The organism is Micromonospora rosaria (genome assembly GCF_001567585.1).
GTDB lineage: Bacteria > Actinomycetota > Actinomycetes > Mycobacteriales > Micromonosporaceae > Micromonospora > Micromonospora rosaria.
Window position 1 is genome coordinate 1 of sequence record NZ_LRQV01000048.1, and the last position, 45,917, is coordinate 45,917.

32 protein-coding genes are annotated in these 45,917 nt (G+C 74.6%); 11 read left to right on the forward strand and 21 right to left on the reverse strand.

All coding sequences use genetic code 11. The annotated features are described in order from the left end of the window. Window positions 1–268: 268 nt before the first annotated feature. Entirely contained in the window at window positions 269–1,462 is a 1,194-nt protein-coding gene (locus tag AWW66_RS14970) for an endo-1,4-beta-xylanase (protein WP_067365916.1), read from the forward strand. A gap of 71 nt (window positions 1,463–1,533) precedes the next feature. Here AWW66_RS14970 and AWW66_RS14975 read toward each other — a convergent pair whose 3' ends face one another. The 4 genes from AWW66_RS14975 to rfbD all read right to left on the reverse strand — a co-directional run bounded on the left by AWW66_RS14975 (window position 1,534) and on the right by rfbD (window position 6,193). After that, a complete protein-coding gene (locus AWW66_RS14975) occupies window positions 1,534–2,310 on the reverse strand; it encodes a peptidase (protein ID WP_067365919.1) in 777 nt (258 codons plus the stop codon). Next, window positions 2,310–3,593 carry a VWA domain-containing protein gene (locus AWW66_RS14980; RefSeq protein WP_067365922.1) on the reverse strand — a complete coding sequence of 428 codons (1,284 nt, stop codon included), beginning with the start codon at window positions 3,591–3,593 and terminating at the stop codon, window positions 2,310–2,312. The genes AWW66_RS14975 and AWW66_RS14980 overlap by 1 nt, the downstream gene beginning before the upstream one ends. A gap of 86 nt (window positions 3,594–3,679) precedes the next feature. Then, entirely contained in the window at window positions 3,680–4,918 is a 1,239-nt protein-coding gene (locus AWW66_RS14985; RefSeq protein ID WP_067365925.1) for a S8 family peptidase, read from the reverse strand. A gap of 342 nt (window positions 4,919–5,260) precedes the next feature. Then, window positions 5,261–6,193 carry a dTDP-4-dehydrorhamnose reductase gene (gene rfbD, locus AWW66_RS14990; RefSeq protein ID WP_083978506.1) on the reverse strand — a complete coding sequence of 311 codons (933 nt, stop codon included), beginning with the start codon at window positions 6,191–6,193 and terminating at the stop codon, window positions 5,261–5,263. A 212-nt stretch (window positions 6,194–6,405) separates the two neighbouring features. Here rfbD and AWW66_RS14995 point away from each other — a divergent pair, with 212 nt between their 5' ends. After that, window positions 6,406–7,005 (forward strand): DUF998 domain-containing protein, encoded by a 600-nt coding sequence (locus AWW66_RS14995; RefSeq protein ID WP_067365928.1) that lies wholly within the window; start codon window positions 6,406–6,408, stop codon window positions 7,003–7,005. A 33-nt stretch (window positions 7,006–7,038) separates the two neighbouring features. On the opposite strand, the gene AWW66_RS15000 is transcribed toward AWW66_RS14995, so the two are convergent. Beyond that, a complete protein-coding gene (locus AWW66_RS15000; protein WP_067365931.1) occupies window positions 7,039–8,316 on the reverse strand; it encodes a S8 family peptidase in 1,278 nt (425 codons plus the stop codon). A gap of 388 nt (window positions 8,317–8,704) precedes the next feature. Between AWW66_RS15000 and AWW66_RS15005 the strand changes: the two genes are divergently transcribed. Further along, complete coding sequence (locus AWW66_RS15005) at window positions 8,705–9,526, forward strand: maleylpyruvate isomerase family mycothiol-dependent enzyme (RefSeq protein WP_083978507.1); 822 nt, start codon at window positions 8,705–8,707, stop codon at window positions 9,524–9,526. A gap of 154 nt (window positions 9,527–9,680) precedes the next feature. Here the strand turns inward: AWW66_RS15005 and AWW66_RS15010 are convergent, their stop codons facing one another. After that, a complete protein-coding gene (locus AWW66_RS15010; RefSeq protein ID WP_067365938.1) occupies window positions 9,681–11,039 on the reverse strand; it encodes a glycoside hydrolase family 10 protein in 1,359 nt (452 codons plus the stop codon). A gap of 446 nt (window positions 11,040–11,485) precedes the next feature. Here AWW66_RS15010 and def point away from each other — a divergent pair, with 446 nt between their 5' ends. From def to AWW66_RS15035, 5 genes are all read left to right on the forward strand, one after another. Further along, complete coding sequence (def, locus tag AWW66_RS15015; protein ID WP_067365940.1) at window positions 11,486–12,034, forward strand: peptide deformylase; 549 nt, start codon at window positions 11,486–11,488, stop codon at window positions 12,032–12,034. Window positions 12,035–12,345: 311 nt separating this feature from the next. Continuing rightward, window positions 12,346–13,434, forward strand: coding sequence for a FecCD family ABC transporter permease (locus tag AWW66_RS15020; protein ID WP_083978508.1), 1,089 nt, complete (start codon window positions 12,346–12,348; stop codon window positions 13,432–13,434). Window positions 13,435–13,464: 30 nt separating this feature from the next. Beyond that, the gene (locus AWW66_RS15025; protein ID WP_067365944.1) at window positions 13,465–14,454 is read left to right on the forward strand and encodes an ABC transporter substrate-binding protein; all 990 of its coding nucleotides are present in this window, start codon (window positions 13,465–13,467) and stop codon (window positions 14,452–14,454) included. After that, window positions 14,451–15,248: an ABC transporter ATP-binding protein gene (locus AWW66_RS15030; RefSeq protein WP_067365947.1), complete on the forward strand. Its 798-nt coding sequence runs from the start codon at window positions 14,451–14,453 to the stop codon at window positions 15,246–15,248. The genes AWW66_RS15025 and AWW66_RS15030 overlap by 4 nt, the downstream gene beginning before the upstream one ends. Further along, window positions 15,245–15,940 carry a class I SAM-dependent methyltransferase gene (locus tag AWW66_RS15035; RefSeq protein ID WP_067365950.1) on the forward strand — a complete coding sequence of 232 codons (696 nt, stop codon included), beginning with the start codon at window positions 15,245–15,247 and terminating at the stop codon, window positions 15,938–15,940. Before AWW66_RS15030 ends, AWW66_RS15035 begins: the two co-directional genes overlap by 4 nt. Before the next feature lie 138 nt (window positions 15,941–16,078). On the opposite strand, the gene AWW66_RS15040 is transcribed toward AWW66_RS15035, so the two are convergent. From AWW66_RS15040 to AWW66_RS15055, 4 genes are all read right to left on the reverse strand, one after another. Next, on the reverse strand, window positions 16,079–17,371 hold the full coding sequence (locus tag AWW66_RS15040) for a low temperature requirement protein A (RefSeq protein ID WP_067365954.1): 1,293 nt from the start codon (window positions 17,369–17,371) through the stop codon (window positions 16,079–16,081). Window positions 17,372–17,502: 131 nt separating this feature from the next. After that, window positions 17,503–20,649, reverse strand: a complete 3,147-nt coding sequence (locus tag AWW66_RS15045) for an efflux RND transporter permease subunit (protein WP_067365957.1) — start codon at window positions 20,647–20,649, stop codon at window positions 17,503–17,505. Window positions 20,650–20,852: 203 nt separating this feature from the next. Then, window positions 20,853–21,536, reverse strand: coding sequence for a response regulator (locus AWW66_RS15050; protein ID WP_067365996.1), 684 nt, complete (start codon window positions 21,534–21,536; stop codon window positions 20,853–20,855). Then, on the reverse strand, window positions 21,533–22,867 hold the full coding sequence (locus tag AWW66_RS15055) for a sensor histidine kinase (RefSeq protein WP_067365960.1): 1,335 nt from the start codon (window positions 22,865–22,867) through the stop codon (window positions 21,533–21,535). The genes AWW66_RS15050 and AWW66_RS15055 overlap by 4 nt, the downstream gene beginning before the upstream one ends. 245 nt (window positions 22,868–23,112) lie before the next feature. Between AWW66_RS15055 and rfbA the strand changes: the two genes are divergently transcribed. Together rfbA and rfbB are read left to right on the forward strand one after the other, a co-directional pair. Beyond that, window positions 23,113–23,997 carry a glucose-1-phosphate thymidylyltransferase RfbA gene (gene rfbA, locus AWW66_RS15060; RefSeq protein ID WP_067365962.1) on the forward strand — a complete coding sequence of 295 codons (885 nt, stop codon included), beginning with the start codon at window positions 23,113–23,115 and terminating at the stop codon, window positions 23,995–23,997. Between the two features lie 124 nt (window positions 23,998–24,121). Next, entirely contained in the window at window positions 24,122–25,111 is a 990-nt protein-coding gene (rfbB, locus tag AWW66_RS15065) for a dTDP-glucose 4,6-dehydratase (protein ID WP_067365998.1), read from the forward strand. A 46-nt stretch (window positions 25,112–25,157) separates the two neighbouring features. On the opposite strand, the gene erm is transcribed toward rfbB, so the two are convergent. From erm to hflX, 4 genes are all read right to left on the reverse strand, one after another. Then, window positions 25,158–25,991 (reverse strand): 23S ribosomal RNA methyltransferase Erm, encoded by an 834-nt coding sequence (erm, locus tag AWW66_RS15070; RefSeq protein WP_067365964.1) that lies wholly within the window; start codon window positions 25,989–25,991, stop codon window positions 25,158–25,160. Between the two features lie 253 nt (window positions 25,992–26,244). Further along, window positions 26,245–27,687 (reverse strand): dTDP-4-amino-4,6-dideoxy-D-glucose ammonia-lyase, encoded by a 1,443-nt coding sequence (desII, locus tag AWW66_RS15075; protein ID WP_067365967.1) that lies wholly within the window; start codon window positions 27,685–27,687, stop codon window positions 26,245–26,247. A gap of 34 nt (window positions 27,688–27,721) precedes the next feature. Further along, on the reverse strand, window positions 27,722–28,951 hold the full coding sequence (locus AWW66_RS15080) for a dTDP-4-dehydro-6-deoxyglucose aminotransferase (protein ID WP_067365970.1): 1,230 nt from the start codon (window positions 28,949–28,951) through the stop codon (window positions 27,722–27,724). A gap of 59 nt (window positions 28,952–29,010) precedes the next feature. Continuing rightward, window positions 29,011–30,411 (reverse strand): GTPase HflX, encoded by a 1,401-nt coding sequence (hflX, locus tag AWW66_RS15085; protein WP_211271953.1) that lies wholly within the window; start codon window positions 30,409–30,411, stop codon window positions 29,011–29,013. A gap of 442 nt (window positions 30,412–30,853) precedes the next feature. On the opposite strand from hflX, the gene AWW66_RS15090 reads away from it, so the two are divergent. Then, the gene (locus AWW66_RS15090; protein WP_083978509.1) at window positions 30,854–32,071 is read left to right on the forward strand and encodes an IS701 family transposase; all 1,218 of its coding nucleotides are present in this window, start codon (window positions 30,854–30,856) and stop codon (window positions 32,069–32,071) included. On the opposite strand, the gene AWW66_RS15095 is transcribed toward AWW66_RS15090, so the two are convergent. The 7 genes from AWW66_RS15095 to AWW66_RS15125 form a co-directional block, all read right to left on the reverse strand. After that, a complete protein-coding gene (locus tag AWW66_RS15095) occupies window positions 32,016–34,028 on the reverse strand; it encodes a helix-turn-helix domain-containing protein (RefSeq protein ID WP_067365977.1) in 2,013 nt (670 codons plus the stop codon). The two genes, AWW66_RS15090 and AWW66_RS15095, sit on opposite strands and share 56 nt — an antisense overlap. A gap of 288 nt (window positions 34,029–34,316) precedes the next feature. Then, window positions 34,317–35,657, reverse strand: a complete 1,341-nt coding sequence (ccrA, locus tag AWW66_RS15100) for a crotonyl-CoA carboxylase/reductase (RefSeq protein ID WP_067366003.1) — start codon at window positions 35,655–35,657, stop codon at window positions 34,317–34,319. Window positions 35,658–35,783: 126 nt separating this feature from the next. Beyond that, a complete protein-coding gene (locus AWW66_RS15105) occupies window positions 35,784–36,500 on the reverse strand; it encodes a class I SAM-dependent methyltransferase (protein ID WP_157527474.1) in 717 nt (238 codons plus the stop codon). 17 nt (window positions 36,501–36,517) lie between these two features. After that, window positions 36,518–37,819, reverse strand: coding sequence for an activator-dependent family glycosyltransferase (locus AWW66_RS15110; RefSeq protein ID WP_067365981.1), 1,302 nt, complete (start codon window positions 37,817–37,819; stop codon window positions 36,518–36,520). Continuing rightward, a complete protein-coding gene (locus tag AWW66_RS15115) occupies window positions 37,807–39,111 on the reverse strand; it encodes a cytochrome P450 family protein (protein ID WP_067365984.1) in 1,305 nt (434 codons plus the stop codon). Before AWW66_RS15115 ends, AWW66_RS15110 begins: the two co-directional genes overlap by 13 nt. A gap of 55 nt (window positions 39,112–39,166) precedes the next feature. Next, window positions 39,167–44,605, reverse strand: a complete 5,439-nt coding sequence (locus tag AWW66_RS35990) for an SDR family NAD(P)-dependent oxidoreductase (RefSeq protein WP_067365987.1) — start codon at window positions 44,603–44,605, stop codon at window positions 39,167–39,169. 34 nt (window positions 44,606–44,639) lie between these two features. After that, window positions 44,640–45,917 (reverse strand): beta-ketoacyl reductase (locus AWW66_RS15125; RefSeq protein ID WP_157527475.1); only part of this gene is annotated, 1,278 nt, incomplete at its 5' end.

Sequence of the window (45,917 nt, forward strand, 5' to 3'; positions counted from 1 at the left end):
ACGGTACGGGCGGTACGGACCGGAACTTCCGGGCCCGTACCGCCCGGCTGTCACCGCCACGAGCAGGGCCGGCGGAAGTATCGGTGGTTGACCGGGGCGCGAGCGCGCTCGTAACGTTCCAGACAACTCCCGGTAATCGACGGCCACCGATCGCACGGCTCCGGTCCGGCGCGTGTCCGCGCGGCGGGCCGCCGCGCCCGACGGCCGGCGACCGGGAGGGCACACCGCTCCTCCCGCCCGTCGCCCCCGTGCCCGCGAAAGGAACGCGATGATGCTCAGACGGTGGATAGCCACCGGCGTGGTCGCCGTCGCGACCGTCGGCGTGTTGAACGCCGTACCGGCCGCAGCGGACCGCCCGTACGATCCCGCCGCGCAGACCCTGCGGACCCTCGGTCTGCGGCACGGCCTGTACATCGGCACCGCCGTCGACATGGCCGCCCTGAACGACCCGGCCGACCCCCGGTACCGGGAGATCCTGCGCACCGAGTTCTCCAGCGCCACCGCCGAGAACGTGATGAAGTGGGAGGCGCTGGAGCCCAACCGGGGCAGCTACGACTGGGGGCCGGCCGACCAGTTCGTCGCCGCCGCCCAGCGCAACGGCCAACGGATCCGGGGCCACGTGCTGGTCTGGCACAACCAACTGCCCGGGTGGCTGACCACGGGCGTCGAGGACGGCTCGATCGGCACCGCCGAGCTACGCGAGATCCTCCGCCGGCACGTCACCACCGTGGTCAAGCGATACCGGGGCAAAATCTGGCAGTGGGACGTGGTCAACGAGGCGGTCAGCGACCCCTGGGACACCCCGTCGACGTTGCACTACAAGGGCTTCTGGGCCCGGCACCTCGGGCCCGGCTACATCGCGGACGCGTTCCGCTGGGCCCGCGCCGCCGACCCGACGGCGCTGCTGTTCTACAACGACTACAACATCGAGGCGTTCGGCTCCGGCGACCCGGCCGACGACAAGACGCAGTTCGTGTACGACATGGCCAAGGGCCTGCTGGCGCAGGGGGTGCCGATCGACGGCGTCGGCAGCCAGGGCCACCTGGGCACCCAGTACGGCAACGTCGACACGCTCCAGGTCGCCGACGCCCTGCGCCGGTTCGCCCGGCTGGGACTGGCCACCGCGTTCACCGAGGTCGACGTGCGCAGCCGGATGACCGACGGGGTGCAGGCGGGGGACCCGGAGGAGATCAACCCCCGACTCCAGGCGTCGGCGGCGAACTTCCACGTGCTGCTGCAGGCGTGCCTGGCCGAGCCGCGCTGCCTGTCGTTCACCGTGTGGGGCTTCACCGACCGGCACTCCTGGGTGCCCGGCTGGTTCGACGACCCGCCGGAGGGCCTGGCCACCATCTACGACGAGGACTACCAGCCCAAGCGGGCGTACCAGGTGATGAAGGCCGACCTGATCTACGCCGGCCCGCCGTACGTGCTGCCCCGGGTGGCACCCAAGCCGCGCCGCTAGCGGCGTCTAGCGGCGCCCGTCCCGGTCGGCCGGTGGCCGCCGCCCTGCCGGGCGGCGGCCACCGGCGCCGGTCACCGCCGGCGGGGCCGGCGGGTCAGGGCGAAGCCGACGACGCCGGCCACGGCGGCGAGCACCCCGCCCACCGTGCTCCAGATCCAGCGCGAGCCGAGGTCGGGCAGCCAGTCGAACCAGCCGCCGTCGTCCTCCCCGGCCGGCTGCGCGGTCGGTTCGGCGTCCAGCACCGCGCCGGCCTTCGTGTTGGGCACCAGGGGCGCCTTCAACTCGCCGTCGTCGCGGGAGCCCGCGCCGTCCGCGCCGACCAGCAACTCGACGTCGATCGGCAGGCCGAGGTCGGCCTCGGGCAGGTCGACCACGGAGAGCCGGACGTAGTACGTCCCGGGCAGCGGGTCCGCCGACCAGGGCTCGGCCCAGGAGCGGACCTGGCGCAGCGTGCAGCCCAGCGCCACGCTGCCGGCGGACCGGTCCACGGTGGGCGTCTGCGCGCCGGCCGTGCAGGACTGCCGGCGCCGCAGCCCGTCGAAGACCTCCAGCGTCCAGGTCGATCCGCCGCTGCGCGCCTGCGGGAACGACACGGTGGCGGTGATCTCGTGCCGCTCGCCCGCCGAGCCCGGGAACGACCAGTAGAGATAGTCGCCGGTGGCGGCGTCGACCCGGACCGGCTGCCCGGCCGCGATGCCGGTGGCGGTGAGGAAGGACGTGCCGGCCCGGGTGACCGGGGTCGCGCCGGGCGAGGGGGTGGGGTCGGCCTGCGCCGGGGCCGGCGCGATCAGCAGGGCCAGGCCGGCGGCGGCCAGCGCCGCCCCGCCATGGATGGTCGGGGTCCGCATCAGTTCTCCCTCCAGGTGGCCACCCACCAGCGGGTGAGCAGGCCGGCGACCAGACCGGTGAGCAGGCCGGCCACGGTCAGCAGGAGCAGCAGCACCCAGCCCCGGCCGAGGTCGGGGGCGGCCGGGGCGGGCGAGGAGGCGACCACGTCCACGGTCAGCTCCACCGGCATGCCGGGCGTGGTCTGGGTGCCCGACCGGGGCGCGAGGGCGTTGCTCACCACCAGGCAGACCGTGGTGGCCGGGACGGCGGTGGTGGCCTCCGGCGTGGGGGTGGCGCCGTCCCCCGGTTCCTCGCTCGCTGACCAGCGCAGGCCGGCGGAGACCACGTCGGTCCGGCCGCTGCCGGCGTCCACGCCCCGGACCAGTTCCCGGCCGTCGGTGGCGGTGGCCCGCAGCAGCACCCCGTAGTCCCGGTTCACCGGGCGGTCCAGCGCGATGCTGACCGAGGCGCGCAGCTCCTGTCCGGGGCGCACCGGCACCCGGTACCAGCGGTGCTCGGAGAACGTCTCCCGGTCGGTGTACACCCCGGGGGCGAGCAGCGGCGCGTCGTCGCAGGCCGAGCGGCCGGCGATCACGGTCGGGGCGGCGGTGTGGGTGTCCTTCGCCCGGTCGACCAGTTGTTTGATCCGGCCGGTCAGCTCGTCGGCGCTCTGCGCGGCGGTGTACGTGCCGCCGGTGGCGCCGGCGATGCAGAGCAACTGCCGGCGGACCTTCTCGTCCGGGGCCAGGCCGAGCGTGTCGACGACCAGTTTGGTGCCCTGGGCGGCCAGTTCCCGGGCCACCTCGCAGGGGTCCGGTGGGGCGCAGGTGTCCTCGCCGTCGGTGATCAGCACGATCCGCCGGGCGGTCGTGCCGGTGCCGAGGTCCTCGGCGGCCTCCCGCAGGGCCAGCCCGACCGGGGTGAAGCCGGTCGGCCGCAGGTCCGCCACCGCCGCCTTGGCCTGCACCCGGTCGACCGGGCCGACCGGCACGATCTGCTGGGTGTCCCGGCAGCCCTGCTCCTTGTCCTTGCCCTTGTAGGTCGCGCCGAGCACCCGGATGCCGAGTTCGGTCCCCTCCGGCAGCGCGTCGACGACCTCGTTGAACGCCTGCTGGGCGACCGAGATCCGGCTGCGTCCGTCGATGTCCCGGGCGGCCATCGAGCCGCTGACGTCCAGTACCAGCTCGACCTTCGGCGGTTCGGCCACCGGCTCCGCGGCCGCGAGGGCCGGCGCCGGGCCGGTCGTCACGGTCGCCGCCAGCAGGCCGACGAGGACGACCGCCGATCGTCTCTTGATGATCATCGGGCGGAGTCTAGTGGTGTCCACTCCGGACGATCACCGGGGGCAAGGGGTCGGCGCGGGCCCACCCGGGCCCGCGCCGACCGGGATCACGGGCCGCAGTAGAGCAGGCGGTTCGGGGTGCCGGTGCCGGCGGGCACGGCGGAGACGATGCCGGCGGTCGCGCGGGTGACCAGGTAACTGTGCACCTGGCCCGGGGTCCAGCCCGGGTTGTCGGACAGGGCGAGCGCGGCGCAGCCCGCCACGTGGGCCGAGGCGCTGGACCCACCGCTGATGGTGTTCGTCGCGGTGTCCGTGGTGTGCCAGGTGGAGGTGATGTTCGCCCCCGGGGCGTACAGGTCGATGCAGCTACCGTAGTTGCCGCTGGGCAGCCGGGCGTCGGTGACCGAGGTGCCCACCACGGTCAACGCGGCCGGCACCCGGCCCGGTGAGTAGCTGCACGCGTTGCCGTTCGAGCTGCCGCCGGTGGTGACCACGGTGATGCCGCGCATGATCGTGTTGGTCACCGCCGCGTCCAGCGCCGAGTTCGCCGGCCCGCCGATGGCCAGTTCCACCACCGCCGGCCGGACCGCGTTCGCCGCGATCCAGTCGAGCCCGGCGACGATCGTGGCGACCGTACCGCTGCCGGTGCAGCCGAGCACCCGGACCGGGTGGATCAGCACCTCCTTGGCCACCCCGTGGCGGACGCCGCCGATGGTGCCGGCCAGGTGGGTGCCGTGGCCGTTGCAGTCGTCGGCGGGCAGACTGCCGTCGACCAGGTCGATGCCGCCGGTGACCCGACCGGTGAAGTCCGTGTGGGTGGCCCGGACCCCGGTGTCGACGACGTACACGTGGACGGCGGGCGCGGTGTTCGGGTAGGAGTACCGGTTGTCCAGCGGCAGGTACCGCTGGTCGATCCGGTCCAGCCCCCACGACGGCGGGTTGACCTGCGTGCCGGGGGCGAACACTCCGACGGTGCGGTTCTGCTCCACGAACGACACGGCGGGGTCGGCGGCGAGGCGGCGGGCGGCCCGCTCCGACAGCCGGACCTCGAACCCGGTCAGCGCGCTGCCGTACACCCGGTCGACCGCGCCGCCGTAGCGGGCCCGCAGCCGGTCGGCGACCCGGGTGACCCCGGCGACGGTGTCCGCGCCGGCCGCCGCGCGCACCGGGTCGTCCCGGAGCACCACGAGGTAGCTGCCCGCGACGGCGCCGGCGGCCCCGGCGTGGCGGACGGTGCCCTCGGCGGCCGGTCCGGCGGTCGCCGGCTCGCCCGGCAGCAGCGCGGCGGCCAGGGCGACCACCAGGGCGAGCGCCCGCACCCGGTCCCGTACGCGTGAACTGGTCATCTCTTCTCCTCACCGGATGGGACCGGCTCCGGGCGGGATCGCCGCCGGGGCCGGTGGGGGACGGTGCTGATCAGGAGGGTGGAAGTCGGGCACGTCGGCCGCGTCGGCGAACCCGTTGCCGGGCAGGTGCGGACGCCGGTGCGCGGTCGAGCCGACCGGACCCGAGTCTACTGACATATCTCGATGCACGACAGGCGTCGGGCAACCCACCCGTCACCCTCCGTCGCTCACCCCCGCACGCGACGGACGCATCTGCGGGGGCTGGAGGTGACCCACCGGCGCGGCCCCTCACCGCGGAGGTGTCGGCTCTGACGCACCGCCGGTGGTGACGGCGGGCGCTGGTCAGTCGTCGACGGTGCGGGTGACGGCGAGGCCCGGTTCCGCCTGGCGCGCGGCCCGGGCCAGCGCGGCGAAGCCCGGGGTGGCCAGCGCCGCCCGCACCTGGGCCCGCCAGTGCCCCTGCGGCGGTAGGCCGGTCGTCGTCCAGCCGGCGTGGCCGAGCACGGTCCGCACCGGACGGACCGCCGGCCGGGGGAACCGCGTGCGGGACACCGGACGGACCCGGGCCGGGTCGAGTCCGGCGTGCGCGAACAGCGCCCGCGCCAGGCCGTACCAGGAGGTCTCGCCGGCACTGGTGCCGTGGTACGTGCCCGGGGGAACCTGCCCGGCACGGGCCGCCCGCCCCAGCGCCACGAGTTGCGCGGCGAGCGCCACGGTCCAGGTCGGCTGGCCGAACAGGTCCTCGACCACGTCGACGTGGGGCACCCGGGCGGCCCGGTCGAGCATCGTCGCGACGAAGTTGGGGCCGTGTTCCCCGTACAGCCAGGCGGTCCGGACGACGTACCCACGCTGCGGCAGCAGCCGGCGGACCGCCTCCTCCCCCACCAGTTTGCTGCGCCCGTAGGCGTTCACCGGCCCGGGGTGGCCGTCCTCCGGGTACCGGCCGGCGGTCGTCCCGGCGAAGACGTAGTCGGTGGAGACCTGCACGAGGACCGCGCCGGAGCCGGCACAGGCGCGGGCGAGGTGGGCCACCGCCGTGCCGTTGACCGCGGTCGCCGCGTCCTCCGCCCGTTCGGCCCCGTCGACGTCGGTCCACGCCGCGGCGTTGACCACCACGTCGTGGCCGCCCACCGCCTCGGTCACCGCCCGCCGGTCGGTGACGTCCAGCGCGGCGCGGTCGGCGGCGGTCACCGAGGCCCCGTCGAGCCGGCCCAGCGCCACCACGAGGTCCCGCCCCAGCATCCCCGCCGCGCCGGTGACCAGCCAGCGGGTCACGGTCGGGCACCGGCGGCGGGCCCGTCGCCGAGCAGGCTCCGCAGGAGGTGTGCACCCGTGAATCCGGCCCCGCCGGTGACCAGGAGTCTCACCTGGCCCAGGCTAGGTCACTCGCGACGGTCGGGCCGGCCCGCTGTCGACCACGTCGCGGAGAGCCGACCCGGCCAGCCTGAGCGCCGGTCGGGGTTTCCACCGCTGGCTACGCTGGCGGGATGACCTGGACCCTCGGTGCCGGCATCGCGGGCAGTGCCCTCTTCGTCCTCGTCTTCCTCGTCGATGGCGCCACCCGCCCCGGCTACGACGCCCGCCACCACCCGGTGAGCGCCCTGGCGCTCGGCCGGCGGGGCTGGGTGCAGACCACCAGCTTCGTGGTCAACGGCCTGCTCGTCACCGTTTCGGCTGCCGGCCTGCGCGCCGCCACCGGCAGCCTCTGGCTCCCCGTCCTGGTCGCGGTCTTCGGTCTCGCCCTGGTCGCCTCCGGCGTGTGGCGGATGGACCCGATGCGGGGGTACCCGCCGGGCACACCCCCGGGCACCCCGGAGACCACCAGCCGGGCGCACCGGCTGCACGACGCGGCCGGTGCCGTGGTCTTCGTCGCGTTGCCGGCCGCCGCCGCCGTCGCGGTGCCGAACGTCCACGGCGTCGGGTGGGCCGTCTACTCCGCGCTGACGGCGGTCGCCCTCACCGGGATGCTGCTGGCTTTCGGCAGCGCCTGGGAACGCGACGCCCCCTGGACCGGCCTGCTCCAACGGCTGATGATCGTCACCGGCTGGACCTGGCTCGCCCTGCTCTGCTGGCACCTGCTGCCCTGAGCGCGGGTCGGGCGGCGCGGGGCGGGCCGCCGTTCAGAGCAGGGGCGACAGGTACAGCAGCCGGTTGGGTGAGCCGCTGCCCGGGTTGGTCACGACCGGGTTGGCGACCCCGGTCAGGTAGCCGGCCACCTGGGCCGGGGTCCACGCCGGGTTGTTGCTGAGCACCCGGGCGGCCATGCCGGCCACGTGGGCGGAGGCCTGGGAGGTGCCGCTCAACGGCGTGGTGGCGGTGGTCGACAGGTACGTGGCCGACACGACGTTCACGCCGGGGGCGAAGATGTCCAGGCACGGCCCCCAGTTGGAGAAGCTGGCCCGGCTGTCGTTCATCTGGGTCGCCCCGACGGTGAGCGCGGTCGGCACCGAGGCCGGCGAGCTGTTGCAGGCGTTGGCGTTCGAGTTGCCCGCCGGCACCGTCACCGTGACCCCGTCGGCGACGAGGTTCGCCACCGCCGTGTTCACCGCGCTGGACAGGCCGACCATCAGGCCGAGGTTCGCCACGGCGGGCGGATCCCACGGCTGGTGGTCGGCGGCGATCCAGTTGAGGGCGTCGATCAGGACCGACACCGTGCTCGGGGTGCTGGGCACGGCGCAGTCGCCGGCCACCTTGACCGCGACCAGGACGACGTCCTTGGCCACCCCGTACGTCGTCCCGCCGATGGTGGCGGCGGCGTGCGTGCCGTGGCCGGTGCAGTCCTCCGCCGGCAGGCTGCCGTCGAGGGCGTCGTAGCCGTGGTACGCCTGACCGCCGAATTCGACGTGGCTGACGTGGATGCCGGTGTCCACCACGTACGCCCGGACGGGGTAGCCCTCGCTGACGTAGGTGTAGGTGGTGCTGAGCCCGGTCGGGGCGTCGAGCCGGTCCAGGTTCCACGGCGCGTTCTGCTGGGTGCTGGTCAGCTCCAGCGCCTGGTCGCGTTCGACGTGGGCCACCGCCGGGTGGTCGGCCAGTCGGCGGGCGACCGCCTCCGAGGTGCGCACCGAGAACCCGTTGAGCACGTCGCCCCAGACCCGGTCGGGCGTGGTCCCGAAGCGGCCGGCCAGGTCACCGGCGAGGGTGGAGACGGCGGCCTGCCGGGTACCGACCCGGCCGCCGACCGCCTCGTCGCGGAGCACGACGACGTAGCTGCCGGGCCGCACCGCGGCGTCTTCGCCGCCCGGAATCACCGCGGCGGGCGCCTCCGCCCGGTGCGCGGAGGCCGCCGGCGCGGGGGCGCCGGCGGCGAGCAGGGCACCCGTGGCGAGCAACGCCACGACCGCCCGGCGGCCACCTCGGCGGGGTGCGGGGAGGAAAAACCGTCGAGGTACGTCCATCTCCAGCCCTCTTTCCGTCCTGGCCACACCCGCGCGTGGCGGCCACGCGCCCGGCCCGCGCGTCGAGGCCGGTCGGAGGGCCTCGGTGTCGCCAGAATCTACCGACGCGCCGGGCCCGGGAGAATCGTCCACGGCATCGGCGGGCGCCATTTGCCGCAGCGCGACAAAGATGCGGCCGGGCGGTATCAGAACGCCGGTCGGCGCTTCGCGGCCGGCGACGGGACGGACGTGCGGACCGCACGGACGGGCCGTGCGCGGACCTCGGACCCGGCGCGACCGGCGGCTATCCTATGCGGACGGACCGACCAGGCGCGCCGCCGGACGGGTGTCGACGCACGTCGGTGTCCGGCTGCCGTCGCACCATCGACCCTGACCGAAGGATGCCGTTGTGCCTGATCTTGTGTTGACCGAGCGACGCGGACTGACGGTCGGCCCGGAGCTGATCGGCGAGGAGGTCCGGCGGCAGCGGTCGAACCTGCTGCGCCTGCTGGCGACGCTCGGCCCGCAGGACTGGGCCGCCCCGACCCGCTGCCCGGACTGGTCCGTGCACGACCTGCTGCGGCACATGCTCAACGTGACCGAGTTCCACGTCTGTCACCTCAGCGGGGATCCGGAGCTGGAGCGGTTCGCCCGGCACGGCCCGTTCCGGCCGGCGATCACTCCCGCGCTGTGGCTGCGGGACTCGCCCGAGCAGACGCCGGAGTCGACCGTCCAGGCGTGGACGCAGATCGTGGCGGAGGAGCAGCGGCACTTCTCGGCCCGCGCCGCCGAGCCGGACGGCCCCCTGGTCACCGGGCCGAGCACCCGTCAGCTGCACTGGTCGACGCTGTCCCTGCACGTGTTGTGGGACAACTGGATCCACGAGCGGGACGTGGCGCTGGCGCTCGGGCGCGAGCCGGAGTCCCGGGCCGAGGACTTCCCGCTGGTCACGATGTACGGCCTGCTGATCGCCGCAGGTGTCGCCACGGTCACGGGTCATCCGCCGGCGGTCACGGTGGACCTGGGTGACGACACCACCACCCGGTACGAGATCGGTGTCGTCGACGACGACGTCTTCGTCGCGGCCGGCGCCACCGGCGACCCGCACGGGTCCGGGTCGACCACCGAGGTGCTGGACAGTCTCACCGGACGTGGTCCGGAGCTGGCCGAGGCGCTGCGGGCGCCGGCCTCCGTCGTCGCGCCCCTGGGCACGCTGCGCCTCGTCATGTGACGGGCACGCGCGCACCGGTCGTCCCGGTCCGGCCCGTGGGGGCGTGGACCGGGACAACCGGTGCGGGGTGCCGAGCTGGTCGGTGCCGATCACCTCGACCCGGCCGCCGTGCGCCGGTGGGCGCCGAGGGCGTGGGTCGACCGGTGGTCGCGGGTCACCCGGCGGTGCAGGACCTGATCTGCGGGCGGGCGCTGGAGTTGCCGTTCATCATCGTGGTGAAGCCGAACGTGTTGCCGCTGCCGTTGGAGCGCATCGTCATCACGTTGCCGCTGCTGTCCCAGGTGGGGTTGCCGCTCCAGGTGCTGGAGATCTTCTGCGGCGAGGTGATCGCCACGACCACCGACCAGGTGCTGGCGCCGCTGACCGTCACCGAGGTGTTGTACCGGTCGCCCCACACCTGACCGGGCGTCATCGTCGCGGTGCACCCGGTCCCGCCCGGCGGGGTGGTCGGCGGGGTGGTCGGGTTGCCGGTGCCGGGGGTGCCGTTGTTCAACGCGGTGAGCACGGCGTCGTACGCGGGCTTCTTGTTGCCGCCGCCGTCGAAGAGCAGCGGGCTCTCGTTGGAGCGCCACGAGTCGGAGTCGCGGATGCCCCAGACGGTGATGCCCTTGCAGCGGGCGACGGCGAGGCAGTCGTTGACGACGTTGCGGTACGCGTCGGTCGGGGCGTTGCGGATGTCCAGCTCGGTGATGTGCACGTCGACGCCGAGGGCGGCGAAGCTGGACAGCGTGGTGCGGTAGTTGCTCGGGTAGTTCGAGCCACCGGTGAAGTGGGACTGCAGGCCGACGCAGTCGATCGGCACGCCCCGGTTCTTGAAGTCCTGGACCATCCGGTAGACCGCCTGGGTCTTGGCGTCGGTCCAGTTGTCGATGTTGTAGTCGTTGTAGCAGAGCTGCGCGTTCGGGTCCGCCTGCCGGGCGGCCCGGAAGGCGGCCTCGATCCAGTCGTTGCCCGTGCGCTGGAGGTTGGAGTCCCGGCGGGCCCCGCTGGAGCCGTCGGCGAACGCCTCGTTCACCACGTCCCACCAGGCGATCTGGCCCCGGAAGTGGGTGGCGACCTGGGTGACGTGGTTGAGCATCGCGGTGCGCAGCGTGCTGCCGGACATGTTCTGCATCCAGCCGGGCTGCTGCGAGTGCCAGGCCAGGGTGTGGCCCCGGACCTGCATGCCCCGGCTGCGGGCGTGCTGGACGATCCGGTCCGCGGTGCCGTACGTGAACTGGCCCTGCTGCGGCTGCAGCGCGTCGATCTTCATCTCGTTCTCGGCCGTGACCTGGTTGAACTCGCGGTTCAGGATGGTCGCGTACGCCGAGTCGTTCAGCTTGTTCGCCGCGACGGCGGTGCCGAAATACCGGCCGCCACGCTCGGCGGCGGAGGCACCGAGGGTGCTCGCGGCGCTGGCGTTGCCGGGCAGCACCACGGCACCCACCACGGCCAGCAGCCCGACGGCCGAGACGGCGAGCGCGGCGCGGAGCCCTCTCGGCCGGGAACCGGTGCCGGCTGAGTCCTTCCTCATCTGACGCCCCTTCGAGCAGGTCCGGCGGGCCACCCGAGGGCGGGCAGCACATCCGGATATACGGGTTCTCACGGAAGCAATCGTGTGATGTCCGTCAAAGACGATCACATCGACCTCGATGATTCGGAGTATTTCAGCGGTGTTTCATCGAGGTCAATGACTTCCGGAAACTTTCGGCCCGTCGGGGCGGGAAGCCGCGCCCGCCGAACCGCGCTGAGGTGCGTTGATGCTGCTCATCGCCGACGCGGCACCACCAGTCACACGCGCCCCCCACCGAACTTTCACGCTGACTTCCGGAAATTCTCGGGACGCCCCCGGCCGGCACCCGCACGCCCGCGTCCGCCCGTCGACCACCGGCGCGAGGCGCGCCAGGCGGCACCACCCGGCCCGTGCCACCCCGCCCGCCACTACTGCCAATTCTTGGCAGTTGCATAGACTGGGTCACTGTGCAGACACCCACCGGCACCCCACGTCCCATCACCCGTTACGGCACCCCCGTGCTGCACCGACGCTGCGCCGACGTGACCGTGTTCGACGACGCCCTCGCCCAACTCGTGGCCGACATGTTCGCCAGCATGTACGCCGCGCACGGGGTCGGCCTGGCCGCCAACCAGATCGGGGTGGACGCCCGGATCTTCGTCGTGGACTGCCCCGACGCCACCGGCGCCCACACCGTCGCCGCCGTGGTCAACCCCGTGCTCCACCTGCCCGAGCGCCGGGACCTGGAGGTCGACTCGGAGGGCTGCCTGTCCGTGCCCGGCCAGCGGGCCGAGGTGGCGCGGGCCGCCACCGCCACCGTCACCGGCCTCGACCCGGCCGGCGCTCCGATCCGGCTGTCGGGCACCGGCACCCTGGCCCGCTGCTTCCAGCACGAGGTCGACCACCTCGACGGGCTCGCCTACGTCGACCGGCTCCCCGCCGCCCAGCGCAAGCGGATCCTGGCGGCCAGCGCCGAGCACCCCGGGGTCGGCGTCGGCGTGCCCGGGGAGGAGTGAGTGGTCACCACCGCGGTCCCCGCCACCGTCGCCCCGGCGCACGCCGCCACCGCCCCGGGCTCCGCCACCCCGGCGCACGCCGCCACCGCCTTCGCGCACGCCGTCGCCGCGCCGACCCCCGCCGTCATCGGCCCTGCTCACGCTGCGGGCCGCCGGCCGGCGGGGCCGGAAAGCGGCCGGTCCGGCACGGGCACGCGGATGGCAGGCGTCGGGCCGGTGAACTGCAGCTCACCGGCCTTCCGCCGACGTGATCTTGCTGTTAGCTTCTGCAAAGTCTTTGCAGGAGCGAGGAGATTGCACAGGGGGTTAGGGTGACCGCCACCGCCCTATCGACGGGCCGGGACGACCTGCTCGGCGTCGCGGCGCAGCGCCGCCTAACCGGGCTCTGGCTGCTCGCGCTGACGGTCGGGCTGGTCCTGACCGGGCTGGTCGCGGTCGGTACCGGGGCGATCGGGATCGCCCCGGCCACCGTGGCCCGGATCATCGGGTACCACCTCGTCGGGCTGCCGGGCGAGGTGACCTGGACCCCGCCGCAGGAGGCCATCGTCTGGCAGGTCCGGCTGCCCCGGGTCCTGCTCGGCATGCTCGTCGGCGCCGGCCTGGCGGTGTGCGGGGTGGCGTTGCAGGCCATGGTCCGCAACGTGCTGGCCGACCCGTACCTGCTGGGGATCAACTCCGGGGCCTCCAGCGGCGCCGCCGCGGCGATCCTGTTCGGGGCCGGGGCCGGCTTCGGGCAGTACGCCCTGTCCACCAGCGCCTTCCTCGGCGCGCTCGCGGCGGCGCTGCTGGTCTTCCTGATCGCCCGCAGCGGCGGCCGGGTGACCTCGATCCGGCTGCTGCTCGCCGGGGTCGCCGTCGGGTACGCGCTGTACGCCACCACCAGCTTCCTGATCTTCGCCTCCGGGTCCGCCGAGGGCTCCCGGTCGGTGATGTTCTGGCTGCTCGGCTCCCTGGGCCTGGCCCGGTGGGACGCCCTGCTGCTGGTGGCCGCGCTCGTGCTGGGCGGCACGATCATCTACCTGACCGTCGCCGGGCGGCGGCTCGACGTCCTGGCCATCGGCGACGAGACCGCGCAGACCCTCGGGGTGTCCCCCGACCGGTTCCGGATGCGCCTGCTCGTCCTGGTCTCGCTCAGCGTCGGCGTGCTGGTCTCGGCGGCCGGCAGCATCGGGTTCGTCGGGCTCGTCGTCCCGCACCTGGCCCGGCGTCTCGTCGGGGCACCGCACGTCCGGGTGGTCCCGGTGGCCGCGCTGCTCGGGGCGATCCTGCTGGTCTGGGCCGACGTGGTCGCCCGGGTCCTGCTGGCCCCGCAGGAGATCCCGATCGGGATCATCACCGCCCTGCTCGGCGCCCCCTTCCTGCTGGTCCTGATCCGTCGTCTGCACGCCACCGGCGCCTGAGCGCCCCACCCGTCGAGGGAGAACCCATCCATGAAGGTCACCCGGCTCGCCGTGACCGCGACGCTCTGCGCCACCGTGCTGCTCCTCGCCGCGTGCGGCGGCGGCAGCGGCGCGGGGACCTCGGCGGGCGGCGAGGGCTACCCGGTCACCGTCACCAACTGCGGCGTGGACGTCACGTTCGACGCCGCACCGCAGCGGGTCGTCCTGCTCAAGAGCGCGGCCGTGCCGTACCTGCACTCGCTCGGCGTCCTGGACCGGGTCACCGCCCGCGCCGGACAGTACCCGAAGGAGTACTACGACGCCGCGACCCTCGCCGCGCTGGACCGGATCCCGCTGCTGACCGACAGGACCGACACCAGCGGCCACCTCCAGATCTCCAAGGAGGTGGTCATCAGCCAACAGCCCGACCTGGTGCTCGGCGAGGTCGACAACCTGTCCCGGGACACGCTGTCGGCGGTGGACATCCCGCTGCTGGAGGAGCCGGCCATGTGCCCGAACAGCACGGCCGTGCCCACCTTCGACGACATCTACGCCCAGATGCGGGCGTACGGCCGGGTGTTCGGCCGGGAGGCCGAGGCGGCGAGCGCGGTCACCGCGCTGACGCAGCGGGTGACGGCGATCCGGGCTCGGGCGCAGACGGCGTCCGGCCGGACCGCGGCGGTGCTCTACCCGACGGTCGGGGGCGGCGTCACGTACGCCTACGGCACGGCCAGCATGGCCCACCCGCAGTTGGAGGCGGCCGGACTGCGCAACGTCTTCGGTGACAGCCCGGAGCGGGTCTTCGAGGTCACCGTGGAGGAGCTGCTCGGCCGCAACCCCGACGTGCTGATCCTGCTGTACGGCGACGGCGACCCGAGCGCCGTCGAGCAGGGGCTGACCAGCCTGCCCGGGGCGGCGAACCTCAAGGCCGTCCGCGACGGCACCGTGATGACCCAGCTGTTCAACTTCACCGAGCCACCGAGCCCGTTGTCCGTCGACGGCCTGGAGCGGATCGTGGACCGTTTCGGGGCGAAGCCGTGATCGAGGCGACCGGGGTCTCCTGGCACTACGGCGCGAACCCGGTCATCGACGGGGTCAGCGTGACCGCCCGGCCGGGTCGGGTCCTCGGGCTGATCGGCCCGAACGGCACCGGCAAGACCACCCTGCTGCGGCTGCTCTACGGCGCGTTGCGCAGCCCGCACGGCCGGGTGCTGGTCGACGGCGACGCCCTGTCCAGTCTGCCCGCGCGGGAGGCCGCGCGCCGGCTGGCCGTGGTCGTGCAGGAGACCGGCGGGGAGACCGCGCTGACCGTGGCCGAGCTGGTGCTGCTCGGCCGGGGGCCGCACCTGTCGACGTTCCAGCGCACCGGGCCGGCCGACCACGAGATCGCGGCCCGCTGCCTGACCCGGGTCGGCGCCGCCCACCTGGGCGCGCGGGCCTTCGCCAGCCTCTCCGGCGGCGAACGGCAGCGGGTGCTGATCGCCCGCGCCCTCGCCCAGCAGGCCACCCACCTGCTGCTCGACGAGCCGACCAACCACCTCGACATCCGGTACCAGCACGAGGTCCTGCACCTGGTACGCGACCTGGGCACCTGCTCGGTCGTCGTGCTGCACGACCTCAACCTCGCCGCCCGCTACTGCGACGACCTGGTGCTGCTGGGTCGCCACGGGGTCGCCGCCGCCGGCACCACCGACGAGGTGCTGGACCCGGCGGTCCTCGAACCGGTGTACGGCATCGGCATCCGACGCCTGGAACTCGACGGCGCCATCCACCTGCTGTTCCACCCCATCGACCAGAGCATCGACCGACGCATCGACGAACGGAGTGCCGCATGACGGCGCAGGAGCGCATCAACGCCTACTGGACCGGCCGCGCACCGGACTACGACGAGTACCAGCAGCGACCCGACCGGCTCGCCGCCGACCAGGAGGCGTGGTCGCGGATCTGGGCCGAGGCGCTGCCGCCGGCACCGGCGGACGTGCTCGACGTCGGCACCGGGACCGGGCAGGTCGCCATGGTGCTGGCCGGGCTCGGGCACCGGGTCACCGGCATCGACCTGGCCGAGGGCATGCTGGACCGGGCCCGCCAGCACGCCGCCACGCTGGCGAACCCGCCGGTGATCCAGCTCGGCGACGCCGTCGCGCCGGACTTCCCGGCCGGCAGCTTCGACGCGGTGACCAGCCGGTACCTGATGTGGACCCTGCGCGAGCCGGAGGTCGCCGTGGCGAACTGGGCCCGCCTGGTACGGCCCGGCGGCGTCGTCGCGGTGGTCGACAGCACCTGGTTCCCCGGCGGGCTGGACAACGCCTCGGAGAACTTCACCGACTTCTACGACGCCCGGGTGCGGGACGTGCTGCCGCTGGCCGCCGCGACCTCCATCGACCAGACCGTGGCGGTGCTGGAGAAGGCGGGCCTGTCGGAGGTCACCGTCACGCCGCTGACCACCATCTACGAGCTGGACCGGCGCTTCGGGGTCGCACCGAACCACGAGCACCAGATGCAGTACCTGATCGCCGGCCGGAGCTGAGCGCCTCCGGCCGGCGTCCCGGGCCGGCGCGGCACCGCGCCGGCCCGACGCCGGGTCGGGGCGTCGCCGGGTCGGGGCGTCGCCGGGGCAGTGTCACGCGGGCGACTCCACCGCCGGCGGCCCGCCGTCTGCCGACCGTCACAGGTGCCGGCGACGCCACTCGGACTGCTCCGACTCGGCGGCCACCTGCTCGTCCAGCGCCGTCTGGCGCACCCGCCCCCGCAGCGGATCGGCCCGGCGGAGCCCGGCCAGCACCATGGCGACACAGACCAGCGCCAGCGCCGCCAGCCCGAGGAGGGCGGGCAGCCGGCTGACCGCCGGCAGCACGAAGCCCAGCACGACGAGGGTGGCGGCCGGGGCCAGCCGGAACCGTCGGGTGGTCCGCCGGCCCAGGGCGAGCAGCCCGGCCACGTAGACGATCACCCCGCCGAACAGGGCCCCGTCGTCGAGCCCGGCCGGACGGATCAGCCACCCGTCGCCCGTTGGCCCGGCGATGGTGGTCAGGTACCGCTTGAGCCCGAGCGCGAACAGGATGACCCCCACGATCAGCACGAAGTGCAGGCTGATGTAGGCGTCCCGGGCGAGCACGGCCCGCTCCCCCGGGTCACGGGTACGGTGCATCGTCTGCTCCAGGGCCGAGGCGAGGGTGTCGAAGTACATCCACCACATCGCCGCGATGACGGCGACCCCGAGGACGCCGGCCGCGATCACCGGCCAGGTCAGGGGCAGGTCGCTGGTGAGCCTCGCCCCCATGCCCAGCGCGATGATCGCCTCGCCGAGCGCGATGAGCAGGATGAGCGCGTACCGCTCCGCCCAGTGCCCGGCGGAGACGACCGCCAGGCCCGCGCCCTGCGCGTTGGCCCCGGCGGCGAACTCCACGCCGACCGCGGCGGCCCAGAGCCCGAGTTGCAGCCAGGCGAGCCACGATGCCGCCACCAGGAACGGCAGCACCCCGGCGGCCAGCACCAGCACCATGCTGACCAGCACCGGCACGACCAACCGTCGCCGGGTTTGGCCCACCTCCCGGCCCCGGGCCACCAGCACGAAGACCTGGAGCCCTCGGATCACCAGGTAGCAGGCGGCGAAGACCAGCGGCCCGGGAGCCCCGCCGGGCCGGTCCGCGAGGGCCTCGGGCAGCGACAGGGTGAGCACCAGCAGCGCCGCCACCGTCAGCGCGCCGATCAGCGGGACCACGCCCCGGTCGGCCCGCAGGTAGTTGCCCAGGCCGGCGAAGCTGACCCAGCACCACCACAGCAGCGCCAACAGCACCAGTCCGGCCAGCAGCGCGGTCGCGCTCAGGTGCTCCGCCAGGATCGTGGTGACGTTGAGGAACGCGAACACGAACACGAGGTCGTAGAAGAGTTCCAGGCGCGTGACCCGCGAGCCGGGCGCGGTGGGCAGGAACCGGCCCGGGTGGCGCACAGAACTCACCCGCCGATTCTGGCAGCCCCGCGACGACGCCGAGGCGGAACGACCGGCCCGGCCGCCGTCGTCACGCGGGAGGTCCCCGGTCGACCGCCCGGGGGCGGCGGGTCGACCGGGGACCGGTCCGCCGGTGGCGGTCAGCGCACGGCGGCGGCCACCTCGTCGGTCCGGGACGGACCGTCCGGCACCGGCGGGTCGACCCGGCGACGCCGGCCGCCGCGCCGCGACTCGACCATCGCGTAGAGCGTGGGTACCAGGACCAGGGTCAGCAGGGTCGAGCTGACCAGGCCGCCGATCACCACGATCGCCAGCGGCTGGGAGATGAACCCGCCGTGGGCCCCGATGCCGAGCGCCATCGGCGCGAGGGCGAGGATCGTCGCCAGGGCGGTCATCACGATCGGGCGCAGTCGCCGCCGGCCGCCCTCGACGAGGGCCTCCGTCAGCGGCATCCCCTGCTCCCGGTACTGGTTGACCAGGTCGATCAGGACGATCGCGTTGGTCACCACGATGCCGATCAGCATCAGCAGGCCGATCAACCCGGCCAGGCCCAGCGGGGTGCCGGTGAGCAGCAGCAACAGGATCGCGCCGGTGGCCGCGAACGGCACCGAGACGAGCAGCACCAGGGTCTGCCGAACGCTGCGGAAGGTGGCCAGCACGATGAGGAAGACCAGCGCCACGGCGGCGGCCATCGCCAGGCCCAGTTGCCGGAACGCCTCCTCCTGGTCGGCGTTCACCCCGCCCAGCGACCAGGTCACCCCGGCCGGCAGGTCGACACCGTCCAGCGCCTTCCGGACCGCCGCGCCGGCCGCGCCGGTGTCCGTACCGGCCGGTTCGGCGGTGACGGTGACGGTCGGCTCCCCGTCGACCAGGGTCCGGGTGGTGGGGGCGTCGACCAGGGCGACGGTGGCCACCTGGTCGAGCCGGACCCGACCGGCCGGGGTGGTGAGGGCGAGCGCGCGTACCTCGTCGACGCTGGTCGGCACGTCGGGGCCCGGGTCGAGCACCAGGTCGTACCGGGCGTCGCCGATGGTCAGGGTGTTCACCGTACGGCCCTCGACCGCCCGGCCGACCACCTCGGCGAGCACCGCGTCGGTGAGCCCGTACCGGCCGGCGCGCGCCGGGTCGGCGGTGACCGTGATCTGCGGGGCGGCCTCGGCCAGGTCGCTGGTGACCTTCCGCAGCGCCGGCAGGCCGGTGAGCGCGTCGACCACGGTGCTGGTGGCGGTCCGCAGGGCGGCGGGGTCGTCGCCGGTCAGCGCGATCTGGACGAGGCTCTGGGCGGCCTCCCCGGAGCTGACGGTGAGGTCACCCACTCCGGTCAGGGCCGCCAGCCGCTCGGTGAGCAGGTCCCGGGTGGCCGCCGGGTCAGCGTCCGGGGCGAGCGCGACCTGGAAGCTGGCGGTGTCCGCGCCGACCCCGCTGAAGGCCGCGCCGAACCCGCCGGCCGACCCGATCGTCACCTGGTAGGACTCGACCTCCGCGAGCCCGCTCAGCACCTGCTCCACCCGCTGGGCCGCCGCGTCGGTGACCCCCAGGCCGGTGCCCGGGGCGAGGCGTTGGGTGACGGTCAGCGTGTCAGCGCCCTCGTCGCCGATGAAGGTGGTCGTGAGCAGTCCGGCCAGGCCGACGCTGGCCAGCAGCGTCACCACCCCGAACACGAGCACCCGGCGCCGGTGGGCCAACGACCGGTGCAGGACGGCCACGTACCGGCGTTGCAGCCACCCGTTGCGTTCCGCCTCCTCGGCCTCACGGCGGAACCGCTCCGGGTCCGCGCCGACCGGCGGCGGCTTCAGGAACCAGTACGCCAGCACCGGGATGACGGTCAACGAGACCACCAGGGACGCCAGCATCGCCACCGCGACGGTGAGCGAGAACGGGGTGAAGAGTTCGCCGACCAGGCCACTCACCGCCATGATCGGCACGAAGACGGCGACCGTGGTGAGGGTCGACGAGGTGACCGCCCCGGCCACCTCCCGTACCCCGGTCCGGACCGCCTCGGCGCGGGCGGTGCCGTACCCGAGGTGCCGTTTGATGTTCTCCAGCACCACGATCGAGTCGTCCACCACCCGGCCCACCGCGATGGTCAGCGCGCCCAGGGTGAGCAGGTTCAGCGACAGGCCCTGCTGCCACAGCACGATCAGGGCGATCACCAGGGAGAGCGGGATGGAGACCGCCGCCACGACGGTCGAGCGCAGCGAGCGGAGGAAGAGCACGATCACCAGGACGGCCATCACCATGCCGAGCGCGCCCTTGACCAGCAGCCCCTGCACGCTGTCGCGGACCGACGGCCCGAAGTCGGAGACCACGGTCAGCGCGGCACCCTCGCCGAGCGCGTCCCGCAGGTCGGGGAGCCGCTCGTGGACCTGCTCGGAGATGTGGGCGGAGCTGCCGCCGGTACCCATGGTGAGGGCGACACCGAGGCTGGGCCGGCCGTCGGTCCGGGTCAGGGAGGTGGCCGGCGCCTCGGTCACGGTGACCGTGGCGACGTCGGCCAGGCGTACCGGTCGGGCGGCGCGCCCGCCGTCGTCCCCGCCCGGGGCGGCGGGGGCGACGGTGAGCCGTTCCAGGTCCCGGGGCCCGGTGAGGGGGCCGCCGACCTGCACGCTGATCACCGAACGGTCGTCGCTGACCGTGCCCGCCGGCCGGGTCCGGCCGAGCGGGGCGAGCGCCGCCGACAGCGCGTCGACGGTCAGCCCGGCGGCGGCCAGTTTCGCCGGGTCGGGCGTGACCCGGACGACCCGGCCCCGTTCGCCGCTGACCGTCACCTCGTTCACCCCGTCGATGCGCTCCAGTTCGGGCGCCACCCGGGACCGCAACCGGTCGGCCAGCTCCTGCTGGTCCGTCGTGGACGAGGCCACGGAGAGGGTGAGGGTCGGCAGGTCGGAGGTGCTGGCGACGAAGACCTGCGGGCTCACCCCGGTGGGCAGCGTCGCGGCGGCCTTCGAGACGGCGGTGACGACCTGCGCCTGGGCGTCGGTCAGGTCCGTGCCGTAGGTGAAGAACAGCGCCACCGTGGCCGCCCCCTGCCGGGAGGTCGAGGTGGTGCTCTCGATCCCGGCGACGCCGGCCACCGCGGCCTCCAGCGGCTCGACGATCTGCTGTTCGACGACGGCCGGTGAGGAGCCGGGATCGGCGGCGACGATCCCGATCACCGGCAGGTTCAGGTCCGGCAGGACCTGCTGTTTGATCGAGGGGATCACCGCGGCGCCGAACGCCAGGACGAGGAGGAAGATCAGCGCCGCCAGTTTCCGGTGCGCAAGGCTGATCGTGGACAGCCAGGACATGGGACTCTTCTCTGTGCAACGGGCCGGACTCGCGGGTGTCGTCGTGCCCGGCCCGCCCGGGTCGGCCACGGTCCCGCCACGATCGAGTCTGGCCAGCCGGCGGCCTCCGGTCGTCGGCCTGCCGGCCGCACTCCGGGCTGCGACCCAGGGAGCAGCGACCGGGTCCGGGCCTACTCCCCCAGGAGCAGTCGCCCGGGGACCGCTCACCCCACCCGGCCGGCGTCCCCCGGCCGGACCAGCCCGCACTCGTAGGCGAGCACCACCAGTTGCGCCCGGTCCCGGACGGCGAGCTTCGTCATGATCCGGCCGAGATGGCTCTTGACCGTCAGCGGGCTCAGGTAGAGCCGGTCGGCGATCGCGACGTTGGACAGCCCGGCCGCGACCAGCACCAGCACCTCCCGTTCCCGTGGGGTCAGGTCGGCCAGCCGTTCGTGGTGGTGACCGGGCAGGGCACGGGGCTGCGCCCGGAACCGGGCGATCAGGCTCCGGGTGGCGACCGGGGAGAGCAGCGCGTCGCCGGCCGCCACGACCCGGATCGCGGTCAGCAGCTCCTCCGGGGAGACCCCCTTGCCGAGGAAGCCGCTGGCCCCCGCCCAGAGCGCCTCGACCACGTACTCGTCCTGTTCGAAGGTGGTGAGGATCAGCACCTTCACCCCGCTCAGGTCGGCCGCTTCGCTGATCATCCGGGTCGCCGACAGGCCGTCGGTGCCGGGCATCCGGATGTCCATCAGGACGACGTCGGCCCGGCCGGACCGGGCACGGTCGACCGCCTCCCGGCCGTCGGCCGCCTCGCCGACCACCGTCATCCCCTCGGTCGCGTCGATGAGCAGCCGGAACGTCGCGCGCAGCAGCGCCTGGTCGTCGGCGAGCACCACCCGGATCGTCATCGCGTCCACTCCGTCCCGCACGCCACGTCCGCGCCGGTCGCCGCGCCGGTCCCGACCGCCGGGTCGGGGCCGCTCGCCGGGTCGGTTCCGGCACCGCGCCCGCCGCCCGCCGACGGGTCCGGTACGGCCGGCCGGGCCCGGCCGTCGCCGGGCAGCGGCAGCTCCACGGCGACCTCGAAGCCCCCGCCGGGGCGGGGCCCGGCCCGGAAGGTGCCGCCGACCGCCTCGGCCCGTTCCCGCATGCCGATCAGGCCGTGGCCGTGCCCCGGGCCGTCGCCGTCGCCCGCCGCGGCGTCCCGGTCGACCCGGCCGCGTCGGCCGGGACCACCGCCCCGGTCGCTGACCAGCAGGTCGAGGGTGGCCCCGGCCCGGACGCCGAGCCGGACCCAGGCCCGGGTGACCCCGGCGTGCTTGTGGACGTTGGTCAGCGCCTCCTGCACGATCCGGTACGCGGACAGGTCGACCAGGGGCGGCAGCTCGCCGAGCCCGCCGTCCCGGGACACCTCCACCACCAGCCCGGCGTGCCGGAACGACGCCACCAAGTCGTCCAGGTCGGCCAGGCCGGGGACCGGGTCGCGGGGACCGGCCGGGTCACCGGACTGCCGCAGCAGCCCGACGGTGGCCCGTAGTTCGTCCAGGGCGGACCGGGAGGTCTCCCGGATGTGGCCGAGCGCCTCCCGGGCCAGTTCGGGCTGCCGGTCCATCAGGTGCACCGCGATCCCGGCCTGGGCGTTGACCAGGGCGATGTGGTGGGCAACCGCGTCGTGCAGGTCCCGGGCGATCCGGATCCGTTCCGCCAGGACCCGCCGCCGGGCCTCCTCCTCCCGGGTGCGTTCGGCCCGCTCGGCACGCTCCCGCATCGCGTCGGTGTACGCCCGCCGGTTGCGGACCGCGTCCCCGACCGACGTGCCGAGCGCCGCCCAGATCACCAGGCCGAACAGGTCCGTGCCGGGGCGGCCCTCGACCAGCGCGCCACCGGCCAGCACGAGCGCGGCGACCGTCCCGCTGAGCAGGGCGGTCCGCCGGTCGGTCCGGACGCAGGCCGTGTAGAGGGCGATCAGGACGCCGACCAGCGAGCTGTCGGTGCCGACCACGGCCCGCTCCACGGTCGCCGCGAGCAGCGCCACGGCGAGCGCGGGCAGCGGACGGCGGCGGCGGGCCGTGACCGCCGCCGCCGTCAGCGCGACGCAGCCCACCATGGTCGGGTCGGCCGCGCCGAGCCCACCCGGTGCCGCGGCCAGGCTGAGCCCGGACACGGTGACCGCGAGCGCCAGGTCGGCCACGGTCGGATGGGCCCGGACGGGGGCGCTGGCCCGGTCGATCACCCTCATCCGGCCAGGGTAGGGAGCCGGTCGCGGCCGGACATCGTCCCGGAGAACCAATCCGGGGCGGTCACCGGCGCGGGGGATCCGGGGCTCTGCCCACCGTCGACGCGCCCCACGCCGGCCTCCCCGCCCGGGGCGCGCCGAGCGGCCGGCGGACCGCCCCCGCCGACGCCCGTCGAGCGGACGACTGACATATTCGGGTGGGCATTTATCACATTTACTGGCAGCAATTCTATTGTTATGCTGCGGCGATGCGAGGAATCCTGCTGGCCGGTGGCACGGGATCGCGGTTGTGGCCTATCACGCAGGCGGTATCGAAACAACTCATGCCGGTCTTCGACAAGCCGATGATCTACTATCCGCTGTCCACCCTGGTGATGGCCGGGGTCAGCGAAATCATGGTGATAACCAGTCCGGAGGACCAGTCGCAGTTCCAGCGACTGCTCGGTGACGGAAAGCAGTGGGGCCTTTCCCTGACGTACGGGGTGCAACCCCGACCCGAGGGTATCGCGCAGGCGTTCCTCATCGCCCGGGAGTTTCTGGCCGGCGGGCCCGCCGCCCTCATCCTCGGCGACAACATCTTCCACGGGGTGGGGCTGGGCCGGAAGTTGGCCGGGCACACCAACCCGACCGGCGGGGAGATCTTCGGCTACCCGGTCGCCGACCCGTCGGCGTACGGTGTGGTGGAGTTCGACGAGGCGGGGCGGGTGCTCTCGATCGAGGAGAAGCCGGCCCGGCCACGATCGCGCTACGTGGTGCCGGGGCTCTACTTCTACGACAGCGACGTGGTCACGATCGCCGAGCAGTTGACGCCCAGCGCCCGGGGGGAGCTGGAGATCAGCGCGGTGAACCAGGAGTACCTGCGCCGGGGCACGCTGAGCCTGACCCTGCTCGACCGGGGCACGGCCTGGCTGGACACCGGCACGTTCGCCAGCCTCGTCCAGGCCGGGGAGTACGTCCGGGTGATCGAGGAACGGCAGGGCTTCAAGATCGGGTGCGTGGAGGAGACGGCGTGGCGCGCCGGGTTCCTCGACGACGACGAGCTGCGGGCCCTCGCCGGTCCGCTCACCCGCAGCGGGTACGGGGACTACCTGCTCCGGCTGCTCGACTGGAAGGCGACCTCCCCGCTGTCCTGACGCACGACCCGAGCCGGCCGGCTCGGTCCGCCCGCCCGCCGTCGGCGGATCGGGTGCCGTCGGATGGAGAATGCTCTTGTCCACGTCCGGGCGGGCGACGGCCCGGCCCGAGAAGGGTGACCCCATGCGCATCCTGGTGACCGGCGGTGCGGGTTTCATCGGCTCGCACTTCGTCCGGGAACTGCTGTCCGGTGCCTACCCCCACTGGGAGAACGCCCGGACGGTGGTGCTCGACAAGCTGACCTACGCCGGGAACCCGGCCAACCTCGCGCCGGTGGCCGACGACCCGAACCTCACCTTCGTCCAGGGCGACATCTGTGACCCGGTGGTCGTCGACGACCTGATGCGTGACGTCGACCTGGTCGTGCACTTCGCGGCCGAATCGCACGTGGACCGGTCGATAGCGGACGCCTCGGCGTTCGTCCGGACCAACGTGCAGGGCACCTTCACGCTGTTGGAGGCGGCGGTCCGCGCGGGCGTCGGCCGGTTCGTGCACGTGTCGACCGACGAGGTGTACGGCTCGATCGAGCACGGCGCCTGGGCCGAGGACCAGCCGCTCTCCCCCAACTCCCCGTACGCCGCCACCAAGGCCGCCTCCGACCATCTGGCGTTGGCCTTCCACCGCACCCACGGGCTGCCGGTCTGCGTGACCCGCTGCTCCAACAACTACGGCCCGTACCAGTACCCGGAGAAGGTCATCCCGCTGTTCGCGACCAACCTGCTGGACGGCCTGACCGTGCCGCTCTACGGCGACGGGCGCAACAGCCGGGACTGGCTGCACGTCGACGACCACTGCCGGGGGATCCAACTCGTCGCCTCGAAGGGCCGGCCGGGTGAGGTCTACCACATCGGCGGCGGCACGGAGCTGAGCAACGCCGAGCTGACCGCCCGGCTGCTCGACATCTGCGGCGCGGACGCCAGCGCGGTCCGTCGGGTCCCCGACCGCAAGGGCCACGACCTGCGCTACTGCCTCGACATCTCCAAGATCACGGCGGAGCTCGGATACGCCCCCCGGACCGGTTTCGCCGAGGGGCTCGCGGAGACCGTCGAGTGGTACCGCACCCACCGCGACTGGTGGGAGCCGCTGAAGGTCACCCCGCCCGGCACGACCTGACGGGGCGGTGGCGGGGCCGGGCACGCACCGGCCCCGCCGCCACCGGTCAGACCCGACGGGTCGAGGCGGGGTTGCGTGGCCGGCGCGGCGCGGGCCGGCCCGCGCCACCGGGCCGGGCCGGGCCGGCCAGCTGCCACAGCGAGGCCCACTCGTGGGCGTCGAGGTCCTTCGGGAGCAGGTTCGGCCCCACCCGGTTGGCCCGCATCCAGTCCTGCAGGTCGGGCCGGCTGATCCGCCCCGACCGCTGGATGATCTCCGCGAGGCCGTGACCCCGACCGGTGAAGACCGTCCGGACGAAGTCCTGGTAGCCCTTGCGGTCGGTCACCAGCGGGGTCCCCCGCCGGGCGATCGTGAAGAGCCCACCGTCCACCGAGGGCACCGGCCGGAAGGCCCGCGCCGGCACCCGGGAGTGCAGCTCGAAGTCGTACCAGGGCCACCAGCTCGCGGTCAGCAGCGTCGCGCCGCCGACACCCGCCCGCCGGCGGGCCACCTCCCACTGCACCAGCAGCACCGCCGCGTGCCAGTGGTCGGCGGCGAGCAGGGTTCGGATGATGGAGGTGGTGACGTGGAAGGGGATGTTCCCGACGACCACGTGGGGATGCCGGGGAAACCGGAAGCGCAGGATGTCGGCGCAGACCACGGTGACGTTCTCCGGGGTCTGTCGGCTCAACCGCTTGGCGCGTTTGGGGTCGATCTCCACGGCGGTCACGTCCCTGCCCTGCCGGCTCAGCGGAAGGGTGAGGGCGCCGTCGCCGGCTCCGATCTCGACGATCGGGCCCTCGGTCCGGGCGACGAGATCGGTCAGGTCGGCGATCACCGAGCGGTCGACCAGGAAGTTCTGGCCGAACTCGTGTCGTCCGACGTGCTCGTGGTAAGGCATGTGCGTGCTCCGCGATTATCGTTTCGGAGCCGGTCGGCTGGAAATGCCGCACCGGCGGTGAACCGTTGCGCGGCGGAGCTCATTGAGAAGAGCGATAGTCCGCCGCTATGCGCGGCGGAACCTGATGAACCACACAAAACCCATGCCCGGCACTATACCCGACTCTCCGGAACACGTGGGCACGGACCCGGCCCGACCGCCGGGTCCGTCGGTTTCTTCACCTCCGTCGCCCGCGCGCCGCGGCCGATCTCCGTCAGCGGAGAAAACCGCGCCGTTCCCCCCACCCGTCAGCGATGTCGGTCTCCATCTGGTTCAGCCGCGCGGTCACGGCTTGGTCGAAACCGTCCAGGAAGTATTCGTCCTCCGCCTGCGGAGTGACCGTCGCGCCGCTGGTCACGAAGCTCTCCACCACCTCGGTCAGGGTGGTGTCCGGCCCCACCGTGCCGATGCGGTAGCGGTCCGCCCCGGCCAGGCCGGGGAAGGCCGCCTCCCGGTAGAGGTAGACGTCGCCCAGCAGGTCCACCTGCACCGACACCTGGGGGTGCGCGGTGGGCCGCATGGTCTCCGGCCGGATCCGGACCAGTTGCACGTCGGTGCCCATCATCAGGCTGTGCAGGGCGTAGCCGTAGTCGACGTGCAACGTCGGGGTGCGCTGCGCCGCCTTCTCCCGGAACCGGTTCAGCTCGTCCTGGAGCTCGGCCCGCTCGTCCGGGGAGAGCTTCCCGTCCGGCCGGCCACTGTAGTCCTCGCGCAGGTTGATGTAGTCCAGCGGGCGGTCCGGTGCCGCCTCGTTGAGCTCGGCGATGAAGTCGACGAGCGCGCTCAGCCGGCCGGCGCGACCGGGCAGGACGATGTAGCTGAGCCCGAGGCGGATCGGCGCCTCCCGCTCGGCGCGCAACTGCTGGAACCGCGCGAGGTTGGCCCGGACCCGGGTGAACGAGCCCTGCTTGCCGGTGGTGGCCTGGTACTCCTCGTCGGTCAGCCCGTACAGCGACGTGCGGATGGCGTGCAGGTCCCACAGGCCCTGCTCACCCTTGAGCTTCTGCTCGGTCAGCGCGAAGGAGTTGGTGTAGAGGACGATCCGGAAGCCCCGCCCGGCCGCCCGGCTGACCAGGGCGCCCAGTCCGGGGTTGGTGAGCGGTTCCAGGCCGCCGGAGACGTACATCGCGTCGCGGTTGCCGGCGGGAACCTCGTCGATGACGGAGGCGAACATCTCGTTCCCGCCGGCCAGCGACGAGGCCTGGTACCGGGCGCCGGTGACCCGCACGCAGAAGTGGCAGCGGAACATGCAGGTCGGCCCCGGGTAGAGGCCGACGAGATGCGGGAACGTCGGTTTCCTGGCGAGCACGGCGTCGAAGACGCCCGCCCTCTCCAGGCCGAGCACGGTGTTCGTCCAGTAGCGGCCCGACGGGCCGTTCTCGACGGCGGCCCGCAGCGCCGGGATCCGGGTGAACAGCTCCAGCAACCGCTCGAAGCCGGCCCGGTCCACGCCGAGTTCGTGGCGCGCCTGTTCCAGCGGCACGAAGGGCGCGTTCCCGTAGATGCGCGCCAGTGCCGCCAGCAGGTGGGCGGTCGGGCCGGTCTCGGCCGGCGGCACGAGCCCGGTGCCCGCCACCTCCTCGTGCAGTGCCTGCGCCACCACCGTCAGATCGCTGCCGGGGATCGCGGAGTTCGTCGCGGACATCTCTACGGTCATGGGCCCTCCCACACGTTCATCCGGTCCCGGCCGGTCAGCCGGCCGGCACCACGCCCTGTTCTCCGGCCCCGGACTGCTGGTGCCACCGGGCGGTCAGTTCGGATCCCCGGGTGGCCGCCAACCGCACGATGTTGCACACCCTGCGGATGTCCTCCCGGGAGATGGTGGATCCGGTCGGCAGCGCCACGACCCGCGCCGAGAGGCGCTCGGTGTGCGGCAGGTGCACCGCCTCCTGCCGGGACCGGTACGGCTCGATCTGGTGGCACGCCGGGGAGAAGTAGCGCTGCGCGACGACGTTCTCGGCCCGCAGCAGCTCGACGAGCAGGTCCCGGGGGAGCCCGGTGATCTCCTCGTCGATCTCGATGATCACGTACTGGTAGTTGTGCCGCTCGTCGGGGTCGATGTCGATCACGCTGAGGCCGGGCACCCGGGCCAGTTCGCGGCGGTACTGCTCGTAGTTGTCCCGGTTGTGGCGGGCCACCTCGGGGAACGCGTCGAGCGAGGTGAGCCCCATGGCGGCGGACGCCTCGCTCATCTTGGCGTTGGTGCCGCCGGCCGCGCTCGGGGTCCGCAGGTTGAAGCCGAAGTTCGCCAGGCTGCGGATCCGGTGGGCCAGGTCGTCGTCGTCCGTGACGATCGCCCCGCCCTCGAAGGCGTTGACCACCTTGGTCGCGTGGAAGCTGAACACCTCCGCGTCGCCGAAGCTGCCCACCGGCCGCCCCTGCGAGGTGCAGCCGATCGCGTGGGCGGCGTCGAAGAACAGGCGCAGGCCGGTGTCGGCGGCCAGCTTCTCCAGCGCGTCCACGGCGCAGGGGCGCCCCCACAGGTGGACGCCGAAGATCCCCGACGTGCGGGGGGTCACGGCGGCGGCCACCGCCGCCGGGTCGAGGCACCCGGTGCGCGGGTCGATGTCGCAGAAGACCGGCTCCAGGCCGAGCCACCGGACCGCGTGCGCGGTCGCGGCGAAGGTCAGCGACGGCATGATCACCTCGCCGGTCAGCTCCGCCGCGTGCACGAGCAGTTGCAGGGCCACCGTCGCGTTGCAGGTGGCCACGCAGTTGCGGACCCCGGCCAGGTCGGCCACCCGCTCCTCGAACTCCCGCGCCAGCGGCCCGTTGTTGGTCAGCCACTGGTTGTCCAGCGCCCAGGACAGGCGGTCGAACAACCGCGACCGTTCGATCCGGTTGGGCCGCCCCACGTGGATCTGCTGGAGGAAACTGGCGTGCCCTCCGAAGAGCGCCAGGTCCCCGAGATCGCGCTTCATGGTCCTGCCTCCTTCCGCGGTTGACGGCTGCGTCCGGCCCCGGGAGTCCCGGGCCCGGCTCAGGTCCTGGCGTACCCGTCGAGGTCGGCGGCCAGGTCGGCGGCCACCCGGGCGCGGAGCACGGTGCCGTCGGCGGTGTGCTCCTCGGCCAGCACCTCGCCGTCGGCGTGGATCCGCGCGACGAGACCGCCCGCGGTGTACGGGATCAGGACGTCGACCTGCACCTCGGGATGCGGCAACGCCGCGCCGACGGCCTCCCGGAGCGTGTCGATGCCCTGCCCGGTGCGGGCCGAGACGACGACGTGCCGGGGCTCGGCCTCCGCCAGCGCGGCCAGGGCCGCCGGGGTGGCCGCGTCGGCCTTGTTGACCACCACGAGCTCCGGCACGTCGCCCGCGTCGACGTCCCGGATGACCGCGCGGACCGCGGCGAGCTGCTCCAGCGGCGCGGGGTGTGAGCCGTCCACGACGTGCAGCAGCAGGTCGGCCTCGGCCACCTCCTCCAGGGTGGAGCGGAACGCCTCCACCAGGTGGTGCGGCAGGTGGCGGACGAACCCGACGGTGTCGGTGATGGTGTACGCCCGCCCGGCCGGGGTGGTGGCCCGGCGGACGGTCGGGTCGAGGGTGGCGAAGAGCGCGTTCTGCACCAGGACGCCGGCCCCGGTGAGCCGGTTGAGCAGCGAGGACTTCCCGGCATTGGTGTAGCCGGCGATGGCCACCGACGGGATGCTGCTGCGCCGTCGCTCCTGGCGCTTGAGCTCCCGGCCGGTCCGCATCTCGGCGATCTCCCGGCGGAGCCGGGCCATCTTCTCGTGGATCCGCCGCCGGTCGGTTTCGATCTTGGTCTCGCCGGGTCCCCGGGTGGCCATGCCACCACCGCCGCCCCCGCCGCCCATCTGCCGGGAGAGCGACTGGCCCCAGCCCCGCAGCCGGGGCAGCATGTACTGCATCTGGGCCAGGGCCACCTGCGCCTTGCCCTCGCGGGACGTGGCGTGCTGGGCGAAGACGTCGAGGATCAGCGCGGTGCGGTCCACCACCTTGGCGTCGACGACCTGCTCCAGGCGTACCAACTGGGCGGGGCTGAGTTCACCGTCGCACACCACCGTGTCGGCGCCGGCCGCCCGGACGAGGTCCCGCAGTTCCCGGGCCTTGCCGGAGCCGAGGTAGGTCGCCGGGTCGGGCCGGTCACGGCGCTGGATCACCCCGTCGAGCACCATCGCCCCCGCCGTCTCGGCCAGCGCCGCCAGCTCGGCCAGGGACCGTTCGGCCTCGTCGACCGTGCCGGCGGTCCAGACGCCGACCAGGATCACCCGTTCCAGCCGGACCTGCCGGTACTCGACCTCGGTGACGTCGGTCGTCTCGGTGGACAGGCCGGCGACCCGCCGCAGCGCGGCCCGGTCGTCCCGGTCGAGCTGCGCGCCGTCGACGTCCTCGGCGCCCGGCCGGACGTCGGCGTCGTCCATCAGGGCGTCAGCCCTCGCCGAGTACCGGGGGTGGTGCGCTGCGGAGGTCATCGGGGTCCTTAGCGGGTCGGTGGGGCGACGGGTCGCGGGTGGGACCGGACGGGGCTGGGAAACCCGGGAGCGGAACCGGCACCTGCCGCACATCACGACGATGGCCGATCTCCTAGAAGGTTTCCGGAGAGTGGCGCGGGATGCGAGGTTCGCCGGTCACACATTTCGCTGCGGTCCTGGCCGTGAGGTGTGGTGGCGTCACCGGGTGCCGGGACCGCAACAGGCCGACACGTTCGGCTACCCAGCCAGCTACGGTGGGTGCGCAACCACCGTCGGCGGCCAAGTGTGGTGCCGACGCACCTGGGCAACGCGGGGCCCACCGGGCCATCGTGGGACGAGGGTCGGGCCCTGGCCGTGATCAGCACATCGTCCCGCCAGCAACCGGAGGAGAGTGACGCTGCCGATGCTCGACGTCCGGGAGACGAGCCGACCGCGACGGGCCGATCTGGACACGGTGTCCAGGGCGTGCGGCACCCTGCTGGCCTCGCTGCCCCGGGCCGACCAGCGGCGCAAGGGCGAGCTGTACGTCCGGGGCCTGCTGACCTCACCCGGCCGCAAGACCATGCGCAACCTGGCCACCAGCACCGACGATCCGGCGGCGGCGCAGAGCCTGCACCACTTCATCAGTTGCTCCACCTGGGACTGGACGGTCGTGCGCGCCTCCCTCGCCCGCCACCTGGACCGGCTGCTGTCGCCCCGGGCCTGGGTGGTGCGGTCGATGCTGGTGCCGAAGACCGGCCGGCACTCGGTCGGGGTGGAGCGCCGGTACGTGCCGGCGCTCGGCGAGACGGTGAACAGCCAGCAGAGCTACGGGCTCTGGCTGGCCTCGGAGACGGCCGCCGCGCCGGTCAACTGGCAACTGTCCATCGGCAAGGGGTGGCTCCAGGACAACCGGACGCGGACCCGCGCCACCGTCCCCGAGGACGAGGACGGCACGACCGGCGACGGTGCCGCGGTCCAGGCGGTGCTGAAGGCCGCGGCCTGGGGCATCGAGCCGCGTCCGGTGGTGATGGACGCCCGGTACTCGGCGCTGCCCCCGCTGGTGGAGGCGTTCACCGCGGCGGGGCTGCCGTTCCTGCTGCGGGTCAGCGGGGGCTGCACCCTGCTGGCCGCCGGGGCCGGCCAGGGCGAGAACCGGGTCTCGGCGGCCTCCGCCGAACACCTGCTCGGCCTGGCGCGGGCCCAGCGCCGCCCGGTGGAGTGGATCGACCCGGCCAGCCCCGGCGCCCGGCGCACCAGCCTGGTGGCGCCCTTGCAGGTGTACTGGCCGAGCACGCCCGACGCCCGCCCGAGCGGCCCGTACGCCGGGTCCGCCACCGGGTCGACCCGGACCGCCGCCCTCGGGCTACCGCTGACGCTGCTCGGCAAGTGGCAGACGTACGAGCGCGGGGTGCGGCAGGTGTGGCTGACCAACATGACCGGCGCCGGGTACGGCCCGCTGCTGCGGCTGAGCCGGCTCACCCGCCGGGTCGAGGCCGACTTCTCCTACATCAGCCTCGACGTCGGCATGCAGGACTTCGAGGGCCGGTCGTACCCGGGCTGGCACCGGCACGTCACCCTCGCGTCCGTGGCGCACGCCCTGCGGATGCTGGGCACCAGGCGTCGGTAGGCCCGTCCGGCGGCTCGGGTGCCGCCCACCGGGTCGGGGCCGGGGCCGGGTCGTCGCGTTCCGCGCAGAGCAGGTCCCGGACCCGGTGCAGGCGCAGGGCGAGCTGCGTGTCCAGGGCCCGGTCCGGTTTCTGCCAGTCGTCGCCGAGGAGCTGGGCGATGCGGTCCAGCCGTCGGGAGACGGTGTTCGGGTGGACGTGCAGCATCTCCGCCGCACGGGTCCGGCTGCCGCCCGAGTCGAAGTAGACCTCCAGCGTCTCGGCGAGGTTCGCCAGCCGCCGGGCGTCGTAGTTGAGCACCGGCCCGAGGACCCGGTCGACGAAGCCCGGGACGTCGTGGCCGTCGGCCACCAGCAGCCCGAGGAAGCCCAGGTCCCGTGAGCAGGCCGCCCGCCCCGTCGCGTCCAGCGCGACCAGGGCGTCGACGCACCGGGCCGCCTCCTGGTAGGTGCCGCTGACCGCGTCGGCGGTCCGCACCGGGCCGGCCCCGCCGGCGGTGACCGGCAGGCCGAGCAGCCCACCCAGTTCGCGGGAGACGTCCCGGGCCCGGGCTCCCGGGTCGTCCCCGGGCAGCAGCAGCACCGCGTGGCCGTCGCGCATCGCCTTCATGCCGTCCAGCCCGTGCGCGACGCAGACCGCCCGTTCGACCACGCCGGGCGGGGCGGTGCCCTCGGGTCGGGCGACCACCACCACGTACGGCCGGTCCAGGTCGACCGGGGCCCGCCGCCCGCGTTTGCCGCCCCGGTCCAGCTCCGGCCAGGGGCCGAGCAGGTCCTCCAGGAGCCGGTCGCCCGACCGGCCCCGGACTCCGACGGTCTGGGTCAGCAGCAGCGCGACGGACTGGGCGACGGCCGGCAGGGTCGCCACCCGCTCGGCGTCGAACGTCTCGTCGGGGTGGAACAGCACACAGCCGAGGTCGTCGGCGCGGGCGGCCACCGGCACCACCCAGGAGCCGGTGCTCAGCCGGGCGGGCCGGCCGGTGGTGTGGGCGCCGAGCCGGGCGCGGGCCAGTTCCCGCTCGTCGGGCGCCGGGAGGTCACCGACCACGGCCAGCGCGGCACCGGCCCGGTCGCGGACCTGCAACGCCCCGCCCAGCCGGCGTACCGCGCTGGCGGCCAGGTCGTCCAGTCCGCCGCCGTCGAGGACGAGCTGGACCAGTTCCGGTTGCAGGCCGCCCACCTCCCGGGCCGCGCTGAGCTCGGCGCGGGCCTGGGCGGCCTCCTGCTGGGCCTGCTTGAGGTCGGCCCACGTGTCGCAGAGCACGCTGATCCGGTCCACGGCGGTCGCCGCGAGGTCGGCGAGCAGGCGCAGGGCGGCCACCTCGTCCGGGGCGAAGTGCCGGATCTGCCGGTGGCCGACGTGCAGGTCCCCGAGGTGCCGGCCGTTGACGCACAGGGCCACCGACAGGACGGCGCGCAGCCCCTCCGCGCGGATCAAACCGTCGGTGACCGGGTGGTGTTCGAGGCGCTCGTCGGCGAGGTGGTCGGCCGTCCAGGAGATCGGCTCGCCGTCCCCGGCGGGGACGAGCAGGCCGTGCCGGCGGGGCAGCCGGAAGCCGTCGTTCAGCGTGGTGGCCGCGCCGACGGCCGAGGCGACGTAGGAGTCCCCGGTCACCTCGTCGACCAGACTGACGAACGCCACGTCGATGGTGAGCAGCAGTTGGGCCCGGCGGACGACCAGGTGCAGCCCGGCCTCCAGGTTCGAGGCCCCGGCGAGGTCCCGGGCGGTGTCGACGAGGGCGGCGAGCTCGGCGCCGCGCCGGCACCGCCGACCGACGGTCTCCCGCAGCTCCAGGGCGAGCCGCTTGGCCGTCTCGACCCGGTCGAGCGCGGCCCGGTCCACCCCGTCGCGCTGCGCCTGCTGCACCACTTCCTCGTACCGCAGGACGGGCGCCTCCCGGGCCAGGAGCTCGAAGAACTGAAGTTCGTGGTCTCGCGACGGAGAGCCGGGGCCAGTCATGCGTCCCACCACCTCGCACACAACGCCTACGGACATGGGTCAGGATCCGGGAGTCTCCGTTCACCGCCATCGATACACCTAGCGTAGCCGGCCGATCGCAGCCGATCCCGGACAATCCCTTGAGGACTCTCCGGCGCGTACGGACCACCCCGCCCGACCCGCCGCACCCACGCTGAGCTGGAGTTTCGCCGCCGGTGCCGGTCGGGTCGACCGACCGGGCCCGGCCCGTGCGAGGTCGCGGACACCCCCGACGCCCCTATTTGTCCCCCGGCCGTCGGGAGAGGTTTTTCACTCCGGCACGCGAAACCGGTTGATCGCGTGTACGTGGCGCTCCCGCAGCTCGGCGTCGCGCACCCCGAGCCCGGACCGCGGCGCGAGCGTCAGGACACCCACCTTGCCCTGATGGAGGTTGTGGTGTACGTCGTACACCGCCTGGCCGACCTCCTCCATCGGGTAGCAGCGGGACAGCGTCGGGTGGATCTTCCCCTTCACGACCAGCCGGTTGGCCTCCCACGCCTCCCGGTAGTTGGCGAAGTGGGTACCGATGATCCGCTTCAGGGACATCCACAGGTACCGGTTGTCGTAGACGTGCTCGAAGCCACTCGTCGAGGCGCAGGTGACCACGGTGCCGCCCTTGCGGGTGACGTAGACCGAGGCGCCGAAGGTCTCCCGGCCGGGGTGCTCGAAGACGATGTCGACGTCCTCGCCGCCGGTCAGCTCCCGGATCTGCCGGCCGAAACGCTTCCACTCCCGGGGGTTCTGGGTGTGCTCGTCCGACCAGAAGCGGTAGTCCTCGGCGACCCGGTCGATGATGGCCTCGGCCCCCATCCGGCGGCAGATCTCGGCCTTCTGCGGACTGGAGACCACGCAGACCGGGTTCGCCCCGCCGGCCAGCGCGAGCTGGGTGGCGTGCGCGCCGAGGCCGCCGGTGGCACCCCAGATGAGAACGTTGTCGCCCTGCTTCATCCGGGCCCCGTTGCCGGAGACGAGCTGCCGGTAGGCGGTGGAGTTGACCAGCCCCAGCGAGGCGGCCTCCTCCCAGGTCAGGTGGGCCGGCTTGGGCATCAGCTGGTTCGCCTTGACCAGCGCGATCTCGGCGAGCCCGCCGAAGTTGGTCTCGAAGCCCCAGATGCGCTGCTCCGGGTCGAGCATGGTGTCGCCGTGGCCCTCGGCGGACTCCAGCTCCACCGACAGGCAGTGCGCGACGACCTCGTCGCCCGGCCGCCAGCGGTTCACCCCCGGCCCGGTGCGCAGCACCACGCCGGCCAGGTCCGAGCCGAGGACGTGGTACGGCAGGTCGTGTCGCCGGGCCAGCCCGGACAGACGGCCGTACCGCTCCAGGAAGCCGAAGGTGGCCAACGGCTCGAAGATCGACGACCAGACGGTGTTGTAGTTGACCGAGCTGGCCAGCACCGCGACGAGGGCCTCCCCCGGGCCGAGTTCGGGGACGGGCACCTCCTCGACGTGCAGCGACTTGCGCGGGTCCTTCTCCCGGCGGGAGAGGCCCGCGAACATCTCCGTCTCGTCCTTGTGCACGGTCACCGCCCGGTACGAGGGCGGCAACGGCAGGGCGGCCAGCTCCCGCGCGTCCGGCTCCGGGGCGAGGATCGCGTCGAGGATGCGGTTCAGTTCGGGGGTGTCTGGCACCGGTGTCTCCCAGGAGTCGGGTGGGGCGGGTCGGGGTCAGGTCACGTCCCGGCGTCCGGGGGCCGGACGCCGGGGCCCGGCCCGGGGCTGCCGGGCCGGGCCGGGCGGTCAGCGGTGGACGCCGACGAAGAGCCCCCGGCCGGACGGGCCGGGCGTCAGGTACTCCGTGGTGAAGCCGGCCCGCGCGAAGGCGCGCTCGTAGTCGGCCCGCTCGAAGAGGGTGATCAGGTGACTCTCGTCGAAGTGCCGGATCCCACCGTCGGCGCTGGCCACCAGGTAGTGCACGGTGATCCGGGTGGCGCCGCCCTCGCGCACCGAGTGGGAGACCCGGGAGATGGTACGGCCGTCGACCTCCAGCAGGCTCGCGCCCACGTACCCGGGCGTGAACGTCTCCGGGAACCACCACGGCTCGACGATCGCCACACCCCCGGGGGACAGGTGCGCGGCGAAGCGGGCCAGCGTCGCGTCCAGCTCGGCCGTGGTCTCCAGGTGGCCCACCGAGCTGAACATGCAGGTGATGACGTCGTAGCGGTGCCCCAGGTCAAAGGTGCGCATGTCACCGAGGTGCAGCGCCGCGCCGGGGTTGCGCTGCTGGGCGATGCTCAGCATGTCCGGGGCCAGCTCGACGCCGCCCACGTCGTCGAAGAGCCCGGCCAGGTGCCGCAGGTGCAGGCCGGTGCCGCAGGCGACGTCCAGCAACGTCCGGGCGCCCGGCCGGCGGGCCCTGGCCAGGGCCGCCAACTCCTCCGCCTCCGCCGCGTAGTCCTTGCCCTTCCCCTGGTACACCAGGTCGTAGACCTCGGCGATGGCGTCCGCGTACATCATGGATCGTGTCAGCCCTTTCACGAGTGGTCGGTGGCCGTGCCGGCCGGACGGCCGGACCGGTGGTCTGCGGTGAGGCGCTCCAGGATCCGGACCACCTCGGCCGGCGACGGCGCGGCGAGCAGCTCGTCGCGTTGCCGGCGGGCGGCGGCCGTGATCGACGGGTCGTCGAGGACCCGGACCACGGCGGCCCGCAGGGAGTCGGCGGTCAGCTCGTCCGGCCGGATGGCGATGCCCGCCCCGAGCCGTTCCGCCTGCTGCGCCTTGAGCGGGGCGTCCCACAACGACGGGATCATGATCTGCGGGACGCCGTAGAGCGTCGCCGTCGACCAGGTGCCCGCGCCGCCGTGGTGGATGATCACGGCACAGCTCGGCAGCAGCACGTCCAGCGGCACGAAGTCGCAGATCCGGACGTTGTCCGGCAGGTCGCCGAGGTGGTCGCGCTGGGCGTCGCTGAGCGTCGCCACGACCTCCACGTCCAGGTCGCCGAGCGCGCCGAGCAGCTCCTGGAAGGAGACCACGTCCTTGCCGTACGTCTCCCGGCTCGACACCCCGAGGGTCAGGCAGACCCGGGGCCGCTCGGCCTTGGCCACCCACTCGGGCACCACCGAGGGGCTGTTGTACGGCACGTACCGCATGGCCACCCGGCGACCGGGGACGGGCAGGCGGGTGCTCCCGGGCGTGGGGTCGACGGTCCACTCGCCGGTGACCAGGTCCTCCACCTCGTCGGCGCCGATCTGGCAGCCGTACCGGTGCAGCGTCCAGCGCAGCCACTCGGCCATCGGGTCCTCGCGCTGCTCGGCCGGCAGCTCCGCCAGCGCCTCGGTGAACAGCCGCCGGGAGTTGCCGACCACGTCGGGCCCCCAGAGCAGCCGGGCGTGCGCCGCCCCGACCACCCGGGCCGCGACCGGCCCGGAGTAGGTGAACGGCTCCCAGAGCACCAGGTCCGGCTGCCAGGACCGGGCCAGCGCGACCATGTCGTCCATGGTGGAGTCGCCGTTGAGCGGGGCGAAGCACAGCGCCGTGAGCATGGTCTGCTGGCCGAGCAGGTACTCCCAGGTCAGCACCTCGGGCCGGGTCTCGGTGAAGTCCAGGCCCCGCTGGTACGGCACCAGGTCGCCGCCGACCTCGGTGAGCAGGTCGATGATCGCCTGGTCGTCGCCGACCGGGACGGCGGTCAGCCCGGACGTCACGATGGTGTCGGTGAGCGAGGGCTGGCTCGCCACCCGGACCTCGTGACCGGCGGCGCGCAGCGCCCAGGCCAGCGGTACCAGGCTGTAGTAGTGGGTGTTGTGCGCGAAGGACGTGATCAGGACTCGCATCGGGTGGCCTCTTCCGTCGCCGGGCGGTCATCGGACTCGGGGGTGCCGCCGGCCCGGGTGACCGGGAGCCGGGCGTGGCCGAGCAGGACGGGCGAGCGTCGCCAGCGGACGCCGGGCCCCGCCGGCCGCAGCGTGGGCGCCGCCTCGGCGAGGGCCCGCAGGGCGGTCGTGACGACCAGCCGGATCAGCTCCCCCGCCCCGGCCAGGTACGGCACCCCGACGAGCCCGAGCGCCGGGGCCGCCGGGCGGGTCAGGTCGAAGCCGTCCCGGTCGGGGTCGCCCGCCGCGAGCAACGCCCGGTTCGCGGCGGCGACCAGCACGACCAGGTGACCGTCCGCCGGGACGAGTTGCCCGGCGAGGGTGACGTCCTCCAGCGCGACCCGGCTCTCCAGGCGCACCGGGGGGAACCAGCGCAGGGTCTCCTCGACGGCGGCGGCGGCCAGGTCGGGGTCGGCGCAGAGCAGGGCCCACTGCGCGGGCCGGTCCAGCAGCGCCCGGACCGCGTTGCAGAGCAGGGTCGTCGCCGGTTCGGCGGTGCCGACCGCCAGGGCGAGCCCGGCGGTCACCCGGTCGTCGGCCCGCACGTCGGTGGCCGGGCCGACGCCGGGCTCGCCCTGGGTCGCGGCGGACGCCTCGGCGAGCAGGCCGGCCAGTTCGGCGGTGGCGGCCACCGTGGCCAGGGCGTGCGCCACGGTCTGCGGGCAGAGCCGGCTGTCCAGGGTCCGGCCGGCGGCGGCCAGGGTCTCCTCGAACCGGCCCTGCCGGCCGGCGGGCACCCCGAGCAGGTCGGCCAGGACCGACGCGGTCAGCCGCCGGGCCACGGTGGCGAGGTCCACGTCGGCCCCGGCCCCGTCGAGCAGGGCCAGGGTGCTCTTCTCGACCCGGATGCGCAGCCCCTCGGCATCGGTGCGCAGGACCGGGCCGCCGAGCCCGGTGAGCGCGTCGAGCCGGCGCCGGGTCTCCGGCCCGTGGTCCAGCGCCGTGCCGGCCAGCGGCAGGGTCCGCTCGGCGGGGCGGTGCCCGGAGCGGGTCAGCCAGCCGAACCGGTCGTCGGTCAGCACCTCGCCGGCCAGCGCGGCGTCCCCGGTCACCCAGGTGTCCAACTGGTCGCTGCGGAACAGCGGCCCGTGCGCGGTCACCTGCTGCTCGTACGGGGTCGGGTCGTCGGTCTCCGCCCGCAGGATCAGCGCGTACGGGTCGCCGTGGTTGCCGGCGAACCACTGCGCGGCACGGGTCAGTTGTAGCCGGCGGGCCCAGGTCGCGGGGTCTCCACCGGTGGGGACTGTGGTCATCTGCGCTTCCTCCTGCTGTCGTCGTCGGTCAGCCGGGACGGGCCGGCCGGACGGGTCACGGCACGCGGGTCGGGCACACCTCGTCGAGCCAGGTGTGCACGGTCGCGGCGGTGACCGCCGCGTGTTCGGTCATCATCGAGAAGTGGGTGCCGGGCACCTCGGTGCTGGTGTGCGCGCCGGCCCAGCGCGAGCGCCAGTCCGGCCCGGCGTCGGCCGGCCAGGCGCCCATCGGCTCGCCGGCGTACAGGTGCAGCACGGGTGCCCGGGTCGGCCGGGGCGTCCAGTCCAGGAGCATCCGGTGGTACGCGCCCATCGCGGTCAGCCGGGTGTCGTCGACCGGCAGGACGGACCGCTCGGTGGCCCAGGCCAGCATCTCCTCCCGCCACACCCCCATCGCCCCGGGCGCGGCGGGCGTGTAGATGTCCATCAGCACCAGGGCCACCGGCCCGCTGCCCCGGGCCTCCAGGTGCAGCGCCAGCGCGTGCGCCATGTTCGCCCCGGCGGAGTGGCCGACCAGGACGAACGGTCCCCCGGCGGCGTACGCCAGGACGGCGTCGGCCTGGGCGTCGAGCAGAGCGTCCAGCCGGGCGGGCAGCGGCTCGCCGGGCAGGAAGCCGGTCTGCGGCAGCACGGCGACGTCGCGCCGGCCGGCCAGCGCCGCGGCGAAGGCGGTGAACTCCCGGGGGCCGGACGCCACGGCGGTGCCGGCGCAGCAGATCAGCGCAGGGCCGCCCGCCCCGGTGGCGAGCGGGACCGGCGTCGGGTGCCGCCCGTTCAACTCGGCCGGGCTGCTGAAGAGGGGACGGAAGGTGGCGACGGTGCCGAGGACCGTCACCGCCTCGCCGGCCCGGCCGTCGCCGACCGCCCGCCGGTACATGCCGACCAGGGCGCTCTCGGCCGCCGGCGTGGCCGCTGCGCCGGCCGCGTCGGTGCGCAGCCGGTGCAGGTGCGCGGCGAGGGCGTCGGGGGTGCCGTGGTCGAAGACCACGGGGGCCGGCAGGTCCAGCCCGGTGGCTGCGGCGAGCCGGCGGCGCAGGTGCACGGCGGCCAGGGAGTCGACGCCGAGGGCGGCGAACTCCGCGTCGGCCGGGACGTCGTCGGTGCCGTCGTGCCCCAGCACCTCGGCCGCCTCGGCGCGGACCAGGGCGAGCAGGGCGGCCCGGTCGGCGGTCGCCGGCAGGCGTCGCGGCACGTCGGCATGCGCCGGATCGGCCGGGCCGGGCTCCCCGGCCGGGGCGGACCGCCCGTCCGGGTCGGACGCCCCGGTCGGCAGGTCGGCGAGCAGCGGGGCGGGGCGGGCGGCGGCGAAGCCGGCGGCGAACCGGGCCCAGTCCGTGTCGGAGACGGTCACCCCGGTCTCGTCGGCGTCCAGGATCCGCCCGAGGGCGGTGAGCGCGGCCTCCGGGGCCATCGCGCGCACGCCCCGCCGGCGCAGGTACTCCTCCCCCGCGCCCTCGCCCATGCCGGCCCCACCCCAGACGCCCCAGGCGACGGAGGTGGCGGGCAGCCCGGCGGCGCGGCGGCGCGCGGCGAGCGCGTCGAGGGCGGCGTTGGCCGCCGCGTACCCGCACTGCCCGCCGCTGCCCCACACCCCGGCGGCGGAGGCGAAGGTGACGAAGGCGTCCAGGTCACCGGTCAGCTCGTGCAGGTGCACCGCCCCGGCGACCTTGCCGGCGCAGACCTCGGCGAACGACTCCGCGCTGGTCTCGCGCAACGGCGACACCTGCGGCACGCCCGCCGCGTGGAAGACCGCCGTCAGCGGCGCGTCGGCGGGCAGGCCGGCGAGCAGGTCGGCCACGGCCGCCCGGTCGGCGACGTCGCAGGCGACCACGGTCACCGAGGCGCCGAGCGCGGTCAGCTCCGCCCGCAACGCGGCGGCGCCGGGGGCGTCGTCGCCCCGGCGGCTGGTGAGCACGAGGTGCGCCGCCCCGGCGCGGGCCAGCCAGCGGGCGGTGTGCGCGCCGAGCGCCCCGGTGCCGCCGGTCACCAGCACCGTGCCGCGCGGACGCCAGGACCGCCCGGCCGCCGGCGGCGGGGCGGGGACCAGTCGGCGGGCGTACCCGGCGCCGGCCCGGACCGCGACCTGGTCCTCCGCGCCGGTCAGGGCGGCCCGGAGCCGGTCCCAGTCCCGGTCGTCCGGCTCGGCCGGCAGGTCCACCAGGCCACCCCAGACCCGGGGCAGTTCCAGCGCGGCGACCCGGCCGAAGCCCCAGAGCTGGGCCCCGGCGACGGACGGACCCTCGCCGGTCGTGACGGCGACCGCCTGCCGGGTCACGCACCACAGCGGCGCGGACGCCGCCCCGTCGGCCAGGGCCTGGGTGAGGAACAGGGTCGCCAGCACCCCGCTGGGCACCGCGGCGAACCGGGGATGCGGCCGGTCGTCGTCGCCCAGCAGGGAGAGCACCCCGTCCGGACGGGTGCCGGCGGCGGCGTCGGCCAGCAGCGCGGCGAGGGTGTCCCGGTCGACGTCGGCGGCGTCCACGGTCACCGGGGTCACCGTGGCCCCGGCGCGCCGCAGGGCGGCCCCGGCCGCGCCGGGCAGCGACGGGCGGCCCGGGTGGGTGGGCGCCAGAAGGATCCAGTGCCCGCCCGGCGACGCGGCCCCGGCGGTCGGCGCCGGCAGGGGCCGCCAGTCGATCCGGTACCGCCAGTCGTCGGCGCGCGGGGCCGGCGGGGCGGGCGGCGCCACCCAGTACCGCCGGTGCTGGAAGGCGTACGTGGGCAGTTCGACCCGGCGGGCGCCGGTGCCGGCGAAGAACCGGGACCAGTCCAGCCCGGTGCCGCCCGCGTACGCGGTGGCGAGCGCGGTCAGCAGGGTGACCGCCTCCGGCCGGCCGGGGCGCAGCAGCGGCACCAGCACCGGCTCCCGCCCGGAGCCCGAGCCGGTGCCGGCGACGGCGGTGTCAGTGGCGGCGGCGGTGAGGCTCTCCTCGGCCAGCGCGCACAGCACCCCGTCGGGGCCGAGTTCGACGAAGGTGGTGACGCCCCGGTCGCGGGCGGCGTGCACCCCGTCGCGGAACCGGACGGGCCGGCGGACGTGCCGGACCCAGTACTCGGGGTCGCACAGCTCCTGCGCGGTGGCGAGCCGACCGGTCACGTTCGACACCACCGGAATGCGTGGGGGGTGGTAGGTGAGGCCGCGCGCCACCTGCCGGAACGGCTCCAGCATCGGGTCCATCCGGGGCGAGTGGAACGCGTGGCTGACGGTGAGGCGCTTCGTCTTGTGGCCGAGGGCGGCGCAGCGCTCGGCGACGGCCAGCACGATCTCCTCGTCGCCGGAGAGGACGACCGCCCGGGGGCCGTTGACCGCCGCCACGGCGGCCCGGTCCCCGTGCCCGGCCAGCAGCGGCGCGACCTCCTCCTCGGTGGCCCGGACCGCCACCATCGCGCCGCCCGGCGGCAGCTCGCCCATCAGCCGTCCGCGCGCCGCGACCAGCGCGCACGCGTCGTCGACGGCGAGCACCCCGGCCACGTGGGCGGCGGCCAGTTCGCCCACCGAGTGGCCGAGCAGCACGTCGGGGCGCACCCCCCAGCCGTCGAGCAGCCGGAACAGCGCCACCTCGACGGCGAAGAGGGCGGCCTGGGCGTACCGGGTGCCGTCCAGCAGCCGGGCGTCGGCCGAGTCCGGCTCGGCGAAGAGCACCCGCAGCAGGGGACGGTCGAGGTACCGGTCCAGCCCGGCGGCGAGCTGGTCCAGGGCGGCGGCGAAGGCGGGGAAGGCCCCGTACAGCTCCCGCGCCGCGCCCACGCGCTGGCTGCCCTGCCCGGTGAAGAGGAAGGCGGTCCCGCCGTCGCGCCGTACCGTGTCCCGGACCAGGCCGGGCGCGGTGCCGCCGGCGGCCAGCGCGGCCAGGGCGCGGCGCAGGCCGGCCCCGTCGGGGGCCAGCAGCACCGCCCGGTGGGCCAGGGCGGCCCGGGTGGTGGCCAGGGAGAACCCGACGTCCAGCGGGTCCGGGTCGCCGGCCGCCGCCAGGTGCGCGCGCAGGCGGTCGGCCTGGGCGCGCAGCGCGGCGTCGGTGCGGGCGGAGAGCACCCACGGCACCAGCGGCAGGGCCGCCGGAGGGGCCGCCCCGTCGGGCGGGGTCGGGGCGTCGGTGGGGGGCGCGGGCGGCTGCTCGACGATCACGTGGGCGTTGGTGCCGCTGACCCCGAACGCGGAGATCGCGGCCCGCCGGGGCGCGTCGGAGACCGTCGGCCAGGGCACCGCCCCGGTCACCAGCCGGACGGCCCCGGCGGACCAGTCGACCAGCGGGGTCGGCTCGTCGGCGTGCAGGGTGGGCGGGACGGTCCCGGCGCGCATCGCCATCAGCATCTTGATCAGTCCGCCGACACCCGCCGCCGCCTGGGCGTGCCCGATGTTCGACTTCAGCGAGCCGAGCCAGAGCGGCCGGTCCGGGTCCCGGTCGGCGCCGTACGTGGCGAGCAGGGCCTGCGCCTCGATCGGGTCGCCGAGCCGGGTGCCGGTGCCGTGCGCCTCGACCGCGTCGACCTGGTCGGCGCCGAGCCGGGCGTCGGCCAGGGCCTGCCGGATGACCCGCTGCTGGGCCGGGCCGCTCGGGGCGGTCAGTCCGTTGCTGGCGCCGTCCTGGTTGACCGCCGAGCCCCGGATCAGCCCCAGCACCCACCGGCCGTCCCGCACCGCGTCGGAGAGGCGTTGCAGGACCAGGACGCCGACGCCCTCCGCCCAGCCGGTGCCGTCCGCGCCCGCGCCGAAGGCCTTGCAGCGGCCGTCGGCCGCCAGGCCCCGCTGCCGGGAGAACTCGACGAAGGCCGCCGGGTCCGGCATCACGGCCACCCCGCCGGCCAGCGCCAGCCCGCACTCCCCCCGGCGCAGCGCCTGCACCGCCAGGTGCACCGCCACCAGCGAGGACGAGCAGGCCGTCTCGACGGTCAGCGCCGGGCCCTCCAGCCCCAGGACGTACGAGATCCGTCCGGACAGGACGGCGTCGGCGCTGCCGGTCAGCCGGAAGCCCGCCGACCCCTCGGGCACCTGCCCGGGGTCGGCCGCGTACCCCTGGTGGGCGGCGCCGACGTACACCCCGGTCCGGGAGCCGCGCAGGCTGCGCGGGTCCGTCCCGGCGCGCTCCAGCGCCTCCCAGGACACCTCCAGCAGGAGCCGCTGCTGCGGGTCCATCACCATCGCCTCGTGCGGGGAGATGCCGAAGAAGGCGGCGTCGAAGTCGCCCGCCCCGGCCAGGAACCCGCCCTGCCGGCAGTAGGTGGTGTCCGGCGACTCCGGGTCCGGGTCGTACACCGCGTCGACGTCCCAGCCCCGGTCGGCGGGGAAGTCTCCGATCGCGTCGGTGCCCGACTCGACCAGCCGCCACAGGTCCTCGGGCGAGGCCACCCCGCCCGGGTAGCGGCAGGCCATCCCCACGACGGCGACGGGCTCGTGGAGGGTGGCGAGCAGTTCCCGGTGCTGTCGGCGCAGCCGCTCGGTCTCCTTGACGGAGGTCCGCAGCGCCTCGAGCACCTTGTCGGGGGACATGGCCATGGGTGGGGCTCCTTGGGGGAAGGGGGCGGGCGGGTCAGGAGTCGGCGCTGTCCAGCGCCATCCGCACCAGTTCCTCCGGGTCGAGGTCGTCGATCTCGTCGATGTCGTCGGTGACCGGGCCCGGCGGGGCCGGCACCGCGTCGTCGCGCAGCCCGGCCAGCGCGAGCAGGCCGTCCAGCAGCCCGGCCTCGCGCAGTCGGGCCAGCGGCAGGGTGGCCAGCGCCCGCCGGACCTCGGCCTCGCCGGGGTCGTCGCCGGTCGGCGCGGGCGCCACCAGCCCGTCCAGGTGCCCGGCGACCGCCGTCGCGGTGGGGTGGTCGAAGACCAGCGTCGCCGGCAGCGGCACGCCGACCGCCGCCTTGAGCCGCTTGGCCAGGTCGACGGCGGTCAGCGAGTCGAAGCCGATCTCCCGGAACGCGGCGTCCGGGCCGACGTGCTCCGGGCCGGGGTGCCCGAGGACGGCGGCGACGTGCCGGCGGACCAGGTCGAGCAGGATCCGGTGGCGTTCCGGCGGGGCCGCCACGGCGAGCCGCTGCGCCAGGTCGCCGTCGGCGGACGTCGCCTCCGGCGGCGCGGCGTCGGCCAGCGCGGCCCCGACCTCCGGCAGGTCACCGATCAGCGGACTGGGCCGGAACGCGGTGAACCCGGCGGTGAACAGGGCCCAGTCCACGTCGGCGACGGCGACGAAGGTCTCGTCCCGGTCCAGGGCCGCCAGCAGGGCGTCCACGCCCCGCTCCGGCGACATCGGCCGCAGGCCCCGGCGGCTGAGGTAGTCCTCGGCACCGCCGTCGCCCATGCCGCCCGCGCCCCACAGACCCCAGGCGACAGAGGTGGCGACGTGGCCCTCGGCGCGACGCCGTTCGGCGAGCGCGTCCAGGGCCGCGTTGGCCGCCCCGTACGCGCTCTGCCCGCTGCTGCCCCACACGCCCGCGTTCGAGGAGTACAGGACGAAGGCGTCCAGGTCGTACCCCCGGGTCAGCTCGTCGAGGTGCCGGGCCCCGGCGACCTTCCCGGCGAAGACCTCGGCGACCTCGGGCAGACCGGTCTCGCCGATCGGCACCGAGTGCGCGACGCCCGCCGTGTGGAAGACCGCGGTCAGCGGCGGGTCGGCGGGCAGGCCGGCGAGCAGGTCCGCCACGGCGGCCCGGTCGGCGACGTCGCAGGCGGCCACGGTCACCTCGACGCCCAGCGCGCGCAGCTCCCCGGCCAGGTCGGCCGCGCCCGGGGCGTCCGCCCCGCGCCGGCTGGTCAGCACGAGGTGCGCGGCCCCCTCGGCGGCCAGCCGGCGGGCCACGTGCGCGCCGAGCGCGCC

Bases quoted from the DNA above. Each gene is read 5' to 3' on its own strand.
- AWW66_RS15110 (WP_067365981.1), bottom strand. From the start codon at position 37,819: ATGCGAGTCCTGATCACGTCCTTCGCGCACAACACCCACTACTACAGC.
- AWW66_RS15035 (WP_067365950.1), top strand. From the start codon at position 15,245: ATGACGGCGCAGGAGCGCATCAACGCCTACTGGACCGGCCGCGCACCG.
- hflX (WP_211271953.1), bottom strand. From the start codon at position 30,411: ATGGACGACGCCGACGTCCGGCCGGGCGCCGAGGACGTCGACGGCGCG.
- AWW66_RS15080 (WP_067365970.1), bottom strand. From the start codon at position 28,951: ATGAAGCGCGATCTCGGGGACCTGGCGCTCTTCGGAGGGCACGCCAGT.
- AWW66_RS35990 (WP_067365987.1), bottom strand. From the start codon at position 44,605: ATGGCCATGTCCCCCGACAAGGTGCTCGAGGCGCTGCGGACCTCCGTC.
- AWW66_RS14995 (WP_067365928.1), top strand. From the start codon at position 6,406: ATGACCTGGACCCTCGGTGCCGGCATCGCGGGCAGTGCCCTCTTCGTC.
- erm (WP_067365964.1), bottom strand. From the start codon at position 25,991: ATGCCTTACCACGAGCACGTCGGACGACACGAGTTCGGCCAGAACTTC.
- desII (WP_067365967.1), bottom strand. From the start codon at position 27,687: ATGACCGTAGAGATGTCCGCGACGAACTCCGCGATCCCCGGCAGCGAT.
- AWW66_RS15115 (WP_067365984.1), bottom strand. From the start codon at position 39,111: ATGACCACAGTCCCCACCGGTGGAGACCCCGCGACCTGGGCCCGCCGG.
- AWW66_RS15045 (WP_067365957.1), bottom strand. From the start codon at position 20,649: ATGTCCTGGCTGTCCACGATCAGCCTTGCGCACCGGAAACTGGCGGCG.
- AWW66_RS14980 (WP_067365922.1), bottom strand. From the start codon at position 3,593: ATGATCATCAAGAGACGATCGGCGGTCGTCCTCGTCGGCCTGCTGGCG.
- AWW66_RS15095 (WP_067365977.1), bottom strand. From the start codon at position 34,028: ATGACTGGCCCCGGCTCTCCGTCGCGAGACCACGAACTTCAGTTCTTC.
- AWW66_RS15025 (WP_067365944.1), top strand. From the start codon at position 13,465: ATGAAGGTCACCCGGCTCGCCGTGACCGCGACGCTCTGCGCCACCGTG.
- AWW66_RS14970 (WP_067365916.1), top strand. From the start codon at position 269: ATGATGCTCAGACGGTGGATAGCCACCGGCGTGGTCGCCGTCGCGACC.
- AWW66_RS15055 (WP_067365960.1), bottom strand. From the start codon at position 22,867: ATGAGGGTGATCGACCGGGCCAGCGCCCCCGTCCGGGCCCATCCGACC.
- AWW66_RS14985 (WP_067365925.1), bottom strand. From the start codon at position 4,918: ATGACCAGTTCACGCGTACGGGACCGGGTGCGGGCGCTCGCCCTGGTG.
- rfbB (WP_067365998.1), top strand. From the start codon at position 24,122: ATGCGCATCCTGGTGACCGGCGGTGCGGGTTTCATCGGCTCGCACTTC.
- AWW66_RS15050 (WP_067365996.1), bottom strand. From the start codon at position 21,536: ATGACGATCCGGGTGGTGCTCGCCGACGACCAGGCGCTGCTGCGCGCG.
- AWW66_RS15000 (WP_067365931.1), bottom strand. From the start codon at position 8,316: ATGGACGTACCTCGACGGTTTTTCCTCCCCGCACCCCGCCGAGGTGGC.
- AWW66_RS14975 (WP_067365919.1), bottom strand. From the start codon at position 2,310: ATGCGGACCCCGACCATCCATGGCGGGGCGGCGCTGGCCGCCGCCGGC.
- rfbA (WP_067365962.1), top strand. From the start codon at position 23,113: ATGCGAGGAATCCTGCTGGCCGGTGGCACGGGATCGCGGTTGTGGCCT.
- AWW66_RS15010 (WP_067365938.1), bottom strand. From the start codon at position 11,039: ATGAGGAAGGACTCAGCCGGCACCGGTTCCCGGCCGAGAGGGCTCCGC.
- AWW66_RS15105 (WP_157527474.1), bottom strand. From the start codon at position 36,500: ATGATGTACGCGGACGCCATCGCCGAGGTCTACGACCTGGTGTACCAG.